This is a genomic window from Gordonia prachuapensis, assembly GCF_036350515.1.
Taxonomy (GTDB): Bacteria; Actinomycetota; Actinomycetes; order Mycobacteriales; family Mycobacteriaceae; genus Gordonia; species Gordonia prachuapensis.
Genome location: NZ_JAZDUE010000026.1, coordinates 1 through 57671, shown reverse-complemented (window position 1 = coordinate 57671; position 57671 = coordinate 1). Strand labels below are relative to the sequence as shown.

The 57671-nt window shown below is 67.0% G+C and carries 51 protein-coding genes and 1 tRNA gene (1 of these 52 running past the window's edge); 15 read left to right on the top strand and 37 right to left on the bottom strand.

The window, feature by feature from the left end:
* The 18 genes from tyrS to infC form a co-directional block, all read right to left on the bottom strand.
* Positions 1-686 carry the 5' portion of a tyrosine--tRNA ligase gene (gene tyrS / locus V1Y59_RS22735; protein ID WP_330507309.1) on the bottom strand. The gene continues 610 nt to the left of window position 1, outside the view, so the window shows 686 of its 1296 coding nt (coding positions 1-686); it begins with the start codon at positions 684-686; its stop codon lies off the left edge, out of view.
* Positions 687-735: 49 nt separating this feature from the next.
* Positions 736-981 (bottom strand): Trm112 family protein, encoded by a 246-nt coding sequence (locus V1Y59_RS22730; RefSeq protein ID WP_330507308.1) that lies wholly within the window; start codon positions 979-981, stop codon positions 736-738.
* An 81-nt stretch (positions 982-1062) separates the two neighbouring features.
* Positions 1063-4074 (bottom strand): AMP-binding protein, encoded by a 3012-nt coding sequence (locus V1Y59_RS22725; RefSeq protein WP_330507307.1) that lies wholly within the window; start codon positions 4072-4074, stop codon positions 1063-1065.
* Between the two features lie 80 nt (positions 4075-4154).
* Entirely contained in the window at positions 4155-5597 is a 1443-nt protein-coding gene (argH, locus tag V1Y59_RS22720) for an argininosuccinate lyase (RefSeq protein ID WP_330507306.1), read from the bottom strand.
* Complete coding sequence (locus V1Y59_RS22715; protein ID WP_330507305.1) at positions 5594-6793, bottom strand: argininosuccinate synthase; 1200 nt, start codon at positions 6791-6793, stop codon at positions 5594-5596. The genes argH and V1Y59_RS22715 overlap by 4 nt, the downstream gene beginning before the upstream one ends.
* Positions 6794-6936: 143 nt before the next feature.
* Positions 6937-7479, bottom strand: coding sequence for an arginine repressor (locus V1Y59_RS22710; protein ID WP_330507304.1), 543 nt, complete (start codon positions 7477-7479; stop codon positions 6937-6939).
* The gene (argF, locus tag V1Y59_RS22705) at positions 7479-8399 is read right to left on the bottom strand and encodes an ornithine carbamoyltransferase (protein ID WP_330507303.1); all 921 of its coding nucleotides are present in this window, start codon (positions 8397-8399) and stop codon (positions 7479-7481) included. The genes V1Y59_RS22710 and argF overlap by 1 nt, the downstream gene beginning before the upstream one ends.
* Positions 8396-9592 carry an acetylornithine transaminase gene (locus V1Y59_RS22700; RefSeq protein WP_330507302.1) on the bottom strand — a complete coding sequence of 399 codons (1197 nt, stop codon included), beginning with the start codon at positions 9590-9592 and terminating at the stop codon, positions 8396-8398. The genes argF and V1Y59_RS22700 overlap by 4 nt, the downstream gene beginning before the upstream one ends.
* Entirely contained in the window at positions 9589-10494 is a 906-nt protein-coding gene (argB, locus tag V1Y59_RS22695) for an acetylglutamate kinase (RefSeq protein ID WP_330507301.1), read from the bottom strand. The genes V1Y59_RS22700 and argB overlap by 4 nt, the downstream gene beginning before the upstream one ends.
* Complete coding sequence (argJ, locus tag V1Y59_RS22690) at positions 10491-11729, bottom strand: bifunctional glutamate N-acetyltransferase/amino-acid acetyltransferase ArgJ (protein ID WP_330507300.1); 1239 nt, start codon at positions 11727-11729, stop codon at positions 10491-10493. The genes argB and argJ overlap by 4 nt, the downstream gene beginning before the upstream one ends.
* Positions 11726-12763: an N-acetyl-gamma-glutamyl-phosphate reductase gene (argC, locus tag V1Y59_RS22685; protein ID WP_330507299.1), complete on the bottom strand. Its 1038-nt coding sequence runs from the start codon at positions 12761-12763 to the stop codon at positions 11726-11728. The genes argJ and argC overlap by 4 nt, the downstream gene beginning before the upstream one ends.
* A gap of 313 nt (positions 12764-13076) precedes the next feature.
* Positions 13077-15578: a phenylalanine--tRNA ligase subunit beta gene (gene pheT / locus V1Y59_RS22680; protein ID WP_330507298.1), complete on the bottom strand. Its 2502-nt coding sequence runs from the start codon at positions 15576-15578 to the stop codon at positions 13077-13079.
* A gap of 69 nt (positions 15579-15647) precedes the next feature.
* The gene (gene pheS, locus V1Y59_RS22675) at positions 15648-16709 is read right to left on the bottom strand and encodes a phenylalanine--tRNA ligase subunit alpha (RefSeq protein WP_330507297.1); all 1062 of its coding nucleotides are present in this window, start codon (positions 16707-16709) and stop codon (positions 15648-15650) included.
* Positions 16710-16809: 100 nt separating this feature from the next.
* Positions 16810-18135 (bottom strand): acyltransferase family protein, encoded by a 1326-nt coding sequence (locus tag V1Y59_RS22670; RefSeq protein WP_330507296.1) that lies wholly within the window; start codon positions 18133-18135, stop codon positions 16810-16812.
* Positions 18136-18311: 176 nt separating this feature from the next.
* Positions 18312-19109, bottom strand: a complete 798-nt coding sequence (locus V1Y59_RS22665; RefSeq protein WP_330507295.1) for a TrmH family RNA methyltransferase — start codon at positions 19107-19109, stop codon at positions 18312-18314.
* 29 nt (positions 19110-19138) lie between these two features.
* A complete protein-coding gene (rplT, locus tag V1Y59_RS22660; protein WP_330434919.1) occupies positions 19139-19519 on the bottom strand; it encodes a 50S ribosomal protein L20 in 381 nt (126 codons plus the stop codon).
* Between the two features lie 63 nt (positions 19520-19582).
* Positions 19583-19777 carry a 50S ribosomal protein L35 gene (gene rpmI / locus V1Y59_RS22655; RefSeq protein WP_330434917.1) on the bottom strand — a complete coding sequence of 65 codons (195 nt, stop codon included), beginning with the start codon at positions 19775-19777 and terminating at the stop codon, positions 19583-19585.
* Positions 19778-19882: 105 nt separating this feature from the next.
* Complete coding sequence (infC, locus tag V1Y59_RS22650) at positions 19883-20518, bottom strand: translation initiation factor IF-3 (RefSeq protein WP_330434988.1); 636 nt, start codon at positions 20516-20518, stop codon at positions 19883-19885.
* 254 nt (positions 20519-20772) lie between these two features.
* Between infC and V1Y59_RS22645 the strand changes: the two genes are divergently transcribed.
* Both V1Y59_RS22645 and V1Y59_RS22640 read left to right on the top strand, forming a co-directional pair.
* Entirely contained in the window at positions 20773-21198 is a 426-nt protein-coding gene (locus tag V1Y59_RS22645) for a DUF1844 domain-containing protein (protein WP_330507294.1), read from the top strand.
* Between the two features lie 25 nt (positions 21199-21223).
* The gene (locus V1Y59_RS22640; protein WP_330507293.1) at positions 21224-21538 is read left to right on the top strand and encodes a PspA domain-containing protein; all 315 of its coding nucleotides are present in this window, start codon (positions 21224-21226) and stop codon (positions 21536-21538) included.
* A 50-nt stretch (positions 21539-21588) separates the two neighbouring features.
* Here the strand turns inward: V1Y59_RS22640 and V1Y59_RS22635 are convergent, their stop codons facing one another.
* The gene (locus V1Y59_RS22635; RefSeq protein WP_330507292.1) at positions 21589-22206 is read right to left on the bottom strand and encodes a TetR/AcrR family transcriptional regulator; all 618 of its coding nucleotides are present in this window, start codon (positions 22204-22206) and stop codon (positions 21589-21591) included.
* Positions 22207-22276: 70 nt separating this feature from the next.
* Here V1Y59_RS22635 and V1Y59_RS22630 point away from each other — a divergent pair, with 70 nt between their 5' ends.
* The gene (locus V1Y59_RS22630; protein WP_330507291.1) at positions 22277-22945 is read left to right on the top strand and encodes a hypothetical protein; all 669 of its coding nucleotides are present in this window, start codon (positions 22277-22279) and stop codon (positions 22943-22945) included.
* Positions 22946-23028: 83 nt separating this feature from the next.
* Here V1Y59_RS22630 and uvrA read toward each other — a convergent pair whose 3' ends face one another.
* On the bottom strand, positions 23029-25911 hold the full coding sequence (gene uvrA, locus V1Y59_RS22625) for an excinuclease ABC subunit UvrA (RefSeq protein ID WP_330507290.1): 2883 nt from the start codon (positions 25909-25911) through the stop codon (positions 23029-23031).
* Between the two features lie 228 nt (positions 25912-26139).
* Here uvrA and V1Y59_RS22620 point away from each other — a divergent pair, with 228 nt between their 5' ends.
* Complete coding sequence (locus tag V1Y59_RS22620; RefSeq protein ID WP_330507289.1) at positions 26140-26823, top strand: MBL fold metallo-hydrolase; 684 nt, start codon at positions 26140-26142, stop codon at positions 26821-26823.
* A 348-nt stretch (positions 26824-27171) separates the two neighbouring features.
* Here V1Y59_RS22620 and V1Y59_RS22615 read toward each other — a convergent pair whose 3' ends face one another.
* On the bottom strand, positions 27172-27519 hold the full coding sequence (locus tag V1Y59_RS22615) for a hypothetical protein (protein WP_330507288.1): 348 nt from the start codon (positions 27517-27519) through the stop codon (positions 27172-27174).
* 244 nt (positions 27520-27763) lie between these two features.
* On the opposite strand from V1Y59_RS22615, the gene V1Y59_RS22610 reads away from it, so the two are divergent.
* Genes V1Y59_RS22610 through V1Y59_RS22600 form a run of 3 tightly spaced genes read left to right on the top strand, consistent with a single transcriptional unit; the run spans position 27764 to position 31973 of the window.
* A complete protein-coding gene (locus V1Y59_RS22610) occupies positions 27764-28945 on the top strand; it encodes a DoxX family protein (protein WP_330507287.1) in 1182 nt (393 codons plus the stop codon).
* A 44-nt stretch (positions 28946-28989) separates the two neighbouring features.
* Complete coding sequence (locus V1Y59_RS22605) at positions 28990-29673, top strand: hypothetical protein (protein WP_330507286.1); 684 nt, start codon at positions 28990-28992, stop codon at positions 29671-29673.
* Entirely contained in the window at positions 29670-31973 is a 2304-nt protein-coding gene (locus V1Y59_RS22600; RefSeq protein WP_330507285.1) for a HelD family protein, read from the top strand. Before V1Y59_RS22605 ends, V1Y59_RS22600 begins: the two co-directional genes overlap by 4 nt.
* A gap of 27 nt (positions 31974-32000) precedes the next feature.
* Here the strand turns inward: V1Y59_RS22600 and V1Y59_RS22595 are convergent, their stop codons facing one another.
* Both V1Y59_RS22595 and uvrB read right to left on the bottom strand, forming a co-directional pair.
* Complete coding sequence (locus V1Y59_RS22595) at positions 32001-32444, bottom strand: universal stress protein (protein WP_330434896.1); 444 nt, start codon at positions 32442-32444, stop codon at positions 32001-32003.
* 129 nt (positions 32445-32573) lie between these two features.
* Positions 32574-34730, bottom strand: a complete 2157-nt coding sequence (uvrB, locus tag V1Y59_RS22590) for an excinuclease ABC subunit UvrB (protein WP_330507284.1) — start codon at positions 34728-34730, stop codon at positions 32574-32576.
* A 200-nt stretch (positions 34731-34930) separates the two neighbouring features.
* On the opposite strand from uvrB, the gene V1Y59_RS22585 reads away from it, so the two are divergent.
* Positions 34931-35464, top strand: a complete 534-nt coding sequence (locus tag V1Y59_RS22585; protein WP_330507283.1) for a ribonuclease FAU-1 family protein — start codon at positions 34931-34933, stop codon at positions 35462-35464.
* Positions 35465-35468: 4 nt separating this feature from the next.
* Here the strand turns inward: V1Y59_RS22585 and V1Y59_RS22580 are convergent, their stop codons facing one another.
* The 5 genes from V1Y59_RS22580 to aztD all read right to left on the bottom strand — a co-directional run bounded on the left by V1Y59_RS22580 (position 35469) and on the right by aztD (position 40138).
* The gene (locus tag V1Y59_RS22580) at positions 35469-35939 is read right to left on the bottom strand and encodes a hypothetical protein (protein WP_330507282.1); all 471 of its coding nucleotides are present in this window, start codon (positions 35937-35939) and stop codon (positions 35469-35471) included.
* 199 nt (positions 35940-36138) lie between these two features.
* Positions 36139-36687, bottom strand: a complete 549-nt coding sequence (locus V1Y59_RS22575) for a hypothetical protein (RefSeq protein WP_330507281.1) — start codon at positions 36685-36687, stop codon at positions 36139-36141.
* A gap of 136 nt (positions 36688-36823) precedes the next feature.
* Positions 36824-37249, bottom strand: a complete 426-nt coding sequence (locus tag V1Y59_RS22570; protein WP_330507280.1) for a hypothetical protein — start codon at positions 37247-37249, stop codon at positions 36824-36826.
* A gap of 357 nt (positions 37250-37606) precedes the next feature.
* On the bottom strand, positions 37607-38791 hold the full coding sequence (coaE, locus tag V1Y59_RS22565; RefSeq protein WP_330507279.1) for a dephospho-CoA kinase: 1185 nt from the start codon (positions 38789-38791) through the stop codon (positions 37607-37609).
* A 108-nt stretch (positions 38792-38899) separates the two neighbouring features.
* A complete protein-coding gene (gene aztD / locus V1Y59_RS22560; RefSeq protein ID WP_330507312.1) occupies positions 38900-40138 on the bottom strand; it encodes a zinc metallochaperone AztD in 1239 nt (412 codons plus the stop codon).
* 102 nt (positions 40139-40240) lie between these two features.
* On the opposite strand from aztD, the gene V1Y59_RS22555 reads away from it, so the two are divergent.
* A complete protein-coding gene (locus V1Y59_RS22555; protein ID WP_330507278.1) occupies positions 40241-40726 on the top strand; it encodes a hypothetical protein in 486 nt (161 codons plus the stop codon).
* 74 nt (positions 40727-40800) lie between these two features.
* Here V1Y59_RS22555 and rpsA read toward each other — a convergent pair whose 3' ends face one another.
* Positions 40801-42261 carry a 30S ribosomal protein S1 gene (gene rpsA, locus V1Y59_RS22550; protein ID WP_330507277.1) on the bottom strand — a complete coding sequence of 487 codons (1461 nt, stop codon included), beginning with the start codon at positions 42259-42261 and terminating at the stop codon, positions 40801-40803.
* A gap of 187 nt (positions 42262-42448) precedes the next feature.
* Here rpsA and V1Y59_RS22545 point away from each other — a divergent pair, with 187 nt between their 5' ends.
* Entirely contained in the window at positions 42449-42994 is a 546-nt protein-coding gene (locus V1Y59_RS22545; RefSeq protein WP_330507276.1) for a 2'-5' RNA ligase family protein, read from the top strand.
* A 74-nt stretch (positions 42995-43068) separates the two neighbouring features.
* Positions 43069-44181, top strand: coding sequence for a class I SAM-dependent methyltransferase (locus tag V1Y59_RS22540; RefSeq protein WP_330507275.1), 1113 nt, complete (start codon positions 43069-43071; stop codon positions 44179-44181).
* On the opposite strand, the gene V1Y59_RS22535 is transcribed toward V1Y59_RS22540, so the two are convergent.
* Positions 44168-47092 carry an ATP-binding protein gene (locus tag V1Y59_RS22535; protein WP_330507274.1) on the bottom strand — a complete coding sequence of 975 codons (2925 nt, stop codon included), beginning with the start codon at positions 47090-47092 and terminating at the stop codon, positions 44168-44170. The genes V1Y59_RS22540 and V1Y59_RS22535 overlap by 14 nt on opposite strands.
* Before the next feature lie 22 nt (positions 47093-47114).
* Between V1Y59_RS22535 and V1Y59_RS22530 the strand changes: the two genes are divergently transcribed.
* The 3 genes from V1Y59_RS22530 (at position 47115) to V1Y59_RS22520 (ending at position 49477) form a co-directional block, all read left to right on the top strand.
* Positions 47115-47555, top strand: a complete 441-nt coding sequence (locus V1Y59_RS22530) for a hypothetical protein (protein ID WP_330507273.1) — start codon at positions 47115-47117, stop codon at positions 47553-47555.
* Between the two features lie 31 nt (positions 47556-47586).
* Positions 47587-48420 (top strand): class I SAM-dependent methyltransferase, encoded by an 834-nt coding sequence (locus V1Y59_RS22525; RefSeq protein ID WP_330507272.1) that lies wholly within the window; start codon positions 47587-47589, stop codon positions 48418-48420.
* A gap of 139 nt (positions 48421-48559) precedes the next feature.
* Positions 48560-49477 (top strand): type IV toxin-antitoxin system AbiEi family antitoxin, encoded by a 918-nt coding sequence (locus tag V1Y59_RS22520; protein WP_330507271.1) that lies wholly within the window; start codon positions 48560-48562, stop codon positions 49475-49477.
* Positions 49478-49542: 65 nt separating this feature from the next.
* Here V1Y59_RS22520 and V1Y59_RS22515 read toward each other — a convergent pair whose 3' ends face one another.
* From V1Y59_RS22515 to V1Y59_RS22490, 6 genes are all read right to left on the bottom strand, one after another.
* On the bottom strand, positions 49543-50316 hold the full coding sequence (locus V1Y59_RS22515; protein WP_330507270.1) for an amino acid ABC transporter ATP-binding protein: 774 nt from the start codon (positions 50314-50316) through the stop codon (positions 49543-49545).
* Positions 50303-51265, bottom strand: a complete 963-nt coding sequence (locus tag V1Y59_RS22510; protein WP_330434864.1) for an amino acid ABC transporter permease — start codon at positions 51263-51265, stop codon at positions 50303-50305. The genes V1Y59_RS22515 and V1Y59_RS22510 overlap by 14 nt, the downstream gene beginning before the upstream one ends.
* Positions 51266-51268: 3 nt before the next feature.
* A complete protein-coding gene (locus V1Y59_RS22505) occupies positions 51269-52186 on the bottom strand; it encodes an ABC transporter substrate-binding protein (RefSeq protein WP_330507311.1) in 918 nt (305 codons plus the stop codon).
* 174 nt (positions 52187-52360) lie between these two features.
* Entirely contained in the window at positions 52361-55123 is a 2763-nt protein-coding gene (polA, locus tag V1Y59_RS22500; RefSeq protein ID WP_431309275.1) for a DNA polymerase I, read from the bottom strand.
* A 43-nt stretch (positions 55124-55166) separates the two neighbouring features.
* The gene (locus V1Y59_RS22495) at positions 55167-55739 is read right to left on the bottom strand and encodes a GNAT family N-acetyltransferase (RefSeq protein ID WP_330507269.1); all 573 of its coding nucleotides are present in this window, start codon (positions 55737-55739) and stop codon (positions 55167-55169) included.
* Positions 55740-55800: 61 nt separating this feature from the next.
* Complete coding sequence (locus V1Y59_RS22490) at positions 55801-56421, bottom strand: ANTAR domain-containing response regulator (RefSeq protein WP_330507268.1); 621 nt, start codon at positions 56419-56421, stop codon at positions 55801-55803.
* A gap of 140 nt (positions 56422-56561) precedes the next feature.
* On the opposite strand from V1Y59_RS22490, the gene V1Y59_RS22485 reads away from it, so the two are divergent.
* Positions 56562-56638: transfer RNA gene (locus V1Y59_RS22485), tRNA-Leu, on the top strand.
* Positions 56639-56848: 210 nt separating this feature from the next.
* Here V1Y59_RS22485 and V1Y59_RS22480 read toward each other — a convergent pair.
* Positions 56849-57490 (bottom strand): XRE family transcriptional regulator, encoded by a 642-nt coding sequence (locus V1Y59_RS22480; RefSeq protein ID WP_330507267.1) that lies wholly within the window; start codon positions 57488-57490, stop codon positions 56849-56851.
* Positions 57491-57671 lie beyond the last annotated feature (181 nt).

Sequence of the window (57671 nt, the reverse complement as noted above, 5' to 3'; positions counted from 1 at the left end):
ACCGTCATGCCGTGCAGCGATGTCGCGTCCAGGCGTCGCGCGAGGTCGACGCCGCCGACGATGTTGCCCCATTGGTCCGAGCCGCCGATCTGCAACACGCATCCGTGGCGGCGGTTGAGCTCGACGAAGTCGTTCGACTGCAACAGCAGGTAACTGAATTCCGCGTAGCTCATGCCGTCCGACTCCAGCCGCCGCCGGACGGTGTCGCGGGCGAGCATCACGTTGATCGAGAAATGCTTGCCCAGGTCCCGCAGGAATTCGACAGCGCTGAGCTTGCCCGTCCAATCCAGGTTGTTGACGATCAGAGCACCGGTGGGTGAATCGTCGATCGTGACGAATCGTCGGAGCTGGCCACCGATCCGGTCGGCCCATTCGGCGACGGTGTCCGGCGCGTTCATCGTGCGCTCCCCCACGTCGCGGGGGTCGCCGATCAGCCCGGTCGCGCCGCCCGCCAAGACAATCGGACGGTGGCCGGCCTCTTGGAACCGCCGCAGCGTGAGAAGCGGGACCAGATGCCCGGCGTGCAGACTGGCGGCGGTCGGGTCGAAGCCGGCGTACAGCGTGATGGGGCCGCGCGCCATCTCGGCGCGCAGGTCATCGAGGTCGGTCGACTGGGCGATCAGGCCCCGCCAGGACAGTTCGGAGAGGATGTCGGTCTTCGGCCCGTCGGACAACTCGGTGCTCACCCCACGATCTTGTCACCCGCCGACGACGAGGCCGGCACCTGCCCAGCACCTATCGCTGGACGTCTCCGTCACCGATGTCGGGTGCCGAGCTCGTGAGGCGGGCGTGCTCCGCCTCGTCGACGGTCCGCGCTTCGTCCGCCAGCATGACCGGTATCCCGTCGGCATCGATGCGATACGCGACCCGCAACCTCGGGTTGTACAGCTCGTCGCCCGCGTCGACGAGGGGGCCGCGGTCCTGCGGACACACCAGCCGTTCCCGAGTGATCGGATCGATCGATTCGGCTCGTGTCGCCATCTCTGGGTCCCTCCTCGGCTGCGGTGATCGCCGACCACTCTAGTGTCATGCCCAGTTTCGGCGGCGTTGTGCCACCCACGGTCAGTTTTCGGCCGCGGCGGGAACCGAACCGCCCGCTCCGGCTTTCGCGGACCACCCCAGCGTGGCGGCCGCAGACCGCGTGTACCTGCGATAATGTCCCTCGCTGTCGCGATACCAGACCTTCGCTCCCGGGTGGGGCAGACCGCGCCGCGCGAAGCCGGAGGAAACCGGCCGATACGCGTCGGACACCGGGATCTCGTCGACCACGTGAATCAGGTGCGGCCGCTGGTGAGCACCCAACTCACCGAGCGCGATGCGCAATTGGGTGACGGTCAGGGAGTCCGTCTTCCGGTTCGGCCTCAGTGTCAGTGCCGCCACCGCGATCTGGCGTCCCGGTTCACCCACGCCGTAGGCGACGACCTGGTCGGTCGTCGGCATGCGGGACAGACTCTGCTCGACCGGTGGTACATACACCGGTCCGTCCGACGTGCGGATGATGCTGTCGAGGGAGCCCAGGAACCACAGGTCGTCAGCCAGGTCGCGGACGAACAGGTGCCCCGACACCTCCCAGCGATCGTGTGGTGCGAAGACGTCACGCAGCACGGTCGCCGAGGTGTCGAACCGCTGCCGGTTGCGGGCCAGGAGCAGACCGGGCTCGGCGACCTCGGCTCGCCGCACGAAACCGGCGTCGTCGATGATCAACCGCTCGTTCTCGAGGTCGTAGGCGGCGATCTCGACCGGATTCGTCTCCGGTAGTGACTGTCCCATGGAGCCGACCTTGTCGGCGGACACGTTGGCGAGAATGGCCGACCCGTCTGCGGTGGCGAAGAACTCGAGGACGCGAGCTCGCGGGAAGCTGGCGACGACGTCGTCCCACAGGCCCACCGGCATGCCCGATCCCATGAACAGGCGGATCGGGTTGTGCTGATTGATCCGGAACCCGTCGGCGCGCACGATGTCACGCATCATCGTCCAGGTGTAGGAGACGACCGTGATCCCGTAGCGGTCCACCTCCGTGGTGAAGGTGTCCGCGTCGACACCGTTGGACAGCGCGATGCGGGAACGTCCGACCACGGTCGCGCCCAGAGTCGTGAGCAGCCCCGATGCATGATGCAGCGGCGGGAGGCAGTACACGGTGTCCCGCACGGTGAGACCGGCCGCCGACGCTGCGCCGAATGCGGACTGGGCAAATCGGTGGTTGGTCACCGGCCACGGTGCGAGTTGCCCCGCGCCGCGGGTGAACAGGACGAACGCGAGATCTCCCGCGAGCCCCGGATCGGGTCGATACCACGACGGCATCTGCACGGATTCCGGGTCGATCTGCTCCATGTCGATCACCGACGACCCGTCGGCCCGTTCGATGGTCCGCGTGTCGCCACTGCCACCACCGAGCACCAGGACCCGATCGCACACCCGCGTGGCCTGGTCGAGGTGGCCGGGGTCGGTCACGATCACCGAACTGTCGGCCAGCCGCAGCATCTCCCGCACGTCGCCGTCGGCTGCCAGCATGACCGCGACACCGCCCAGGCGGGACAGCGCGGCGACGACGACCAGCGCGCTGGGGCGGGTGTCCATCAGGACCCCGATGTGCTGGCCGGGGCGCACCCCGCACTCGACCAGCCCGGCGACGACGTTGTCGATACGCGTGTTGACGTCGGCGTGGGTGAGCACCCGGTTCTCGAACAGGAACAACTCCTGCTTCGGGGCGCGTCGGCAGTTCTCCGACATGAGTTTTCCCAGCGAGATCCGGGTCCCGGACTGGATCTGCCCGAGCCGGAACAGCCGCGGCACCGTCCGCACGGACTCCTGCGCCACCGCCCGCGAGCTTCGTTGCAGTGTGTTGGCCATGACGAGCAGGTCGCGCGACACCCCTGCGGAGGCATCCGCCAGCGAGCCGATTCCGTGGGTGATGCGCGACGACAGACTCACGCCCGACCCGTGCGGATCCGGTGTCTCCGGCATCTCTTCCACCAGCGGCGGCCGTTCGGCCAGGCCCGCTTGCCACAACACCCACTCCGCAGTGGTGGGCCAGGTGTGTGCCCCGGCGGTGCTGCCCACGACGAGCCCGAAATGTCCGACCGGCACGCGGGATTCGAACACCGAGGCGCTCGGGGCAGCGCGCAGGATCCCCCGGACGGCCAGCGGTTGACCGATGTCGTCGGCGTCCCCGAGGAAGGCGAGGACCGGACAGGTGATCTCGGTCAAGGACACCAGCTCACCGTTGATGACGAATCCGCCGGACACCATCCGGTTGTGGACCACGAACTGGCGCAACAGTTCTGCCACCGCGGGCCCCGACCACGCGACCCAGCCCTCGGCCTCGATGAAGCGCCGCTGGTCCTCCCTGGGCAGCAATGCGTCTCGGTCGTGCAGCTTGCGGAGGAAATCGATGCGGCTGCGGGCCGTCTTCACCGGATCGACGAGTTGGAAACCGGCACGAGCCATCCAGCCCGGAACCCACAACCGGTTAAAGACGTTGTCGGCGAGGATCTCGGCGCCCGGGACGACGAGGTTGGCGGGCAATCCCAACGGCAGCGCTGCGAGCACATCGACCGGGCTGCCGAAGGTGATGAGGCTCGCGATCGACTTCGACCGTCGGTACGCCGCGGCCTGATACGCGAACATCCCACCCTGCGAGTAACCGGCCAGGTGCACGTCCTTTCCGGTGGCCTCCACGATCAGGTCGATGGCCCGGCTCACCGCGACAACGTGGTCGGCGAGGGTGCGCTCCATCCCGCCCTCTTCGGCGTCCGGCGAGCCGAAGTCGATGACCCACGGCGTGATCCCGGCGCGATGCAGGATCGAGGCCGCGCCGTTGTGCTCGGTCACGTCATAGACGTTGGCCGACACCATCATCGGTGGGACGAGGACGACTTGCGGGCCGGTGGTCGGCGTATCCGGGAAGTACCTGCGGAGCCGGAACATCTTCTCGTTCTCGACGACGCTGAACGGCGCCGGCTCGGTCCCGGTGTCGAGTCCACCGAATCGCAGTACCTCGAGGCCGTTCTGAGCGGTCGCGAGCACTCGACCGACCGCGGCTCCGACGTTGGGCAGCGCAGGGAGTGCCACCATGACGCCGACCCCCTCCCCTCGTAGTTCGAGTGATGCACGTCACTGTACCGACCTCCCCGCAGGTGGCGTCATCAGCGTACTCAGGTGTCGGCCGGGTCTCCGTCCCCCGTCCATGCTGCGCGTCGTCGCCGGACCTGCTCAGTCAGTTCGGACAGCTGACGGGCGACCTGCACCGATGCCGTGCCACCGTGGGCATCACGTGATTCGATCGAACCACGCACGGTCAGCACGTCACGCACCTCGGAACGCAGGTCGGGACTGATGGATGCCAACGTCTGGTCGTCGAGGTCGGCGAGCCCCACGCCACGTTCCTCTGCCGCCCGTACACTCGCCCCCGCCACCTCGTGCGCGACGCGGAACGGAACTCCCTGCCGGACAAGCCATTCTGCGATGTCGGTGGCAAGGGTGAAACCCGCAGGTGCGAGGTCGGCCATGCGGTCGGAATGGAACTCGAGAGTTCCGACCATGCCCGCCACCGCGGGCAGCAACAGTTCGAGTTGTGCGACCGAGTCGAAGACGGGCTCCTTGTCTTCCTGTAGGTCGCGGTTGTAGGCCAGCGGTTGGGCTTTGAGGGTCGCGAGCAGACCGGTCAGGTTGCCGATCAACCGTCCCGATTTCCCGCGAGTCAGCTCGGCGACGTCGGGGTTCTTCTTCTGGGGCATGATCGAACTGCCCGTCGACCACGCATCGGCCAGCGTCACGTAGCCGAATTCCGGTGTGCTCCAGAGGATGATCTCCTCGGACAGACGCGACAGGTCCACCCCGATCATTGCCAGGACGAACGCGCCCTCTGCCGCGAAGTCTCGTGCGGCGGTCGCGTCGATCGAGTTCTCGGCCGGCCGGTCGAAACCGAGATCGGCCGCGATGGAGGCGGGGTCGAGGCCCAGCGAGGATCCCGCGAGGGCACCGGAACCGTAGGGTGACACGGCCGTTCGCCGGTCGGCGTCGGCCAGTCGGTCGACGTCGCGGACGAGCGGGTGCGCGTGCGCGAGCAACTGGTGGGCGAGCAGGACCGGCTGGGCGGCCTGCAGGTGGGTCTTGCCGGGCATCACCGTGTCCGGATACGCGCGGGCCTGCGCGATCAGAGCGTCGACGACGTCGAGCACCCCGATCGCGACCCGACGCATGGCGGCGCGCAACCACATTCGGAACAGCGTCGCGACCTGGTCGTTACGGGACCGGCCCGCACGCAACCGCCCACCGAGCTCGGGTCCGACGCGTTCGATCAGGCCACGTTCGAGAGCGCCGTGGACGTCCTCGTCACTCTCGGCCGGGCCGAAGCTCCCGTCCGCGACGTCGGTGGCGAGCTTCGACAACCCGACCAGCATCGCCTCGAGTTCTTCGTCGGTCAGCAGGCCGGCGCGGAACAGCACACGCGAATGCGCCATCGACGCCTCGATGTCGAACGGCGCCAGCGCCCAGTCGAAGTGGGTGGACTTGCTCAGCGCGGCCATCGCCGCGGCCGGACCGTCGGCGAAGCGCCCGCCCCACAGCGAGCCCTCGTTGGTGCCATGCGAGGTCACAGGTCGAGATCCCGCTTGGCCGCGATCTTCGACGACAGGCCGTGCAGCTCGACGAATCCGCGGGCGGCGGACTGGTCGAAGCTGTCGCCCTCGTCGTAGGTCGCCAGGTTGAAGTCGTAGAGCGACTCACCGCTGCGACGCCCGGTGACCGCGATGTGGCCACCGTGCAGTACCAGCCGGATGTCACCGCTGACGTGCTCCTGGGTGGAGGCGACGAAGGCGTCCAGCGAACGCTTCAGTGGCGAGAACCACAGTCCGTCGTACACCAATTCGGCCCACTTCTGGTCGGTGTGCCGCTTGTAGCGGCCCAGTTCGCGCTCCAGGGTGACATGCTCGAGCTCCTCGTGGGCCCGGATCAGGACCATCGCGCCGGGCGCCTCGTACACCTCGCGGCTCTTGATGCCGACGAGGCGGTCCTCGACGACGTCGAGCCGGCCGACTCCCTGTGCACCGGCGCGGCGGTTCAGTTCCTGGATGGCCTCGAGGACACTGACCGGGCGCCCGTCGATGGCCACGGGGCGGCCCTTGTCGAAGCTGACGATGACCTCGTCGGGCGAATTCCAGTTGACGGTGGGGTCGTCGGTGTAGTCGTAGACGTCCTTGGTCGGCGCGTTCCACAGGTCTTCGAGGAAGCCCGTCTCGACCGCGCGTCCCCAGACGTTCTGGTCGATCGAGAACGGCGACTTCTTGGTGACGTTGATCGGGATGTCGTTCTCCTCGGCGAAGCTGATCGCCTTCTCCCGCGTCCACGCGTAGTCACGGACCGGGGCGAGGACCTCCAGATCGGGGGCCAGAGAGGCGAACCCGACCTCGAAACGCACCTGGTCGTTGCCCTTGCCGGTACAGCCGTGCGCGACCATCGTGCCGCCGTGGTCGCGCGCCGCGGTGACCAGATGCTTGGCGATGAGCGGACGAGAGATCGCCGAGACCAACGGGTAGCGATCCATGTACAACGCATTGGAGGTGATGGTCGGCAGGCAGTAGCCGTCGGCGAACTCGTCTCGCGCATCGACGACCACGGACTCCACGGCGCCACAGTCGAGCGCGCGCTGACGCACCACGTCCATGTCCTCGCCGCCCTGGCCGAGATCGAGCGCGACGGCGACGACCTCCTTGCCGGTCTCCTTGCCGATCCAGCTGATCGCGACCGAGGTGTCGAGGCCGCCCGAGTACGCGAGTACGACGCGTTCCGCCATGTCATTTCTCCTGTGGTTCTGCGCACCGGTGCGGGATCGTCCCGCTCGGCGCCTGTTGTTCTGATTGTCGCTGTTCGAGTTGTCGGTACTGGGCTGGGGGTTGGGGCCGTCGGGAGTGAGGCGAGCAGACCGGACCTGCTCTGCTACACGAGGCCCTCGATTCGTCGCGCGAGCGCCGCCCCGTCCACCGGCTCTCGTGCCACCACGAAGATGGTGTCGTCGCCGGCGATCGTGCCGACCACGTCCGGCAGGCTGGCGCGATCGATGGCGCTGGCGAGGTAGTGGGCCGCTCCCGGGGGCGTCCGCAGCACCGCGAGGTTTCCGCTGGAGTCGGTGGAGACCAGCAGTTCCGCCAGCAGCCGCGACAGGCGGTCCGTCCCGCCGAACACCCCGCGCACCGGCGAGCCGTCCTCGGGGACGACGTATCGGCCCGTCCCGCCGTCGGCGCCCCGTAGCTTGATCGCACCGAGTTCGTCGAGATCGCGTGAGAGGGTCGCCTGCGTCGCATCGATGCCCTCCGCCGAGAGCAGATGCTGCAGTTCGGACTGACTACGCACCTGGTGAGCGGCGAGCAGGTCGATGATCCGCGCGTGACGCCCGGCCTTGGTGGCGGCCAACCGCGTCTCACTCCCGGCCGGCAGCCGGTCGTGCCCGTGCTTCGCCGACGTCGGCTGGTCGGTGGTCATCATTTCCTCAGCAGCCACAGCAGCAGTGCTTTCTGGGCGTGCAGCCGGTTCTCCGCTTCGTCGAGAACCACACTCGCCGGCCCGTCGATGACCGCGTCGGTGATCTCCTCCCCACGATGCGCCGGAAGGCAGTGCAGCACGATCGCATTCGCGTCCGCCCGGGCGAGCAGGTCCTCGTTGATCTGATATGGGAGGAACGGGCCGTGCCGGTCCTTGCCGTCGGTCTCCTGGCCCATCGACGTCCATGTGTCGGTGACCAGCACGTCGGCGCCCTCGGCGGCCTTGTCCGGGTCGGTCACCACCCGCACCGAACCGCCCGTCTCGCGGGCACGCGCCTCGGTCGCCGTGACGACCTCCGGCGCGGGTTCGAAACCCTGTGGCGCACTGATGGTCACGTGCATCCCGGCAGTCACGCCACCGAGTGCGAGTGAGTGCGCCATGTTGTTGGCGCCGTCGCCGAGGTAGGTCATGGAGAGCCCGGCCGTGCGGCCACGGTGCTCGATGATGGTCTGCAGGTCCGCGAGCACCTGGCAGGGATGGAACGTGTCGGACAGGGCGTTGACCACCGGAACCGTCGCCGACGACGCCATCGCTTCGAGGCGGTCGTGGCCGAACGTGCGCCACACGATCGCGTCGACGTAGCGCGACAACACCCGGCCGGTGTCCTCGATGGTCTCGTCGCGGCCGAGCTGGGTGGTGGTTCCGTCGACGACGACGGCATGCCCACCGAGCTGTGCGATGCCCATCTCGAACGAGAACCGGGTACGGGTGGAGTTCTTGTCGAAGATCACGCCGACACCTCGCGGTCCTTCGAGCGGCCGGTTGGCGAACGGCGCCGCCTTGACCTCTGCGGCCAGCGCCAGCACCTCGGCCTGCTCATCGGGCGTGAGGTCGTCGTCGCGTAGGAAGTGTCGCGTCATGCCTTCTCCCCCTCGGTGTTCTGGGCGGTCGCCCGGTCCAGGATGGTGGGCAGTGCGGTGACGAAGCTCGCCCCCTGCTCTTCGGTGAGGATCAGCGGCGGCGCGAGCCGCAGGACGTCGGGGCCGGGTGCGTTGATCAGGAAACCTGCATCGCGCGCGGCCTTTTCGACCCGGGCGGCGATCGGACTGTTCAAGACGATGCCGAGCAACAAGCCGGCCCCCCGGACATGCGACACCTGCGGATGACCGAGGCTCTCCACTCCGGCGGCGATCGACTTGCCCACCGCCGCCACATGATCGACGAGGCCGTCCTCATCGATCACCCGGAGTACCGCGAGCGCCGCGGCCGTGCACGCCGGGTTGCCACCGAACGTGGTTCCGTGCTGCCCCGGCTCGAACAGGTCGCCGGCAGCCCCGGTCGCAAGACAGGCCCCGATCGGCAGTCCACCGCCGAGACCCTTGGCCAGCGTCATCACGTCCGGCACCACCCCGGCCGCCTGGTGCGCGAAAAACGAACCGGTGCGGGCGATCCCCGTCTGCACCTCGTCGAAGATCAACAACGCGCCACGCTCGGAGGTGATGCGCCGGGCTTCGGCCAGGTAGCCGTTCGGCGGCACGACGACACCGCTCTCCCCCAGGATCGGCTCCAGGATGACGGCCGCCGTGCGCTCGGTCACCACGGCGTCGAGCGCCTCCACGTCACCGTAGGGAACGAACCGTACACCGGGAGGCATCGGTTCGAACGGCGCACGTTTCGCGGGCTGCCCGGTCATGGCGAGCGCCCCCATCGTGCGGCCGTGGAAGGCCCGGTCGGCCGCCACGATCTCCGGTCGCCCCGTGCGGCGGGCGAGTTTGAACGCCGCCTCGTTCGCCTCGGTTCCGGAGTTGCAGAAGAAGACCCGCCCCGGGTGACCGAATTTGTCCAGCAGGCGTTCGGCCAATTCGACCGCGGGTGCGCTGATGTAGAGGTTCGAGACGTGTCCCAGCGTCTGCAGTTGGTTCGTGACGGCCTCGACGAGCACCGGATGGGCGTGGCCGAGCGCGTTGACCGCGATGCCGCCGAGGAGGTCCAGATACTCGTTGCCGTCGGCGTCGCGCACCACGGCACCGGACCCGTCGACCAGTGCGATCGCCGGGGTGCCGTAATTGTTCATCAGGGCCGCCGACCACCGTTGCTGCAGCGGTTCGGTCATGATGCGTCCTCTCCGTCGGTGTCTGCGACCACCGTGGTCCCGGTCGAACTGGCGGTGAGCAATTGGGCGATCACCGAGTGCGGTACCCGCCCGTCGATGACGTGTGCGGCGCCCACGCCACCGGTCACCGCTCGCAGGCAGGCCTCCATCTTCGGGACCATGCCGGAATCGAGCGAGCCGAGCAACCCGGACAGTTCGTCGGTCCCGATCTGCGACACCAGCGACGTCCGGTCCGGCCAGTCCGTGTAGAGACCTTCGACGTCGGTGAGCATCACGAGGCGGGACGCGCCCAGCGCTTCGGCGAGTGCCCCTGCCGCGGTGTCCGCGTTGATGTTGTGGACCACGCCGTCGCGGTCCGGCGCGATGGTGGACACGACGGGAATACGCCCGGCGGCAACGAGATCGAGTACCGCAGACGTGTTCACTGACGCGATGTCGCCGACGAGACCGATGTCGGTGGCCGTGCCGTCGACCAGTACCGTTCGCCGACTCGCGGTGAACAGGTGCGCGTCCTCACCGGTGATCCCGACAGCGTACGGACCGTGGGAGTTGATCAGGCCGACGAGCTCTCGCCCGACCTGGCCGAACAGGACCATCCGCGCGACGTCCATCACCTCGGGGGTGGTGACGCGGAATCCGCCGCGGAACTCGCCCTCGAGGCCGAGTCGCTTGAGCATCGCCGAGATCTGCGGACCACCGCCGTGGACCACGACCGGGTGAATCCCGCAGGCGCGCAACAACACCATGTCCGTCGCGAACGCGCGCTTGAGTTCATAGTCGACCATCGCGTTGCCGCCGTACTTGATCACGATGGTGGCTCCGTGCAGCGCCTGCAGGGCCGGCAGCGTCTCGGCGAGGACGAGCGCCTTGTCGAGAGCAGTGAGGGTGGACTCGCCGGTCATGACGAGTACGCCGAGTTCTCTTCGACGTACCCGTGCGACAGGTCCGTCGTGCGGATGGCGGCCGACGCGTCACCGAGTCCGAGATCGATCTCGACGGTGATGTCGGCTCCGGACAGATCGACCTCACGTGCACCGGGCACCCCGCAACCGTTCTGGCAGACGGGTGTCCCGTTGAACGACACGGCGATCCGGTCCGGGTCGATCGTGACCGGCGCGATACCGACGGCGGCCAGCACCCGACCCCAGTTGGGGTCGGACCCGAACAGCGCGGTCTTGACCAGCGAATCCCTTGCGACGGCCCGGGCGACGGTGACCGCATCGTCCTCGGTCGGCGCACCTGCGACAGTGATCACGACGCGCTTGGTGACACCTTCGGCATCGGCCATCAGCTGGGCGGCGAGGTCGTCGCAGACGGCGAGCACCGCGGCGTCGAGATCTGCCTGCTCGACCGGGATCTGGCTGGCGCCCGAACTCAGCAGCAGCACCGTGTCGTTGGTGGATGCAGCTCCGTCGACGTCTAATCGGTCGAACGTCAGGGCAGTCGCCCGCCGCAGCGCGGTGTCGAGTTGCTCGGCGGTGGCATGCGCGTCGGTCGTGAGGACGCACAGCATGGTGGCCAGGGACGGCGCCAGCATTCCCGCACCCTTGGCCATCCCGCCCACATTCCATCCCTGGGGATGATGCAGCGCAGCCTGTTTCGGCACCGTGTCGGTTGTCATGATCGCGTGGGCCGCGTCGGTTCCACCGGAGAGGCCCCCGCCCATGTCCTGGACGATCTCGGTGACACCGGCCAGCATCTTGTCCATCGGCAACCGGTCACCGATGAGACCCGTGGAGCAGACCGCCACCTCGATGGCACCGGTCTCGGTGCCCCAGTTGCTGAGTGCCTCGGCGACCGCCTCGGCGGTCGCGTGGGAGTCCTGGAACCCACCGGGACCGGTGCAGGCGTTGGCACCACCGGAGTTCAGCACAACCGCGCGGAGTCGACCGGTCGTCAGGACCTGCCGGCTCCACAGCACCGGCGCGGCCTTCACCTGGTTGCGGGTGAACACACCCGCCGCGGCGTGGTCGGGGCCTTCGTTGAACACGAGGGCGAGGTCGAGCGCGCCGGATGCCTTGATGCCGGCGGCGATGCCCGCGGCGCGGAAGCCCAGCGGCGCGGTCACCCCCTGCGCGCGTATCAGCCGCGGTGCGTCGAGAGGCGCTCCGGGGGTGATCCGGTCGTCGGTCGTCATGGCGCCACCCCCACGGTGCTCAAGCCCTCGGTCTCGTCGAAGCCGAGTGCGAGGTTCATGGACTGCACGGCCGCTCCGCCGGTGCCTTTGGTCAGGTTGTCGATCGCACCGACCACCACAAGGGTGCCGGCCCGTTCGTCGACGGTCAGCGCGAGCTGCACCGCATTGCCGCCCACCACGGAACCGGTTGCCGGCAAGGCACCTTCGGGCAGGAGGTGTATGAACGGCTCGTCGTCGTAAGCCTTCTCGTACGCAGCGCGTACCTCGCCGACCGACGCCGACGTCCGCGCCGTGCAGGTGGCGAGGATGCCACGGGCCATCGGGGCCAGGATCGGCGTGAACGACACCCCGACCGGGGTTCCGGCAGCCGCGGACAGTGCCTGGGCGATCTCCGGTGTGTGCCGATGTGTCCCGCCGATGCCGTAGGCACGGGCCGACCCGATGACCTCCGATGCCAGGAAATCGACCTTGAGCGACCGTCCCGCGCCCGAGGCGCCCGTGACCGCGACCACGGTGGCGTGTGGCTCGACGAGTCCCGCGGCGATGGCCGGACGCAGTGCGAGGATGGACACGGTCGGATAGCAGCCCGGCACCGCGATCCGCGACGCGTCACGCAGTCGGTCGCGATTTCCCGGGAGCTCGGGCAGGCCGTAAGGCCACGTCCCGGCGTGGTCGCCGCCGTAATAGTCGGTCCAGTCCTGAGCGGACTCGAGTCTGTGGTCGGCGCCGCAGTCGATGATCAGTGTGGTCGGCGGGAGCGCGTCGGAGATCTCCCCGGACGTGCCGTGCGGCAAGCCGAGGAACACGACGTCGTGTCCAGCCAGGATCTCCGGAGTGGTGTCCTCGAGAATGCGGTCCGCCAGCGGGAGAAGATGCGGGTGCTGGCTTCCGAGGGTGCTGCCCGCGTTGCCTCCGGCGGTCAGGGCACCGATCTCGAGCTCCCCGGTTCGCAGGCGCGGGTGTCCGCAGAGAAGCCTGAGGATCTCACCACCTGCATAGCCGCTCGCACCGGCGACTGCCACCCTGATCGTCATACGATGATTATGCATGACGATGCAAATCAATTCAGGTTGGGGTCTCGATACGCCGGCTCGCAGGCTCGCGCGGCTACTCGACCATCGGAAGGGACGCCGGCTCGCAGGCTCGCGCGGCTACTCGATCAGCGAAAAAAGGGGGCGCCCTGTCGCACAGTCACGCGGCTACTCGACCATCGGAGGGAAGGCCGGCTCGCGGAGGGTCTCGATACGCCGGGCTCGCATGCTCGCACGGCTACTCGACCACCGAGGGGGAATCCGCAACGCAGGTCGCGCGGCCACTCAACCCCTGAAAGGGCGATGACCCACGTTGTCAGCGCAGGCGGGCGCCGATCGTCTCCCCCGCGTGGGCGACGGCAGCCATCTTGGCGGCGTTGGCCTCCTCCTCGGTGAGGGTGCGGTCGCGGGCACGGAACCGCAGCGCGAAGGTGAGTGATTTGCTCCCCGCACCCACTTGGTCGCCGGTGAACACGTCGAACAGGTCGATCGCCTCGAGGAGGTCGCCGGCACCGGCGGTCAACGCGTCCTGCACCTGCGCGGCGGACACCGTGTCGGCCACGACGACAGCCACGTCCTGCAGGACCGCCGGGAAGGGCGACACCTGCGGCGCGGGCAGATGGTCGACGATCGGCACAGCATCCAGGTCGATCTCGACGGCACACAGCCGCTTCGGGAGGCCCGCCCGTTCCAGCACGGCCGGGTGCAGTTCACCCGCATGGCCGATGGTTCGGCCGTCGACGGTGAGGCGCGCGCACCGACCCGGATGCCAGGGCCGATGGTCGGCCGCCGACAGCACGACGTCGACGCCCGCGGCACGCGCTATCGTCCGCGCGGCCTCGAACGCGTCGACGTGATCGGCGACGCGGCCGGGACCCCATGGCCCTGCCGGTTCGCGCAGGCCGGTGAGTGCGACGGCGACATGCAGTGGCTGGTACGGCAGCGACGCGTCGAGCGCGGCGATGTCGTCGTCCGTCGGTCGTTTCGTGACGTCCAGCGCCTCGACCGGTTCGACGTGGTCACCGGCGAAGACCACCTGCCCGATGGTGTACAGCGACAGGTCGCGTTGACCGCGCGCGATGTTGCGCGCCGTCATCTCCAGCAGACCGGGCAGCAACGTGGTGTTGAGTTCGGGCCGATCGGTCTCCAGTGGATTCAGCACCGTGACGGTGCGTCGGCGTGCGTCGTCGGCGGGTAGATCCCAGGTGTCGAACACTCCGGTGGGCATGAACGGGTACGGCAGGACCTCGACGAAGCCGTCGAGCGCCAAGGTGCGGCCGACCGAACGGCGCCGACGCTGCACCGCGGTGAGACCGGTTCCGGCGGGCGCACGCGGCACCACCGCGGGGATGTCCTCGAGACCTTCCAGGCGCAGCACCTCTTCGACGAGGTCGGCGCGTTGGCGCAGGTCCGGTCGCCACGACGGAGGGGTCACCTCGAGTGGTTCCGAACCGTCGACCGTGCAACCCACCTCGCGCAGCCGGGCACTCGTGGTCCCCGCCGGGTAGCTGATGCCGGCGGTGCGGTCCGGCTCGTCGGCGGGAATCAAGATCGGGGCCGCCGCCGCGACCCGTACCTGGGCATCACTCAGCGGCGACGACACCGTGCCGCCGGCGATGTCCACGATCAGTTGCGCGGCCCGATCCGACGCCACCGCGGTGATCTGTGGATCGACGGTCCGTTCGAAGCGCTTGCTCGCCTCCGACGTCAGCTTGTGCCGCTTCCCCGTGCGGAAGACGCGCACCGGGTCGAACGTCGCAGACTCCAGCAACACGGAGGTCGTCGCGTCACCGACTTCGGTTGCGGCACCGCCCATCACGCCGGCCAACGCGATCGGCCCGGTCTCGTCGGCGATGACGACGTCCTCCGGGTCGAGGACCCGCTCGACATCGTCGAGGGTGGTCAGTTTCTCGCCGGCTCGGGCCGAGCGCACCGTGATCGTCCCGGTCAGCTTGTCGGCGTCGAACGCATGCAGCGGCTGGCCGAGTTCGATCATCACGTAGTTGGTGATGTCCACGATCGCGGAGATCGGCCGGATTCCGGCCACCATCAAGCGCTTCTGCATCCACCACGGCGACACGACGGACGGATCGACACCGGTGATGACACGTGCGGTGTAGCGGGTGGCGGACGAGTCGTCGTCGATGGCGACCGGCCACGCGTCACCGGTCGCTACCAGCGGAGGCTCGGAGTGCGCCGGGTCCGCGTGTGCCCCGAAACCGAGACCCGGATCTACGAAAGGCACTCCGAAGCTGCCCGCAAGTTCCCGGCCCAGTCCGCGAACCGAGAACGCGTAACCACGGTCAGGGGTGACGTTGACGTCGATCGCGGTGTCGTCGAGGCCCAGGACCTCACGCGCATCTGCGCCGGGCTCTGCGGTGCCCGGCGCGAGCACCAGGATGCCGCTGTGGTCGGTGCCGATCCCCAGCTCCGACACCGAACAGATCATGCCGTCGGAGATGCGGCCGTATGTCTTGCGGGAGGCGATCTCGAACGGCCCCGGCAGGACCACGCCCGGAAGGGCCGCGACGATCAGGTCGCCTTCGGCGAAGTTGCTTGCACCGCAGACGATCCCGCGCGGCTCGTCCTCGCCGACGGCGACCGTGCAGAAGCGGATCGGCTTCTTGAATTCGGTGAGTTCCTCGATGGTCTCGACCCGGCCGATCACCAGAGGCCCGGTGATCGTGGGGAATTCGTCGATGTCCTCGATCTCGAATCCGACCCGGACAAAGGCGTGGTCGATGTCCTCCGCGGTCGCCGACCACTGCGGGTCGCCTTGCCGGAGCACCTCGGTGTACCAGGACTGGGGGGCACGCACGTCAACCAACTACTTTCATCGCTCGAGCTCTTCGCGAATACGGGATTGCGGGAGTGGGCATGTCGGCGGTCAGACCGCCGGGCCGAACGGGACGGTGAATCGGATGTCACCCTCGACCATGTCGCGCATGTCGGAGATGTCATTGCGGAACTGCAGCGTGCGCTCCAACCCCATGCCGAAGGCGAAGCCGGAGTACACGTCCGGGTCGATTCCACTGGCCCGCAGGACATTCGGGTTCACCATGCCGCAGCCACCCCATTCGACCCAGCCGGGTCCGCCCTTCTTGCCGGGGAACCAGACGTCGACCTCGGCGGAGGGCTCGGTGAACGGGAAGTAGCTGGCCCGCATGCGGGTGGTGGTCTCCGGCCCGAACAGTGCCCGGGCGAACACCTCGAGGGTGCCGCGCAGGTTCGCCAGGGTGAGACCCTTGTCGACAGCCAGTCCTTCGATCTGGTGGAAGACCGGGGTGTGCGTGGCGTCGAGTTCGTCGGTGCGGAAGGTCCGGCCCGGACACGCGACGTAGATCGGCAGGTCGCGAGAGAGCATCGACCGCACCTGCACCGGCGAGGTGTGGGTGCGCAGCACCTGACGGGATCCCTCGGGCGCGATGTAGAACGTGTCCTGCATCGAGCGGGCCGGGTGGTCCGGGAGGAAGTTGAGGGCGTCGAAATTGTGGTGCTCGGTCTCGACCTCCGGTCCCTCGGCGATCTCCCAGCCCATACCGACGAAGACGTCGGCGACCTGTTCGGCGATCACCGTGATCGGGTGGCGGGCGCCGATCCGGCGGCGTGCGCTCGGCAGGGTGACGTCGACGGATTCGGCGACGAGGACCGCGGCGTCGCGCTCGGCGTGCAGCGTTGCGGTGCGCACGTCGAGCGCCGCGCTGACCCGTCCGCGCACCTCGTTGACGAGCTTGCCCGCCGCGGATCGCTGATCCTTCGGAAGGCTGCCGAGGGCGCGGCGCGCCAGCGCGATCGGTGAGCGGTCGCCGAGATGCGCGGTCTTGGCCTGCGCGAGGTCGTCGAGGTCACCGGCCGCATCGAAGGCCGCGACGGCGGCCGCGGCTGCGGCGTCGAGTTCCTGCGGTTCGGGGAACCGGATCTGTGGGGCGTCGTCGGCGGGGGTGGCCACGGTCGGCGGTCTCCTCGGTTGAAAACAGGCGTCTAGGTGCGGCTACAACAGTAGACGAGCGCATCCCGACACCACGGCGCAGGTTGACCGCAGGTACTGCTCAGGGCGCCGATCGAACTGCCACCGATCTCGCGATGACGGCGCCGCCGACCGACAGGCCGGCCCAGACGAGCCCGTCGCCGAGTAGCCCGTCGCGTGCCATCATCAGTGTCGCGACACCGGTGACGACGAGCGCCGCGACGACGACGCGGTCGCGGGCACGGCCGGCGTTCCGGCCGACCGGGCCGTCCCACCACAGCAACTCGCGGTTCTCCAACGGGGACAGTGCCGCCACGACCGGGACCATCAGCGCGAGCAGCACAACGGTCTGCGTGCCGACGACCACCGCGAACAACACCGGGTCCTGACCCGGGTCACGAGACAGACCGATCAGCTCGCCGGCGCCGATGAGGAGGGCCAGTACCGGCAGATGCCACAGATACAGGGTCATCGCACCGCGGTTTCCGACGGCCACCCACCACCACACCCGTGCGCGCCCCACCATCGAGGCGAGCACCCGGGCCGCTGCGATGGCGATGCCGCACAGCACGATCGCGTGCCCGGCGAGCAACAGGCTCGGCGGATTCATGTTCGACAGTTCCTGCCCCGGCACCGTGACCAACGACACCTCATACGGCCCCGCCGCCACCAACATGATGTCGAGAACGAGGAACACCGCGGCGCCCGACGCTGCTGCGATCGGCGTCACCAAGCGTTTGGCGTATGCCACACCCAGGATCGCCGGAATCGACCACACCGTCAGGAACGAGACGTAGCCGATCCCCTGCCAGCCGGTCGACAGCCTCACGACGTCGACCGCGGCCGTCGCGCCCCACGCAAGGCCGAGCGCCCCCACGACGTGCCGCTGGGTCGAGATGCGCTGCAGCCCCGGCACGACCGCGAGCACGAGCAGATAGGCGCCGAGAAACCACAACAGCTGAACACCGAGCCGGGCCACAACGTCGGCGACCGCGTCGGCACCGAGAGCGACGGCGACGAGGGCCGTGCCGGCCACCGCGAGCAGATACCAGAACACCGGCCGCAGCAAGCGTTGCGCCCGCGTGAGCAGCCAATGCCCGGTGGATGTCGTGGGTCTCGAGGAGAGCCCATAGGTTGCCGCGGCTGCGCCGGCGAAGAAGAACAGCGGCAGGACCTGCAGTAACCAGGTGACCGCCTGCAGCATCGGGATGTCGGCGAGCAGATTGCCCAGCACGATGCCCTCCGGCTCGACGGCAACCGTGAGCATCACCGAATGGCCGGCGATGACGACCACGAGCGACGTCAACCGGATCAGGTCGATCACCCGGTCGCGGTCGCCGGTGAGGGCGTCGAGATCGGACACCGAAGGCAGTGTTCTGCGGCGCGCGGGGGCGCTGTTGCTGGTCATGGCGCCAAGCCTCGCGTGTTCGGCCCGTTCGGGCCTGAGCACAACTACGCAGATCTGATGGGCAAATCCCCGCCGACCGAACGGCTGCCCGTCGACGCGAACGCGCACCGTCCAACCATCCGCGCTGGTTGCTGCCTGCGCGCATGGTTGGAGGGTGCGCGTCTGCTCGCTGCCTGTTATGCCTCGCTGTGCCGGCGCGCACTCGCGTACAGGCAGATGGCTGCTGCCGCAGCCAGATTCAGGCTCTCCGCTCGACCTCGGATGGGGATGGCGACACGCTTGTCGGCGCCGGCGGCGACGTCGTCGGGCAACCCGTGCGCCTCGTTACCGAACAGCCATGCGGTCCGGTCGGAGAGGACGTCGTCGGCATCGTCGAGGGAGAGTTCGCCGTCGGCGGCCGTGGCCAAGAGGGTGATCCCGGCCGCCCTGATGGCCTGCAGCCCGGCGGCGACGTCCCGGTGCCGGACCACCGGAACGTGGAAGAGGCTGCCCGCGGAGGCCCGTACGCACTTCGCGTTGTGCGGATCGACCGCGTCGCCGAGCAGGATCATCGCGTCGGCGCCCATCGCGTCGGCGCAGCGGATGAGGGTGCCCAGATTGCCGGGCTCCCGCGGCTCGACCGCGATCGAGAGCAGCCATGGCTCGTTCTCGAGTACCGAGGACAGCGGCCGGTCGAGGAGCTCACAGATCGCGAAGATCCCGGGTGCCGTGGTCGACTCGGACAGCTTCGCCACTGCACGTTCGGAGAGCACCTCGACTGCGACGTCGGACGCGCGCGCCTCGTCGAGCACCGATGCGTGCCGCGACAGGTCGGCCTCCCGGACGAGCAGGCGCTGCGCTCGGCCGGTCTCCAATGCTGCGGTCACCGAGTTGGGCCCCTCGACGAGGAACCGCCCTTCGGCACGGCGGACCGTCGCGCGGTGCAGTTTTGCATACGACACGACCCGCGACGAACGTTCGGAGAGAACTTCCATCGCGGGTCGTGTGCGGTCTGATCCGTCGATCAGGCGGCCGGGGCGTTGATGTCGCCCGGCAGCGCCTTGCGGGCCACCTCGACCAGGCCGGTGAAGGCCTCCGGGTCGGTGACGGCGATGTCGGCGAGGACCTTGCGGTCCACCTCGACACCGGCAGCCTTGAGGCCCTGGATGAAGCGGTTGTAGGTGATGTCGTTGGCGCGGGCCGCGGCGTTGATACGCGCGATCCACAGCTTGCGGAACTCACCCTTGCGAGCGCGGCGGTCCCGGTAGGCGTAGGTCATCGAGTGGAGCTGCTGCTCCTTCGCCTTGCGGTACAGGCGCGAACGCTGCCCGCGGTAGCCCTTCGATGCCTCGAGGGTCGAACGACGCTTCTTCTGGGCGTTCACCGCCCTTTTCACGCGTGCCATGTGTCAGTCCTTTGTTCGTCAGATGTCAGTGGTCGACCGTCGCCGGGGGTGTCCCGGTGGGGGTCACTTGTTCAGCAGTCGCTTGATGCGCGGGGCGTCGTTCTCGCTCACGACGGTGGTGCCGTCGAGACGGCGGGTGCGCCGCGACGACTTGTGCTCCAACAGGTGGCGGCGGTTGGCCTTCTGGCGAACGATCTTGCCGCTGCCGGTGACCTTGAATCGCTTCGCGGTGCCCTTGTGGGTCTTGCTTTTCGGCATGTTCTTCCTTCATTCGGGCGAGCGAGTGCACACCCGTGGGTCGGACGGGCGTGCGTCTCGCGCGCTGGTGGTCAGTTGCGCCGGTCGGGCGGTGTGCCGTTCCGGTTACTGGCTTGTCTGTTCGTCTCTGGCGGCAGTCTTGCCGCCGCGATCGCGGCTCTGCTGCTGCGCCTTCTGGCGGGTCTTCGCGCCCTTGTGCGGTGCCAACACCATGGTCATGTTGCGGCCGTCCTGCTTGGCCGAGGTCTCGATGAATCCGTAGTCGGCGACGTCGTTTCCGAGGCGCTGCAGCAACCGGAATCCCAGTTCGGGGCGGGACTGTTCGCGGCCGCGGAACATGATGGTCACCTTCACCTTGGACCCTGCTTCGAGGAACCGGATGACGTGACCCTTCTTGGTCTCGTAATCGTGGTCGTCGATCTTCGGGCGGAGCTTCTGCTCCTTGATGACGGTCATCTGCTGGTTGCGACGCGATTCGCGCTGCTTCTGGGCGGCTTCGTACTTGAACTTGCCGTAGTCCATGATCTTGCACACGGGTGGCCGTGCGTCGGGCGCGACCTCGACCAGGTCCAGGTCGGCCTCGTAGGCCAAGCGAAGCGCATCTTCAACACGCACGATGCCCACCTGCTCCGAGTTCGGTCCGACGAGTCGGACCTCTGGGACGCGGATGCGCTCGTTGATGCGGGTCTCAGTGCTGATGGGGCCTCCTTGATCAGTTCTTCTCTGGTGACCGCCAGGAATTGTGACTGGGTGGCAGGGGGCCGCTCTCAGCAGAAGAGCCCCGGGACGCTGATGGCATCCGCAGGGCTCCGTTACCGACCGGTTCGCCGACACACATGTCGAACCGACATGTCCGCGCTGCTCAGGGCGTCGCGACTGTCGGCGTGAACCGGACCGTCCAACTGCGGTGAACCCGCGTCGTGACGGTGGGAGCGGAACTCCACTTGCGACCCCGGCGCAAACCGGGGCGGTCGTACTGTGGGAGTCTAACAGCCATGACCGAGAACTCCTATTCGTCACCTGCGCAGATGCCCGATACGGGTGCCGCGGCCGGCGATGACGGAGTGCCCGGTCTGGAGCAGACCGATATGGACAACATTCGCGATCTCGGCGATATTCCGGCGATCGAGGTCATCACCAGGGCGATCGTGATGTTGATGAGTGCGTCGGCGGAGAAGCTCGGTCTGGCCGAGGGCGCGACCGACGACGATATCGACCTCGACGAGGCACGCCGTCTGATCACCGCCCTCGCCGGCCTGGTCGACGCATCGCGGCCCGACCTCGGCGTGCATGCTGCGCCCATCCGGGACGGACTCAAGCAGCTCCAACTGGCCTTCCGTGACGCCAGCGCATACCCGGACGAGCCGGGCGAAGGTCCCGGCGAGAAGTACACCGGCCCGGTCCGAGATCGTCGCCGCTGACCTCGCGCCGACGTACGCTGGAAGAGTGACCAGCCAGACACCGCAGGACCCCGATCCGAACGTCGTCGAGGGTGAGATCGTGCCCGATCCGACGTCGCAGAGCGCGTCGACGCCACCGGGGTACATCCCGCCGGTCACCGACCCCCATTACTCCGAGACCGGCATCCCCACCTTCGACTTCGTCCGCGACAAGATCGAGAACCGGATCTCCACCGCGATCGGCAGCGAAGAACTCGCGCATGCGAGCCCGGAAGGCCAGAAGGTCGACGAGATGATGCGCAAACGCGACGAGGCGGCTCGCAAGAAGCTCGAGGAGATCCGCAAGTCGATGGGCAAGTAGCCCGTCGTCCGGCCATCCTCGGATTCGACCGTGGCCCGGCACCGGCCTCGTCAGTCCGCCAACAGTTCCCGGGCGACCATGTCCGCGGTCCATTCGGCGATGCGGCCAGTCGACCACCCGCGCACCGCGAGGTGGTCCCAGAGTTCGAAGCTCATTGCCAGTGAGCACACGTCAAGCGCCTCTTGCAGCGTGAGACCGGCGCGCAACGCACCCGGCGGCCACGCCGAGACCACGCGCCGTCGTCCGGCGTCACCACGGGACAAGCCCTCCCGGTAGGCGTCGGCGAGCTCCGGACTGGTGCGCGCGCCTTCATGCAAGATCCGCACAAGGTCGGCCGCCCGCTCGTACATGCGCGCCTCGAATTGCACCATCGCGTCGATCTGGCGGCGTGGACTCTCCGCAGCCGACAATTCGGCGACGAGGGTCGCGACATCCGCCTCGTCGTCGGCGGTGTCGGTCAACGCCATCGCCAACCCGGCCTTGTTGCCGAACACGGCGTACACAGTCGGTTCGGCGACCCCGGCCGCCTTCGCAATCGACTTGAGTGTGGTGCCATTCCAGCCCCCCTCGGCGAAGAGTTGCCGCGCAGCAGCGATCAGACGTGCCCTTGTCTCGGCCGCCTGCGCGGCCCGCGTCGGCGATTTGTATGACCGTTTCCCTTGCGCCATTCAGATGACCCCATCTATATTCATTGAGTCTTACTCATCCAATTCTACTCACACCCATCCGGGAGTCCTCATGCGGAACATCAATCGTGCCGGTATCGGCTTGGCCGTCGGCGGACTCCTCGTCTGCATCGGTGGACCCATGCATCCCAAGGGATCGATGGATTCACTTGATGCACACATGATCACGATGCTGGAGAGCCCGGTGTGGGTGGTGTCGCACGTCATCGCGATGGTCGGAACGGTCCTGATCGCGGTGTCGCTGATCGTCTTGTCCCGGTCGCTCGAGCCCCGCACGCTTCGACCGTTCGTCGCGGTGACGGCGGTCGGTGCGAGCCTTGCCGCGGTCGAGTACCTCCCCCACATCCTGGCGGTCACCGAACTGGATCAGCTGCGTGCCGGTGAACATGCGCCGATCACCCAGACCCACGAGCTGATCGCCGCATTGTCGGGTCCGGTCTTCGGGTTCGGCACCGCCCTGCTGGCCGTGGCCTTCGCCGTGACGGCCACCCGTCGGCGACCGCTCTGGTGGGTGATCGCGATCCCTGCCGTCCTCGGGGGCGCGGCCGCGGGTTCGGCGGTTCCGTTCGTGCTCGTCACCCGCGATGTCGACATGACCGTGTTGTTCCCCGGCGTGGCCGGGATGGCGATCTGGTTCGTGGTCGTCGGCATCGTCCTCGCGCGTCGCAGCGACAAGGCCACCACCCCGCCGCCGGTCCAGGCGGACCTGGCCGTGGCCTGACCGCCAAAGTTCTTCCGCCAGAAATCATTTCATCCCCCAGATACTTGCGAGGAAGAACGGATTTCCGGGGGAAGAACGCCAGGCTAGCCTGCCGAGGCGACCGACTGGTCGACGTCGAGGATGTTCGCCAGGAACTTGCCGGTGTGACTCATCGGTTCGAGCGCGATGTCCTCGGGGGTGCCCTCGGCGACCACGAGACCACCGCCGGTACCGCCCTCGGGTCCCATGTCGATGATCCAGTCGGCGGTCTTGATGACGTCGAGGTTGTGCTCGATGACGATGACGGTGTTGCCCTTGTCGACCAGGCCGTTGATGACGGCGAGCAGCTTCTTGATGTCCTCGAAATGCAGTCCCGTGGTGGGCTCGTCGAGGATGTACACCGTCCGACCGGTCGACCGTTTCTGCAGCTCGGCCGCGAGCTTCACGCGCTGCGCCTCACCGCCCGACAAGGTCGGCGCGGGCTGGCCGAGCCGCACATACCCGAGCCCGACGTCGACGAGGGTCTTGAGATACCGATGGATCGACGTCACCGGTTCGAAGAACTCGGCCGCCTCCTCGATCGGCATGTCCAGCACCTCGGAGATGGTCTTTCCCTTGTAGTGCACCTCGAGCGTCTCGCGGTTGTAGCGCGCGCCGTGGCACACCTCGCACGGGACGTACACGTCTGGGAGGAAGTTCATCTCGATCTTGATCGTGCCCTCGCCGGTGCACGCCTCGCACCGGCCGCCCTTGACGTTGAACGAGAACCTGCCCGGCTGATAGCCCCGAACCTTCGCCTCGGTGGTCGCCGCGAACAAGGTACGGATCTTATCGAACACACCCGTGTAGGTCGCCGGGTTCGACCGCGGGGTACGACCGATCGGCGACTGATCGACCTGCACCAGCTTGTCGAGCTGATCGAGACCCTTCACCCGGGTGTGGCGGCCCGGCACCTGTCGCGCGCCGTTGAGTTTGTTGGCCAACACGGTGGCGAGGATGTCGTTGACCAGCGTGGACTTGCCCGAACCGGACACCCCGGTCACCGCGGTCAGCACGCCGAGCGGGAACCCGACCTCGATCCCCCGCAGATTGTGCTCCCGCGCACCGACGACGGTCAGCTGCTTCTTGCGCGAGATCGGCCGACGGATCGCCGGGATCGGCAGTTCGTCACGACCGGCCAGGTAGGCGCCCGTCAACGACCGCCGGTTCTTCAGCAGATCCTTGTAGCTACCGCTGTGCACCACCTCACCGCCGTGCTCACCGGCCCGCGGACCGATGTCGACGATCCAGTCGGCCGACCGGATGGTGTCCTCGTCGTGCTCGACGACGATCAGCGTGTTGCCCAGATCCCGGAGGCGCGTGAGGGTTTCGATGAGGCGACGGTTGTCGCGCTGATGCAGCCCGATGGACGGCTCGTCCAGGACGTACAGCACGCCGGCGAGCCCCGAACCGATCTGCGTCGCCAGCCGGATGCGCTGCGCCTCACCGCCCGACAACGATCCCGCGGCGCGTGCCAGCGACAGGTATTCCAGCCCGACGTCGAGCAGGAAGGTGATGCGTGCCTGCACCTCCTTGAGCACGCGGCCGGCAATCGCCGCCTGCCGTTCGTCGAGCTTGAGGCCGTTCAGGTAGTCGGCGCATTCGGCCACCGACAGCGCACACACCTGCGCGATCGACATTGCGCCGTATGTCGGATGGTCGAGAGTGACCGACAGGATCTCCGGCCGCAGCCGCGCACCCTGACACGCCGGGCACGGGACATCGCGCATGTATCCCTCGTAGCGCTCCTTCATCTGCTCCGACTCGGTCTGGTCCATCCGGCGGGCGAGGAACGACAGGACGCCCTCGAACTCGGTGTAGTAGGACCGGGTGCGGCCGTAGCGATTGCGGAACTTGACGTGCACCTGGTGATCGCTGCCGTTGAGGATCGCGTTGCGCGCCTTCGCCGGCAGCTTCTTCCACGGCGTGTCCACGGAGAAGCCCATCTGGTCGGCGAGACCGCCCATCAAGCGCAGGAAGTAGTCGGCGTTGTGGCCGCCGGACCAGGGCGCGATCGCACCGTCGGACAGCGACAGCTCCGGGTCCGGGACGACGAGTTCCTCGTCGACCTCTTTGCGAATGCCGAGGCCGTCGCATTCCGGGCATGCACCGTAGGGCGAGTTGAACGAGAACGACCGCGGTTCGAGGTCGTCGATGGCGATGGGATGACCGTTGGGGCAGGCCATACGTTCGGAGAAACGTCGTTCGCGGTGCGGGTCGTCCTCCTCGAGGTCCACGAAATCGAGGACCACGATGCCGTCGGCCAGGCGCAGGGCGGTCTCGATGGAGTCGGTGAGTCGCTGCTTGGCGGTCGGCTTCACCGCCAGCCGGTCGACGACGACCTCGATGTCGTGCTTCTCCTGCTTCTTGAGCTTGGGCGGATCGGTCAGCTGGTGAACCACACCGTCGATGCGCGCGCGGGAGAAGCCCTGCGTCTGCAGCTCGGCGAACAGGTCGACGAACTCGCCCTTGCGAGTGCGGACCACCGGGGCGAGTACCTGGAAACGGACACCCGCTTCCATCTCGAGCACCTGGTCGACGATCTGCTGGGGGGTCTGCTTGGCGATCAGCTCACCGCACTCCGGGCAGTGAGCACGGCCGGCGCGGGCGTAGAGCAGGCGGAGGTAGTCGTAGACCTCGGTGATGGTGCCGACGGTCGAGCGGGGGTTCCGGTTGGTCGACTTCTGGTCGATCGACACCGCCGGCGACAGGCCTTCGATGAAGTCGACGTCCGGCTTGTCCATCTGCCCGAGGAACTGGCGGGCGTAGGCCGACAACGATTCGACGTAGCGTCGCTGCCCTTCGGCGAAGATGGTGTCGAAGGCGAGCGATGACTTCCCCGATCCCGACAACCCGGTGAAGACGATCAAGCTGTCGCGCGGTAGATCGACGTCGATCCCACGTAGGTTGTGTTCTCGGGCGCCGCGCACGATCAGACGGTCAACCACTGGCAAATCCTCGTTCGTTTCGCTGTCCGGCTGACGCCGGGATGCTGGCAGGTGAGCAGTGTGGATGCGTTCGGCCGACTGGGCTGGACCGCTCCGCGCGAACCTTATCGACGGACTCCGACAACTCTGATGCAGAGCACACGAGATCGTCGCGACGGCCGTCGACCACTGCTCCACGATACTCGCGCTCAGTGACCGACGATCGTCGCCAATCGCTAGCCTGGCGTCATGAGCACTCAGGACGTCACGATCACCGACACCTACACCGGCGATCTCTCGGAGTCGCCGAACCCGCAGCGCCGGACCCTCGACACGGCGACGATCGTGAAGATGTCGGTCGGGCCGATGGACAACAACGTCTACGTCGTCACCTGCAGCAACACCGGCAAGCAGCTCATCATCGACGCCGCGAACGACGGCGATCGGGTGCTCGCGCTCGTGGACCTGCTTCCGGGCGAACCGGCCATGATCTTCACCACCCACCAGCACCCCGACCACTGGCAGGCGCTGGAGCAGGTCGCCGGGAAACTCGGCGTCCCCACCGCGACGGGGCGTCTCGACGCCGACCCGCTCCCGGTCACACCGGATCGATTGATCGACGACGGCGACACCATCGACGTGGGAGACCTCACGTTCGACGCGATCCATCTGGTCGGCCACACACCCGGATCCATTGCCCTCGCACTGCGCGACGGGGACACGGTGCATCTGTTCACCGGGGACTGCCTGTTCCCCGGCGGCGTCGGCAAGACCTGGCAACCCGGGGACTTCGACGCCCTCCTCGCGGACGTGACGTCGAAGCTCTTCGACCGCTACCCCGATTCGACGGTCGTCTATCCCGGCCACGGCACCGACACCACGCTCGGCACCGAACGCCCGGCGCTCACCGAGTGGCGCGAGCGGGGCTGGTAGTCCCGGGGGCGAACGGCCGGGACACCTGGCCTGACCGAGACCGTTTGCTACTCGTCGGCGATACCTACGACGGCTGGTCTCGTCGCGAGGAGTGACTGTTCAGATACTCGTCGACTGCACGTCTGAGCACTTCACTCGGCGTGGTTCGGGTGTCCTCCGCGTAATCCGCCAGCCGTGCATCGAGTGCGGAGGGTAGTCGCACCGTTCGTGAGGTGGTATCTCGTCGCTCTCCCACCGGCGGTCGGCCCATCTTCAGCGTGGCACCGACCTCGAAGGGCCCGGACACCTTGTACTCACCCCTCTCGACCGCATCGGCCATGCGTTCGTAATCGCGCGGATTCCTCGAAGTCATCTCTGGTCACCCTCCTTCTCATCTGAGATCGTGTCGACTGACGGGCGTTGCCCGCCGCATTCGCCACACAGGTCGATGACACCGCCCGATGCGACAAGAAGTTCAGTTGCGACACGTTGGGTCAACAACATCGCGTGAAAGACCTCCCAGCTGTCGCCGTCTCGATCCTCGGCGGCGACTTCGATCCACGGCTCGTTGTCAATCCGACCCACAAACATGTAGGTGTCGGCGTCCTCGAACTCGGTCGTGATCGCGTACCGAATGAGCGGATACGCGATCGTCGCCCTAATCTCATCGTCGGTGATGCCATGCCGATGTGCCGATTCGTAGACATTCACCTGCACAACAAAAGCGTAAGACACTTTTAGCCTCGCTGCCAGTGTGGATTGCACATGTATCCGGCACCGACACCACACTCGGCGCCGAACGTCCCGCGCTCACCGAGTGGCGCGAGCGGGGCTGGTGACGGTTCGCGAAGCCCGCGAACAGGGCATCTGCGGGCTCCGGCGGTGACCGGTAACCTCGATAAGGTTCACCGCTCAAGCCCGTGGGGGTGAGCGTCCGCGTCATGTCACGAGGAGGCCGTCAGTGTTGATCCGCCGAATTGCCCGACCCATGCTCGCCACCGCGTTCGTTGCCTCCGGCATCGACGCCTTGCGAAGTCCCAAAGCCAAGGCGGAGACAGCGCGTGGTTTCGTCGACAAGTCTGTCGAGGCGCTGCCCGACGACGTCACGACCAAGGTCCCCACGGACCCCGAGACCCTCGTCCGCATCAATGGTGCCGTGCAGGTCGGCGGCGGAATCCTGTTGGCAACGGGGAAGTTTCCCCGCATCGCCGCCCTTGCTCTCGCCGGCTCCACGGTTCCGACGACGATCGCCGGCCACGCCTTCTGGGAGGAGACCGACCCGGAGCGACGCGCCCAGCAGAAGGTCCAGTTCTTCAAGAACGTGAGTCTCGTCGGCGGACTTCTGATCGCCGCGGTCGACACCGAGGGCAAACCATCGCTGGCATGGCGCGGTCGCCGTAAGGCCGCCGATGCCAGTCACGCCATCGCGGCCGCCATCCCGATCGGCGCCGCAACGTCCGGATCGACCTGGGAGGCACTGGCCGAACGCTCCCAGGAGGGCGCGCACGCGATCGGTGAACGTTCGGCGGAGGCCGCTGAGGTGATCAAGAACCGGGCACCCGAGATCGCCGATGCTGCGCGGGAATACTCCAGCGAGGCAGCCGAAGTCATCAAGCACCGAGCACCTGAGATCGCCGAGGCCGCGCGCGGCTATTCCACCGAGGCAGCCGACTACGTCCGGCATCGTGCGCCAGAGTTGGCCCAGGCCGCGCAGAAGCGCTCCGCGGACTTCGCCGAGGCCGCGCAGAAGCGCTCGGCCGATTTCGCCGACGCCGCCCAGAAGCAGTCCGACAAGGCCGGGAAGGCATCCAAGGCTGCGCAGAAGCGGACCGACAAGGCCGCCAAGGTCGCCCAGAAGCAGACCAAGACCGCGCAGAAGCAGGCCAAGGTCGCGCAAAAGCGGGCCGAGGAACTGGCCGCCGAGGCGCAGAAGCGCTCGAGCAAGGCCGCCGACCGCATCAAGGATCGTGCGCCCGAACTGGCCGACGCTGCCCGGGAGCGGTCCACCGATGCCGCGGAGCGGTTCAAGAACCGCGCCCCGGATCTGGTCGACGACGTCAACGCCCTCGCCGATACCGCACGCACCAAGGCCGCCGAAAGCGCCGAGGAGGGCCGACGTCGCTGGCGAGAGGTCCGCTCATAGCTCCTGCATCCGATACCCACCGGTCGGGTGCCCCGGATCGTCGCATGACACCCGTCCTCCCCGCCCACGACTATCCGTGGACGGCATCGGATCCTGTCGAGGATCTGACGCCGAGGCCGGAGACGATCGAGGGGCGCCGACTGGTGATCGGTGTGGGTTCCAACGCGTCCGCGGACGTCATGCGCGCCAAACTGGCGACCGTGGCCACCGGGGAGCCGGGGCCGCCGATGATGCGGGTGTCGTTGGCACACCTCGCAGTCGGGCACTCCGCCCACGTCTCGGCCCGCGGCTACGTTCCCGCTGCCCCCTACCGCGCTCCTGGTGAGATTCTGGACGCCGTCGGCGCATGGCTCACCGAGGAGGAGGCGACGATGCTCGACCACACCGAGCCGAACTACAGCCGGATCGCGCTGTCGGCGGACGATTATCCGTTCTTCTCGGCCGACAGCGCCCCGGACACCTTCTCGCTGTACGCATCGCGTCATGGTGTGCTCACCGATCCGGATTCGACCACACCGGTCCCACTCGGATCGCAGGCCCAGGTCATCGAGTGGCTTGCCGCCCGTCTGCCCGACCGTGCCCTGCACGGATCGGCAGACGCGGTGTGCCGGCGGCTCGGCGAGCCGCGGATCGGGGCGCGGGTGTCGGCGTCGATGCTGTCGGCCGGCCTGGCCCGACCGTCGGGCCTTCCTTCCCCCGAGCACGAGACAGGACCCTTGTCACGGTGAGTTCGACAGAGACCGACGTCGACACCCGCATCACCGAGGAACAGGAACACCTCGACCTCGTGTATGCGCGCCTCGACCGTATGCGCGCCAACACCCGCCGCCGCCTGTCGTCGACGTTGCGGGAGAGCGGCGGCACCCCGCAGGCCCGCTCGGAACGCGAGTCCTACGAGCGGATGTACACCGAGGATCTCGCGAAGTTCGATGCGGCCGAACACAATCTGTACTTCGGTCGGCTCGACCTTGAGGACGGTGAAGTCCGACGGATCGGCCGCATCGGCGTCCTCGACGACGACGACGCCGACACCACTCTGCTGTTGGACTGGCGGGCTCCGCTGTCCCGGCCGTTCTATCTCGCGACGCCTGCCGCACCCGAGGACGTCGATCGCCGACGGCACGTCCGCACCCGGAGCCGACGGGTCCGCGAGGTCAACGACGAGTACCTCACCCTCGGTGACGCATCGTCCGATGCCGTCGGCCATGGCGACGTGGTGAACGAGAACGCTCTGGTGGCGGCATTGAACGCGGCGCGCACTGGCGAGATGACCGACATCGTCGAAACCATCCAGCGCGAGCAGGATCTGATCATCCGCTCGACACATCGCGGCGTGACCGTGATCCAGGGCGGGCCGGGCACCGGCAAGACCGCGGTCGCGCTCCACCGGGCCGCGTACCTGCTCTACACCCACCGAGACATCCTGTCGCGCAGCGGAATCCTCATCATCGGACCGAACGACGACTTCCTCACCTACATCGGCCAGGTGCTGCCGTCGCTGGGTGAGTCGGGGGTGCTGCTCTCGACGATCGGCGACCTCTTTCCGGGCGTGCACGCCACCGCTGACGAGGATCGGCAGGCCGCCGCGATCAAGGGCGACCTCCGGATGGTCGATCTCCTGAAACGGGCAGTGCGCGCCCGACAGTCGTTGCCGAAGCGTCCCGAGCCGGTGGAGTTCGACACGTATCAGGTGATGATCGACTCCGAGCTGATCAAGGAGGCCCGCGCCAAGGCCCGCAGCACCCGCAAGGCGCACAACCTGGCCCAGCCGGCGTTCGTGCGCGCGGCCCTCGACGGTCTGGCGCGTGCGCACGCCCGCACCATCGGGTCGAGTCTGCTCGACGGGTCCCAGCTGTTGAGTGGCGCCGACATCGCCGACATCCGCGACGAGATGGGTCAGGATCCGGAGATCCGGCGGGCGCTGCTGCGTTTCTGGCCGACGCTGCGCCCTCAGGAGATGTTGCGCGACCTCTACGCCGACCCGGCCGCGGTGCGCAAGGCCAGTCCCGGCTGGTCCGATGTTGATCGTGCTGCGCTACAGCGTGATCCGAATGCCCGACAGGATGGCAGCGACTTCTCCCCCGCCGATGTCCCGTTGCTGGACGAGCTCGCCGAGCTGATCGGCTACGGCACCGACGACGCCGAACGCGCCGAACGGGAACGCTGGCGTCGGCAGCTCGCGGACGCGCAGGATGCACTGGACATCCTCACCGGATCGGCACCTCAGGATCTCGAGGACGAGCTCGATCCGGAGATCCTGATGGCCTATGACCTCATCGACGCCGAGCAGCTCGCCGCACGGCAGACGGAGACGCAGCGGCTGACCACGGCCGAACGCGCCCACGGCGACCGGAACTGGGCCTTCGGCCACGTCATCGTCGACGAGGCGCAGGAACTGTCGGCGATGGCCTGGCGGATGGTGATGCGTCGCATCCCGAACCGGTGGATGACGATCATCGGTGATACGGCGCAGACGGGTGATCTCGCCGGTACCCGCTCCTGGGGTGACGTATTGAGCCCGTATGTCGCCGAACGGTGGCAGTTGCGTGAGCTGACGGTGAACTACCGGACGCCGGCGGAGATCATGACGTTCGCGACACGGGTGCTGAGCAGGATCAGCCCGACGATGTCGTCGCCGACATCGTTGCGGAGCAACGGCATCGAGCCGGTGGCCGTGCGCGCCGATCCGGCCACCCGCGCGAAGGTCACGCTGCGGGCCGCAACGCGCCCGGACCTCGCCGGGTTGACCGCTGTCATCGTCCCGCACCGCCACTATGCGGAGATGTTGTCGGCCGTTGCCGACATCGATTCGCCGCCACGGATTCTCACGGTGAGCGCCTGCAAGGGCTTGGAGTTCGACAACACCGTGGTCGTCGAGCCCGCGGCCATCGTCGCCGACTCTCCGCTGGGGTATTCGGATCTGTACGTCGCCCTCACCCGCGCGACGCAGCGTCTCACCGTGATCCACTCTGACGACCTGCCCGATGAACTGGCGGATATGACGAGCGAAGCCCCCGACGCCTGGTGAGACGTCGAGGGCTTCGGACTCGGACGGTCAGGTCGTGTGCACGATGAGAACGTCGCACGCCGATTTGCGTGCCACGTCCGCGGGCACCGAGCCGAGCAAGCGGCCGGCGATCGAGTTCAGGCCCCGGTTGCCGACGACGAGCAGGTCGGCCTTCGAGTCGGTGACCAGTTGGAGCAACGCGTCCACCGGCGCGCCCTTGATCGAGCGCGGGTCGACGTTGGCCGCTCCCGCCTTGACGGCCCGTTCCTTGGCCGTACGCAGGATCTCCTCGGTCGGCGAGGAACCCATCACCTGGTAGGCCTCGTCCTTGAGGACATCGGCGGCGCCACCGGCGCCGCGGTCATTCGGAAAGTAGGCACAAGCGATCACCAGCGACGCCGAGTCACCGGCGATTGCCCCCGCGCGATCGACCGCCTTGAGCGATGACTCGGAGCCATCGGTGCCGACGACGATCGTCTGATATGCGCTCATCCATCCTCCACGTGTCAGTCCGCCCCGACATTGACGAGGCAGGTGTCATCCCCACACTGTAGAACCCCTGATCCGGCAGACTAGTTCGAGTCGGACCGGTTTGTCCGCTGTTCGTGGGGATCGGCACATTTACTTGATCCCGGCGGCGTCCATTCCGCGCAATTCCTTCTTCAGGTCCGCTATCTCGTCACGTAACCGGCCGGCCAACTCGAACTGGAGGTCGCGGGCCGCCGACATCATCTGATCGGTCAGCTGCGACACCAGGTCGGCCAGCTCGGCACGCGGCATCGCCGACGTGTCGCGTTTCTCGATGACGCCTGCGCTGCCCGCCTTGGACACCTCGCCCTGGGCGCGTCGGCCGCGACTGGCGTTTCGACCGGACCCGCCCACCTTGACGGCCTCGTCCTCGGCCTCCCGATACACCTGATCGAGGATGTCGGCGATCTTCTTGCGCAACGGTTTCGGGTCGATGCCCATCTCCGTGTTGTAGGCGATCTGCTTCTCGCGACGGCGTTCGGTCTCGTCGATCGCGTTACGCATCGAGTCGGTGATGGTGTCGGCGTACATGTGCACCTGACCGGACACGTTGCGAGCTGCACGACCGATCGTCTGGATCAGCGACGTCGTCGACCGCAGGAAGCCTTCCTTGTCCGCGTCGAGGATCGCCACCAGCGACACCTCGGGCAGGTCCAGACCCTCGCGGAGCAGGTTGATGCCGACCAGCACGTCGTACTCGCCGGACCGCAACTGCCGGAGCAACTCCACCCGGCGCAACGTGTCGACCTCGGAGTGTAGATAGCGGACACGGATCCCCAACTCCAGCAGGTAGTCGGTGAGGTCCTCGGCCATCTTCTTGGTGAGGGTGGTGACCAGTACACGCTCGTCGCGCTCGGTCCGTTCCCGGATCTCGTGGACGAGGTCGTCGATCTGCCCCTTCGTCGGTTTCACGATCACCTCGGGATCGATGAGACCGGTCGGGCGGATGACCTGTTCGACGAACTCGCCGTTGGACTGGCCGAGTTCGTAGGGGCCGGGGGTGGCCGACAGATAGACGGTCTGCCCGATGCGGTCGACGAACTCGTCCCAGGTGAGCGGCCGGTTGTCGACAGCCGAGGGCAGGCGGAAGCCGTAGTCGACGAGGTTGCGCTTACGGGACATGTCGCCCTCGTACATGCCGCCGATCTGCGGCACCGTCACGTGTGATTCGTCGATGACGAGCAGGAAGTCTTCGGGGAAGTAGTCGATAAGGGTTGCCGGCGCACTTCCCGCGGCACGCCCGTCGATGTGGCGCGAGTAGTTCTCGATGCCGGAGCAGAAGCCGACCTGACGCATCATCTCCAGGTCGTAGCTGGTGCGCATCCGCAGCCGCTGCGCTTCGAGAAGCTTGCCCTTGCCCTCGAGTTCGGCGAGGCGCGCCTCGAGTTCCTCCTCGATGCTCGTCATCGCCCGTTCCATCCGCTCCGGACCGGCGACGTAATGGGTGGCCGGGAAGATCCGCAGCGAATCGACCTGGCGCACAACGTCTCCGGTGAGTGGATGCAGATAGTAGAGAGATTCGACCTCGTCGCCGAAGAACTCGATCCGGACCGCGAGTTCCTCGTAGGACGGGATGATCTCCACCGTGTCGCCGCGCACCCGGAAGCTGCCGCGGGTGAACGCGGTGTCGTTGCGGGTGTACTGGACGTCGACGAGCAGCCTCAGCAGCGCATCGCGGTCGATCTCCTGGCCGATACCGACCTCAACGGAACGGTCGAGATAGGACTGCGGTGTGCCGAGGCCGTAGATGCACGATACGGACGCGACCACCACGACGTCGCGGCGCGACAGCAGGCTGGACGTCGCCGAGTGCCGGAGCCGTTCGACGTCGTCGTTGATCGACGAGTCCTTCTCGATGTAGGTGTCCGTCTGGGCGATGTACGCCTCGGGTTGGTAGTAGTCGTAGTACGAGACGAAGTACTCGACGGCGTTGTTGGGGAGCATCTCCCGCAGTTCGTTGGCGAGCTGCGCCGCGAGGGTCTTGTTGGGGGCCATCACCAGAGTGGGACGCTGGATCTTCTCGATCAGCCAGGCGGTGGTCGCGGATTTGCCGGTGCCGGTGGCGCCGAGCAGGACGATGTCCTTCTCCCCCGCGGTGATACGTCGCTCGAGGTCGGTGATCGCGGTGGGCTGGTCTCCGGCAGGCTCGTATTCGCTGACGACCTGGAAGTTCCCCTCGGTGCGCTCGATCTCCCCGATGGGCCGGAACTCGGAATGCGCGAGGACCGGGCGTTCTGCTGCAAAAGCCATAGTGCCAGGGTAAACGCGGGCTGTGACAAGTATGTTCCGTCGCGCCTTGTCCCACCTAGACTTCGGTACCGCGGGCCGAGGCTGTTCGCGCGGGTCTGTTCGGCTCACGCGGGCTGTCGACAGCTCGCGTGAGCCGAGCAGAGCCGCGGCAAGGTCGCACGTGCGCCACCCAGGTCCGGAGCAGCTATTACTGTTCGGCTATGGCCGACTCCGCACACCCGCCGAAACGTGAGACCTTCGACGTGCCGGCCATGACGAACACCGACAACAAGGGCTTCGTGCGTCCGGTGGAGCGCTATGAGGTCACCGAGCGCGGGCTGTACATGTCGCGCACCGCCGACCATCCACGGTTCTCGCACCTGGAATCGTGGTTGCTGCCGACGCTGGGCCTGCGGGCCAACATCTTCCACTACCAGGGCGGCTATCGCGACGGACAGCGGTTGTACCTGGACGTGGGACGGTTCCACGGGCCGGACGAGCATGGCCGATGGCACGCAGAGGATTGGTATCTCGACCTGGTCGACGTGCCCGGCGAACCGCTACAGCTCCTCGACGTCGACGAACTGTTCGACGCCCGCGTGGCCGGCCTGCTGGGCGGTGCCGAATGCGAGGAGGCGGTCGCCATCGCGATGCGCGCGCTGGTCGGGGCAGCCGAACACGGCCACGACGTGCAGGCGTGGCTGGATGAATCAGCCGGCGGGCCGGTCTTCTTCCTCGACCGACCCGTCCGCTGAAGCGTCAGTAGATCGGGAAGACGAAGCAGTTCCCGGCGCGGATGAAGTCGGGCAGTTGGACACCGGTGCCGACCATCACGGTCCGCTTCTTGGTCACCCCGTCGAGCGTGGCGGTGAGAACGGTGCGTCCGGGCGTCGTGGGCCGCCAGACCGGGCGCATCGCGACTGCCGTCGGCTTCGCGTTGTAGATGGTCGTCGTCTGGCCGTTGATGGTCGACGTGATCTTGAGGTTCGACTTCGCCTTGCGCGGACTGTGCACGATGACGTCGAGCTTGTAGGCGCAGCCGGCGCCGTAGATGTTGTAGTTCATCGAACCGCTGGCCGACGACCCGTACCCGGCGGGTGTGTCGATGGCGATTCCCTGTAGTGCCGCGTCGGCCGGCCCTGCGGCTCCCATTCCCGCCGCCGTGACCGCACTGAAGGCGATTGCTCCCGCGACGACCCGCATCCGATTCCGACTACCCCGACCGGCCATGACCTGCTCCACTTCTCACGACTTCCCTGTCTTTCGCACCCCAGACGGGGCTGCGAAGGGAAACGTTAGCAGCGTCAAACATGAAATATGACACATTTGGAGACATTCGTTGTCGGATCAGCAGGTCACACCAAAAAGGGCGTCGCTGACCAAGTCAGCGACGCCCTTTCGGTTCAGCTCGGTTCGAGCCCGTGAGTACTCAGAACGGGAGTACCACGCAGGAGTCAGCGAACGGCAGGTCGAAATCGACCGATCCAAGTGTCGCCGCGGGAACCTGAATACCGGTCCCCGTAACGTTGTAAGTGTCCGACATCACGTATGCAGTCCAGGTCGCGGGAGCAGATTCATCTCCGGGGGTCATTGGATCGTCCTCGACGGCTGGGGTGAGCTGTTGACGCGCGCCAATCTGATATGCCCCTGTCGCTCCCGGCGTCCAGTCGACGGAGGCCACGTTCTGGGTCGCCGTTTCCGTGCCGAGGTCCTCAACGGCATTGGTCGATCCGCCGACCACCTCGAAGAGCTCGAACTGAACGGGCGCCCCTGGATTGTTGTCGTTGACAGTAGCCTCCACCGTGTACCCACAGCCCGCGCCGTACGAGCCCGAGCTGAGCGCGTACCCGGATGGGGAGGTGATTTCCACTCCGGTCACCGCGGCGTTCGCCGGCGCAGCCATGAGAAGGCCTGCTGCTCCGACACCGATGAATGCCACTCCGGCGCCGACTGCACGGCGGGTCTTGCTTACAGCCATGTGCTGCTCCTTGTTCGTTGTTTTCCGATCACGATCCCCGCGATTGCGATCCGGAATCGTTATGTCACAGTCTTGTCGCGACGGCAACCTCTAGGGACTCCGGCCGACGACTCGCCGCGACGAATTCACTTAGCGGTCAGACCGGCAGCGTGAAGCAGAGGCTTCCGGTGAAGACGCCCATCGCGACGTCTAGCTCCAAAGGCGTGTGATACCAGGTGCCGCCCTGGCCCGCCCGCACTGTGTACTCGCCCGGGAGGAAGAACGTGTGCAGGAGGGTGGCCGTCCCGTCTTCCTGCGGCTCGACAGTCCTGGACGTAGGCGGGAGGTTGCCGCCCGTTATCTCGAATGTGACGTCCCCGGGCCCATCGACCTCGGCAACGAGCCCGATCGGGCATTGCGTCGCGATGACGTCGCTGGAGATGTAGTTGTTCAGGTTCGTGGGCGCGGGCCTCAAATCGGTCACGGCGGCGCCCGCGGGTGCCGCATTCACCGCCCCGGCAACTCCGGCAACAGCCATCGCGCAGGCCGCGACCGCCGCCTTCCCCCTGGTCTTCAGAACCATGACGACTCCCTTGGCTAGAACTGATCGGCTTCACGCTAGCAAAGCGTGGTCCGGATCACAGCCCCCGAAAACAGACTCGTTCCGCGGAGCGTCAGAGTTCATCCGAATGTGCGAACGCCCTTCGATACGCTCGCTCGTTCCTCGCTCGCTACTCAGGGGACGGGTAAACGCTCGCTCGTTCCTCGCTCGCTACTCAGGGGGGCGGGTAAACGCTCGCTCGTTCCTCGCTCGCTACTCAGGGAACGGAGGACAGCCGCAGGGACCGAACTGTCGCGAGTTCGTTTCCGTCACCGCGAGTCATATTTGTCTCGCGGCGTCGGAAAGGCACTCGCGGAGTCGGCGGGTCAAGAGTAGGCGTCAGCGGTTGAGCTTCCACTCCGCGATCCGCCGGTAGGCGTCGTCGAACCACGGCTCCTTGGCCGAGACGTAACGCCCGAGATCGCCGTCGGCGTCGGACATCGCCTGCAGCTTGACCTTCGCGTACTCGTCGCGCGCCGCCTCGTCGGCGCGTAGCCAGTCGCGAAAGTCCAGCGCGAACTGCTGTCCGGGCGAGCCTGCGACCCGCAGGTGAACGTTGACCGGCCGTGCGGGATCGGCCGAACCGTGCAGCCGCTTGCCCCAGAGCCCGGCGTCGACGGATCCGGTCGCCGGGTCTGCCTTGGGACGGTCGCCGTCAATTCCGCCGAGACGGGGAAAGCCACCGTCGGCGAGGGTGTCGACCAACGCGTCGGCGATGTCGAGGTCCGCGACGGTGACCTGGAGGTCGATGGTGGGCTTCGCGGCGAGACCGGGAATGGCGGTGGAACCGATGTGGTCGACGGCCGATGCCTTGTCCCCGACGATGGCCCACAATCTGTTCACCAGCCGGGCGCCCTCGGCCTCCCAGCCCGGGTTGGGATCAGCCAGCGTGAGGGGACCTCGCACGACGGTCCGTGACCGGATGTTCTGTTCGAACGGGATCAGCCGGTCATCCCACAGCCCGGCAGCGGCCGCGGCGAGGTCGTCCGGTGTGCCCGAGTTGTCCAGCCAGACATCGGCCACCGCGCGTCGCTGTTCATCGGTCGCCTGCGCGGCGATGCGGGCGCGCGCGTCGGCCTCCGGCATCCCGCGCGCCGACGTCAACCGCTGGACGCGGGTCTCGGCGTCTGCGTGCACGATCACGACGAGGTGGAAGAAGGGCGCCATGTTGCCCTCCACCAGCAGTGGGATGTCCTGGACGACGATCGCGTCGCCGGGCGCTGCGTCGAGCATCTCCTGCGTCCGCTTCCCCACGAGCGGATGTGTGATCGAGTTGAGCTTCTGACGGCTGTCGTCGTCGACGAAGGCCTTGGCGGCCAAGGCGGGACGATCGAGGCTGCCGTCGTCGGCGAGGATGTCGTCGCCGAAGGCCTCGACCAACGCGGCCAACCCCGGTGTCCCCGGTTCGACGACCTCGCGGGCGATCTTGTCGGCGTCGATGTGGTATCCGCCGCGGTCGATGAAGGTCTTCGCCACTGTCGATTTGCCGGCCCCGATGCCGCCGGACAGCCCCAGTCTGATCACGTCCTCAGTCTCGCAAATCGCCGGCAAGCGCGTTCTCGCCACCTCGTTCCGTTCCCGCTGCACCGTTCGATGCAGCGGGAACGAAAGGAGTCCGCAGGAGCGAGCGGGTCAGCCGGTGACGCCGGTGAGCTCGATCGTCGGCTGCGGCAGGTCCGCCTGTGCGACCTCCTCGCCGGTGGTCACGTTCACCGCGGTCACCGTCTGGGCGTTCGGGTCGGTGACGTAGGCGACGTCGCCCTGCACATGGACGTTCGGCATCGGTGACTGCCACTCGTCCGGCTCGGTCCACGCTTCGATCACCGGGATCGACCGGATCTGCTCGGCGGTGTTCGGGTCGTAGACGTAGAGCGAACCGTCGGTCCCGAGGATCACTGCCTCCCCGGCCGGACCGCGCTCGATCGAGCGGAAGCTGTAGCTGGACGGGAACGGCACGATGCGCAGTTCACCGGTGCGGGTGTCGGTGAGGGTGAACTGGTTCGGTCGTTCCAGTTCCGCATTCTCGTCGACCTTGTAGTCGCCGAGCACGATCGGGGATTCCTCGGAGCCGGCCTGGTTGCCGATCCGGCCGTAGCCGTCGGGGCTCTGCACCTTCTGGATCTCGTTGCCGCGCACGATGAGGATGCCGTCCTGGCACCCGAAGGTCAGCACGCCGTCCGCGGCCGCGGCTTCGCCGTGTACGCCGGGGCACTGGTCGTTGCTCGCGATCTCGTTGCGCTCCGAGTCGAGGATCGCGATCCCGCTTCGCTCCTCCTCGTTGCCTCTGGTGACCACCAGGCTGCCGTCCTCGCGGAACACGGCGACGCCGTGGTGCGGCTCCGGCACCGTGTACTCGGTGGATTCGGCGTTGCCGCGCAACAGCTCCGCGGGCTCGACGATGTCGACCTCGCCGGTGCCGTCGCTGAACAGCGTGATCCGCGAGTCGTGCGGCACCACGTGACCGGGCTCCGCACCGCCGAAGGTCATGTCGGTCATCGTCGGCTCGGAGGTGTAGTAATGCCCGTGGTCGCCGTGCTGTTGGGTCCACGTTCCCATGTCGAGAACACGGAATCCGCCGGACTCCGACACGAATACGTTGCGGCCGTTGTCGGCGCTATTGAGGCGGATGAAGCCCTCCGTGGGGATGTCGGCGACCTGCTCGAGATTCTCGGCGTCCAGCACGAGGATCCCGCCGTCGTAGCTGAGCGCCAGACGCGGTGTCGCGCTCTGTTGTTCGACGGATCCCTCGGACGGAGCCGTGGAGCTGCTGGTCGTGGATTCACCTGAGTCGGAACCACAGCCGACCAGGGCAATCGCGGCTGCAGTGGTGAGCGCGATGGTGGATGTCAGTTTTGTCCGTGAAAAGTGCACGCCGGACAGTGAACTCACTGGTGAAAATCATTGTCAAATAACTATGTGTGCATGCTTGGAAGGGGCGTTGACCGCGACCGCGGCGCCTGACACGCTCGGCGAATGGACCAGCGTTCCGGCCGAATCCGCACACACGCGCAGCGATCGGTGATCCCGGCGCCGGCCGAGGCGGTATGGGAGCGAGTCGCCAGTGTGGAGGGCATCAACGACGAACTGATGCCGTACATGCGGATGGTGTTCCCGCGCAGGCATCGCGGAAAGTCGGTGGCCGACATCGAGGTCGGCGCACCGATCGGCAAGGTCATCCTGCTCTACGGCGGATTCCTGCCCGTCGACTTCGACGACCTAACCATCGTGGAACTCACGCCGGGGCGCGGATTCCGGGAGGAGTCGTCGATGGCATCGATGACGGTCTGGCATCACACCAGACACCTGACCGCCTTGTCGCAGGAGCGCACCGAGGTCGTCGACGACCTCGCGTTCCGTCCCCGACTCCCCCTGCGTCCCCTCACGCCGCTGTTGGTGTGGTTCGTCGGTCACCTCTTCCGTCACCGGCACCGGAAACTCATGGCGCACTTCGCCGGCTGACCGACTCCACATGCCAGAACTCCCCGGCTCCGATGGGAGCCGGGGAGTTCTGGAGACTATCTACGAGGTGCGTATCAGGCGTTGCCCGACAGCTTCTCGCGGAGCGCGGCGAGCTGCTCGTCGCTGGCCAGCGAACCACCCGTTGCGGCGGGAGCGCTGGCGGCGCTGCGGCTCTCGGATGCCGACGAGTAATCCGACGGGGCGTTGGCGGCCTCGGCGGCGGCAGCGGCGAACTTCTCCATCTGAGCGGTGTGCATCTTGTGGCGACGCTCGGCCTCGGCGTACCGGGCCTCCCATGCCTCACGCTGCTGCTCGAAGCCCTCGAGCCACTCGTTGGTCTCCGCGTCGAAGCCCTCGGGGAAGATGTAGTTGCCCTGCTCGTCGTAGCTGTCGGCCATGCCGTACTTCGACGGGTCGAACTCTTCGGTGTAGTCCTCGTTGGCCTGCTTGAGGCTCAGCGAGATCCGGCGACGCTCCAGGTCGATGTCGATGACCTTGACCATCGCGTCGTCACCGACGGAGACGACCTGATCCGGCACCTCGACGTGGCGCTCGGCCAGCTCGGAGATGTGGACAAGACCCTCGATGCCCTCGTCGACACGGACGAATGCACCGAACGGAACGAGCTTGGTGACCTTGCCCGGCACGATCTGACCGATCGCGTGGGTGCGGGCGAACTGACGCCACGGATCTTCCTGGGTGGCCTTCAGCGACAGCGACACGCGCTCGCGGTCCAGATCGACGTCGAGGACCTCGACGGTGACCTCGTCGCCCACCGCGACGACCTCGGACGGGTGATCGATGTGCTTCCAGGACAGCTCCGAGACGTGGACCAGACCGTCGACGCCGCCGAGATCGACGAACGCACCGAAGTTGACGATCGAGGACACGACGCCCTTGCGGACCTGACCCTTCTGCAGCTGGTGCAGGAACTCGCTGCGGACCTCGGACTGGGTCTGCTCGAGCCATGCGCGGCGCGAGAGGACCACGTTGTTGCGGTTCTTGTCGAGCTCGATGATCTTGGCCTCGATCTCCTTGCCGATGTACGGCTGCAGATCGCGGACGCGGCGCATCTCCACCAGCGATGCCGGGAGGAAGCCACGCAGACCGATGTCCAGGATCAGGCCGCCCTTGACGACCTCGATGACGGTGCCCTTGACGGCCTCGTCCTTCTCCTTGAGCTCCTCGATGGTGCCCCACGCACGCTCGTACTGCGCGCGCTTCTTGGACAGGATCAGGCGGCCTTCCTTGTCCTCCTTGGTGAGGACCAGGGCCTCGACCTCGTCACCGACGTTGACGACCTCATTGGGGTCGACGTCGTGCTTGATCGACAGTTCGCGGGAAGGGATGACGCCTTCGGTCTTGTAACCGATGTCGAGCAGAACCTCGTCCCGATCGACCTTGACGATGGTGCCTTCCACGATGTCGCCATCGTTGAAGTACTTGATCGTGGAGTCGATGGCGGCGAGGAAGTCCTCGGCCGAGCCGATGTCATTGACGGCTACTTGCGGCGAGGTGATCGTGGGGGACGACATATGTTGAGAGGCTCCGGACAGGTGTGTAGTAGGTACAGTTTTTCAGTGTGGATCGGCACGAACCATCGGGCGGATGTCCACCTGCGAAGGCATGCTGAACCGCGCGTTATCGAGCCCACGCGCGTGAGCAAGCGTACTCCAGGGCCGTTGTGCTGGGCAAATGTCGTCCGCCGAGGAGATGAGACACGTGGTCCATTCGATCGAACTTCTGCTCGACGAGACCGCTGACCAGCGAGTACGCGACGAATGGGCCTCGCTCGCCGACGCCGGGCTGCCGCATCAGGGCTCGATCCGGTCCTCCAGCAATCGTCCACATGTCACCCTGATCGCCGCGCAGCATCTGACCCCGGGCGTCGACGAGGCCCTGGCTCCCACGAGTCTGCGGCTGCCGATCGCGATGATGCTCGGCGCGCCGATACTGTTCGGGCCGCACCGTCGCGCCACCCTCGCACGGCTGGTGGTCCCGTCGACCGAACTGTTGTCAGTGCACGCCCAGACCGTGCGGCTGGCCGGTGATCACGTCGGCGAGGACGCGGCCGCCATGATGCCGCACAGCGCATCCGGCCGGTGGACTCCCCACGTCACGTTGGCACGACGACTCGACCCCGAGCAGTTGCAGCGGGCGCTGAGTGTGCTCGACGGCAGGGCTGTCATCACCGGCGAGTTCGTCGGCATTCGGCACTGGGACGGCGACGCCAAGGTCGAGACGCTGCTCGCGGGGCGCGCATGCTGACGTCACCGAGCTGAGAGATTCCCCGGCAGTCGGGTGAGAGTGATCTGAGAGACGCTCGGCGCATGGTGGCGGACATGACCACAGAGACACCCGCACCCACGTCCACCACGACCCCTGCCACCGGCCCGACCGCCGATGCGTTCGCCGAACGGATATTCACCTCCGCACTGGCCGCCGCCGAGACCATGAGCATCTATCTCGGTGACCGTCTGGGCTGGTATGACTGCCTTGCCGGCCATGGGCCCCTGACCGCTGACGATCTCGCCGCCAAGACCGGCACGCACCGCCGGTATGCGCAGGAATGGCTGGAGCAGCAGGCCGCCTACGGCATCCTCGATGTCGACGTCGACGCCGTACCGGCGCGGTTCTCTATCTCTCCCGGGGTGGCCGAAGCCCTGACCGATACGAGCAGCCTGGCCTACCTCGGCACGCTGCCGCGCATCTTCGCCGCCTCGTTCGTGCAGCTCCCGGCGCTACTCGACGCCTACCGCAACGGCGGTGGGGTCAGCTGGGAACAGTTCGGCGCGGATGCCCGCGAATGCCAGGCGGCACTGAACCGTCCGTGGTTCGAGCGCGAACTGGCTCCGGCTCTGGCCACGATCGACCACCTGCACGCGCGGCTGGCCCGACCGGGAGCACGGATCGCCGACGTCGGGTTCGGCGGCGGCCACTCCACCATCGCCCTCGCCGCCGCCTACCCGGAGGCGAGCTTCGTCGGACTCGATGTCGACGCGGAGTCCGTGGCGATGGCGCGCCGCGAAGCCGTCGCGGCCGGGGTCGACGACCGCGTGGAGTTTCTGCTCGCGGACGGTGCCGAAGCATCACAACGCGGACCGTTCGATGTCATCTTCGCGTTCGAGTGTCTACACGACATGCCACGACCGGTCGACGTTCTCTCGGAGTCGCGGGCAGCACTGGCGCCTGGCGGCACGATGGTCGTGATGGACGAGGCCGTCTCGGACAAGTTCACGGGCCCGGCCGATGATCTGGACAAGATCATGTACGCGTTCTCGCTGTTCGTCTGTCTGCCTGACGGGATGAGTTCGCCGCCGTCGGCGGCGACCGGCACCGTGATGCGGCCGTCCACGTTGCGGAGTTACGCAGCCGACGCCGGATTCGGTCGTGTCGACGTACTTCCCATCGAGGACTTCGGTTTCTTCCGTTTCTACGAACTCATCCCGGACTGAGTGCGGCCAGGGCCGAGGCGACGACGTCGGGAGACGACCGCACGGCGCCGCGTTCCAGCAGGTTGTCGAGCGCCTCGTCGCCGAGGCATTCGCGCAACCGTTGGTACGCGGCGTCGAGCCGTTGCGCGTCGGTTCCGTACGCCCCCGCCCCGGTGATCTCGTCTGATCGCCGGATCGCCCCGAGAAGTTCTGCGGCACAGTCGAGACGTTCGAGACGGATCAGCACGTCGACGACGGTGCGCAGCGACACCCACTGATGCGTCCAGTTGCCGGCATCTCGCCAGTGCCGGAGGACGTCCGCGAAAAGCCGTGCGGCGACCTCTGGTTGACCACTCCGGGCCTCGATCGAGGCCCGCGACACCAGGGCCACTCCCATCAGGTACCGGTCCCCGTTGCGGTCGGCACCGACGATGGCGTCGTCGAGCAGATCGGCTGCCGCTGCGGGATCGGTGTCGAGGATGCACTCCCCCGCGCAATACCGGGCCCAGGCCGCGACGGTGTTCTCGCCCGCGGCCGCACACGTGTCGGCGATCCGGCGCGACGCCTGGTGCGCGGCGAGTCCTTCGCCCCGATATGAATCCATCAAGAGCACGCACAGGTCGGCCATCCGCCCCGCGCCCGGCATACCCGCTGCCTGGGCAGCGCCACGGAAGTTCTCGGCGCACCGATACATCGCCTCGAGGTCGCCTTGGAACAGGCCTACCTCCACCAGCATCATGTGGAGGTAGACCGCCACCGCGGGTTCAGGCCGGCACGCCAGACCGGTATGCACGCAGTCCTTGGCCTTCGTCAGATCGCCGTCGAAGCGGGCACCCGCTGCCGCGACCGCCCAGGCCGCGCCGTCTCCGTCGGCGGGGTCACGCGGGGCGTGTTGCGCAGCGCGAACGCGTCTCGACCACTCGGTGACCTCGGTGCTCATCGTCAGTTCCAGGTAGGGAATCACACCCCGCAGCAGCCGCTGTCCCAGCGCGGCGTCGTGGTCACACGCGTGGTCGACGGCCTGGCGCACGTCGTCGAGATGGGTTGCCACGATGGTCGCGGCCTCGACGTGTCGAGGACCGAACAGTTCTCGACCGAGTGGCTCGATCCGGTCAGCCGTCAACCGTGCGTGTGCCGCTCTCGCCGAGGGCAGACCGCCACGGTCCTCCAGTCTCTGCAATCCGAAGACGCGCAGCGTCTCCAGCATCCGATAGTCGTCGGCGTCGACCGACAACATCGAGGTGTCGACCAGTTCGGCAACGGCGTCGGCGACGTCTGCGCGGTCGAGCGCCCCGCTCGCCTCTGCCAGGGTTTCGGCGTCGCCGAGGTCGAAACGCGACGGGAATACGGCGACCGTGTCGAAGAGGGTTCGCGCCGGATCGGTGAGAAGTGTGTACGACCAGTCCACCAAGGCGTGCAGACTCCGATGCCGCGGGTCGCCACCGCGGGCGCTGCGGAGGATGCGGAACCGCCACTGCAGCCGATCGACCAGTGCCGCGGGCGAGATCGCCCGGGTCTTGGTGGCGGCGAGTTCGACGCCCAACGGCAACCCGTCGAGTCGCCGGCAGATCTCGGCCACCGCGGCGTAGTTACCGTCGGTGAGTTCGAAACCGCTGTCCCGCGCCGACGCCCGAGCGCAGAACAGTCGCACGGCGGGCGCTTGGGCGGTCTCGGCCGGCGATGCGTTGGGCGATGGCACGGCGAGCGGGTCGAGCGCCCACACCTGTTCGACGTCCACCCCCAGTGGCACCCGCGACGTCGCGACCACCGCGACGTCGCGACATCGGGCTGTGACCGCCCGCGCCACATCGGCCGCCGCGTCGGCGACGTGTTCGCAGTTGTCGAGGATCAGTAATCCCGCACGGGTCGTGAGGGATTCGACCAAGGCTTCCAGCGCGTTGAGGTCGCGGCGTGGGGCGCTCTGCGTCGCCGACGCCACGCTGTGGACGACGTCGTCGGCGGTCTGCACACCGGCCAGCTCGGCCGTCCACACCGTCTCCCGGTGACGACCGAGTTCGCGGACCAGCGCCGTCTTTCCCACACCGCCCGGACCGACGACGGTCACCAGGGTGCCGGGTCGCAGTCGGGCGGCGAGGTGGGCGAGTTCCGCCGTCCGTCCGATGATCCGATGATCTGCGGGGCGGCCGGTGGTGACCTGCTGCGTCCGCTCCGGTGGGCGCTGGCCGGCCAGTATCTGTTCGTGGAGTGCAGCGAGACGGGCGGCGGGCTCGGTGCCGAGGTCGGTCGACAGTCGTTGCCGGAGTTGGCGATATACCTCGAGCGCGTCGGCGGGACGGTCGGCCTGCCACAGGGCGTGCATTCGAAGCAGGTGGACACTCTCGCGGTACGGGTGGTCGACGGCGACGGCATCGAGCCTGTCCGCGGCGTCGACCGGCCGTCCCGATCGCAGCAGGGCGTCGGCCGCTGCTTCCGCGATACGTGCGCGAACCTGCTCCAGGGCTTCGACATCCGCTCGGGCCCACGGCTCGTCGGCGAACTCACCGTACGGCCTGCCCCGCCAGAGGCTCTCGGCAGCGTCGAACGAGTTCAGCGCCGCGACCGGGTCGGAATCGGTGACCGCACACCCCTCCCGGAATCGATCCACGTACAGCAGCGAGTCGACATCGGTGCGATCGGCCTTCAGCGAATAGCCGGGTGCGGCGGTCACGATCCGCACGCGCTCGCCAACACCGCGGTCACGGAGTTGCGCCCGCAACCGGAAGACCAGGTTGTGCAAGGCGGATTCGGGATTCGACGGCAACGTGTGCGGCCAGAGGATCTCGGCGAGCCAGTCGACGTCGGCCACGGCATTGGCGCGCAACGCGAGCGCGGCGAGCAGACACCGGAGCCGCGGACTGCCGAACTGATCGGCGGCAGGCTCGTCTGCTTGCGCCGGTACGTCGACCGGGCCCAGGAGCAGGAGGCTGACCACGCGAGATTCTATCATCGCGGGCGTGGGGAAAGTGGGGACGAATCCGTGGCGCGAGTATCACCGAAGGCGACTGAGGTTCGGCGTATGGATCCTGCTGATCACCGCAACCATATCGCTCGTCGTCGGTCTGTACGGGCTCTCGGACGCCTCATCCGACTGTGGCGGTGAGACGATGTCCGCCGATGACCGGTGCCTCGACACCGCCGACGGCGGAGAAGAGCTCATCACCCCATCTGATTTCCCTCCCGTCCCGGACCCATCGGTCGACGTCGCTGCTCTCGCGCCGGGCGACAAGATCCCGATGATCTCGTTTCCTGATGTCGGTCGGACCATGGACGAACAGGCCGCCGCCAACCGCGAGTCTGCAGAGGCGCTGTTCTGGATCGGGCTGGCCATCTGGTCCGTGGCGGCCTGCTACGGGTTGTGGCGGCTGGCGCGGTGGGGTCGTCCGGCGCGAATCTGACCGTGGGCGCGCCGTCGCTAGACTTGCCCGCATGAGCGAGGAGCCCGGCGAACCGACCCATCGCCCGCCTCGCGTACTCGGACCCGTCGACTCGACGACCAGCGATCGCGCGAATCGCTGGTGGTGGGATCACGACGCCGAGAACTACCACGCCGAACACGGTTCATTCCTGGGTGCGCACGCCGCCGGCGGTGACTTCGTCTGGTGCCCCGAGGGCCTGCGGGAGGCCGATATCGGGCTGCTCGGCGACATCGCCGGCCGCGACATCGTCGAAGTGGGCTGCGGGTCGGCTCCGTGTGCACGGTGGCTGGCGGCACACGGCGCGCGAGCGATCGGCGTCGACCTGTCGCGTCGTATGCTCGGCGTCGGGGTCGCGGCGATGGATGCCGACGGGAGGCGGGTACCGCTGGTGCAGGCGACCGCGGAGGCGTTGCCGTTCGCCGACGCCTCGTTCGACATCGCGTGTTCGTCGTTCGGGGCCGTGCCGTTCGTCGCCGATTCGGCGCACGTGATGGCCGAGGTGGCGCGGGTGCTGCGACCCGGCGGCCGGTGGGTGTTTGCGGTGAACCATCCGATGCGGTGGATGTTCCTCGACGACCCGGGACCCGACGGCCTGATCGTCCAAATTCCCTATTTCGACCGCACCCCGTACACCGAGGTCGACGCGTCCGGCGCCATCACCTACGTCGAACACCATCGCACCATCGGCGACCGGGTTCGTGAAATCCGTTCCGCCGGTCTGATACTCGACGACATCGTCGAACCCGAATGGCCCGAGGGTTTCGATCAGGTGTGGGGGCAGTGGAGTCCGTTCCGGGGCCAGTACTTCCCGGGAACGGCCATCTTCTGCTGCACCAAGCCCTGACCTCTTGCACTGGCTTCACAGCCACCTCAGTTCGTGAACATCACCTTGCTTCAATCGCAAGGTGGTGTTCTCGAGACGTTGTGCCTGCGACTGAAAGAATCGGATGGAGCCGAACACGCCCGTCGTGCGTCCAATCTCCATGGACGACCTCTTTCGCATCGAACACGCGGTCACCCGCCTCGAACTGCTTGCGCGCGGTCACACCGCCTACGACATCCGGATGGCACTTCAGGCTGGGCACCTCATCACCCTGTCTCGCGGGGTGCTGATCTCCCCGACGTTCCTGGACGAGAGCCGAGAACAGCGACACCGCGAGATCGCGGCCGCGCGCCTGCGCTCGACAGCGATACCCCACCGGGCGTTGGCCGGCGTGTCGGCAGCTGCCACACTCGGGCTCCCCATTTGGGGCCTCGACGCGCAGAAGGTCGTGATGGTTGATGCGTCGCGGCCACCCGGTACCCGATCCTCCACCGTGACAAGAATTGTGACCGATGGACGACCGCCCGCACTCACCGTCTTCGAAGGGGTGCCGGTGACCTCCCCCGCGCGCACCGTTATCGACATCGCGCGCTGCTCTAGCCGCATTCCGGCGATCGCCGTGGGCGACGCCGCCCTGCACGCGGGACTCTGCACCGTCACGGACCTCGAGAACGAACTCGACCTGATCGCGAAGATGACCGGAGCCGAACGGGCCCGACTCGTGGTGTCGCAACTGAACGGACTCTCCGAATCCGTCCTGGAGTCCCGTAGTCGGATCGAGCTGACCGACCGCGGCCTGCCGATGCCGGAATTGCAGGTCAATCTGTACGACGCCTGGGGCCGGTGGATCGCGAGGGTCGATTTCTACTGGCGTGAGCTGCAGACCGTCGGCGAGGCTGACGGTGAGTCGAAGTACCACGGTGAGAACGGGGTCGCGGTACTCCGCAGGGAAAAGGGACGCTCCGACGCCCTCACTGAATCCGGCGCCCGTCCAGTGCACTGGGGCTGGTCCGATGTCGACGACGCGGACGGCCTCGTGAAGCGGATCCGTCGGGTGATGGCGCATGCTGCCGCGTAGTCACCTCGTTTTAGTGAATCCACCTTGCTTCAGAAGCAAGGTGGATTCACCTAAGTGGGGTGCCCTCACAACAGCTTCGACAAGAACCCCTGCGTGCGTTCGTGTTGCGGGTTCGCGAGGACCTCACGGGGATCACCCTTCTCCACGACGACGCCGCCGTCCATGAACGCCAGTTGGTCGGCGACCTCACGGGCGAAGCCCATCTCGTGGGTGACCACCACCATCGTCATGCCGCTGGCGGCGAGTTCACGCATCACGCTGAGCACCTCGCCGACGAGTTCGGGATCGAGCGCCGACGTCGGCTCGTCGAACAGCATCAGTTTCGGCTCCATCGCCAGGGCACGGGCGATGGCGACACGCTGCTGCTGGCCGCCGGACAGCTGCGCCGGGTAGGTGTCGGCCTTGTCGACGAGGCCGACCCGGTCGAGCAGTGATCGCGCCCGCTCGGTGGCGTCGGCCTTGCTCTGCTTCTTCACCTGGGTCGGCGCCTCGATCACGTTCTCCAGCGCCGTCCGATGCGGGAACAGGTTGAAATGCTGGAACACCATGCCGATGTCACGGCGCTGCTTGGCCGCGTCCTTCGGACTCATCTCGTGGAGCTTGTCGCCACGTTCGCGGTAACCGATGAGATCGCCGTCGACGTACAGTCGTCCCGCGTTGACCACCTCGAGGTGATTGACACACCGCAGGAAGGTCGACTTGCCGGAGCCCGACGGACCGATCAGGCACAGCACCTCGCCGCGCCCGACCTGCAGCGTGATGCCCTTCAGCACCTGCAGCGAGCCGAAGTTCTTGCACACCCGGTCGGCCTCGACCATGGGGCGTTCAGCGACGCTCATCGCTCTCCCCCTCTGCAATCGCCGTGTTCGGTTTGGCCGCAAGGGCTTTCAGCTGCCGGGCGGTCATCTGCCGGCTGGCGCCCTTCGAGTAGTAGCGCTCCAGGTAGTACTGGCCGACCATCAGGATGCTGGTGATCGCCAGATACCAACTGGACGCCACCAACAGCAGCGGGATGGGCTCGAAGTTGACCCCGGAGATGTCCCGCGCACGTCCGTAGAGCTCTCCGGTGAACGGCACCGCCGCCACAAGGCTGGTGGTCTTCAGCATGCTGATGACCTCGTTGCCCGTCGGCGGGATGATGACCCGCATCGCCTGCGGCAAGACCGTGCGTCGCATCGCCAGCGACCACGACATCCCGAGCGCGACCGACGCCTCCATCTGCCCTTCACCGACCGATGACACACCTGCACGCACGATCTCGGCCATGTAGGCGGCCTCGTTCAGCGCGAGACCGATCATCGCGAAGATGAACGCCGAGTACAGCGCCTGCATGTCGAAGTGCGCGAACTGCACGACGAACGGGATGCCGAGGTCGATCTGCTTGTAGATCGACGGAAACAGTCCCCAGAACACCAGCTGGACATACACGGGTGTGCCGCGGAAGACCCACAGGTACACCCACGACGTGTAGCGCAGCACCGGGTTCGACGACAGGCGCATGACCGCGAGTACCACGCCCAACACGATCGCGATGATCATCGCCAACACGGTCAACACCAGCGTGTACCACATCCCGGAGAGAATCCGGGTGTCGAACAGGTACCGCGCGTAGGTGTCCCACGCGTAGGCGCTGTTGGTCGCGGCGCCGTAGACGAACAGCACCACGAGGACCAGCACCACTGCTGCCGCCGCCCACTGGCCGGGATGGCGCAGGGGTACCGCCTTGATGGGTTCGGGCTCGTTGGTTCGGTCTTCGTGTCCGGTCGAACCGGTGGGTGGAGCCGTCACGCGTCAGCTGACCGCACCGTTGATGACGGATGTCGGGATGGTCCCGGCCTCCAGGCCCCAGTGTTCGGCGATGGCCTGGTACTGGCCGTTGTCGATGAGGTACTGGACTGCCTGCTGCAGAGCAGGTCCGAGCGCAGAGCCCTTCTGCACCGGGTAGCCGTAGGGAGCCGAATCGAACACGCCACCCGCAGGCTCGAGGTCGCCGTTGGACCGCTTGATGGCGTAGGCGGTGACCGGGGAGTCGGCGGACATGGCATCCACCCGGCCCAGCATCAGCGCGTTGGTCGCCTCGTCCTGGCTGTCGTAGCGCACCTTGTCGATCGCAGGCTGTCCGGCGTCGACGCAGGCCTGGCTCTTCGCCGGGATCTCGTCGGTGTCCTCATAGGTGGTCGACTGCACGGCCACGCGCTTGCCGCAGGCGTTGTTCGGGTCGATGCCCGCGCCGACCTGCTGGGCCCACTGGACACCCGCGCTGTAGTAGGTCACGAAGTCGACCTGCTGCTCACGTTCCTTGGTGTCGGTGAACGACGACATGCCGACGTTGTATGTCCCCTGCTGGACCGACGGAATGATGGTGTCGAACTGGGCTTCTCGATATTGCGTGGTCAACCCGAGCACACTGGCGACAGCGTTCATGAGGTCGACGTCGAAGCCGATGATGTTGCCGTCGCGGTCCTTGAACTCGTTCGGCGCGTACGGCACGTTGACGCCGACGATCAGTTGACCGGATTCGCGGATCGGCGCGGGCACCACGTCGGCGATCTCGGTCACCGGCTCGACCGCCACGCTGGTCGGCGAGATGTCGGCGCCGGCACCGCCCTCGCTCTCCTCGTTGTTCGAACATCCGGCCAACGCGAGGACCAGGATCGCGAAGAGTGCGGTGAGCACCCCGAACGGTCGCGACGATCGCAGAAAACGCATCAGAAACCCCATCTTTCGCTTCCCCCACACACATGTGCATGAGCGGGTGTGCGCACACCGAGAGACGCCGGGCGGCAGTCATCGACGCACTCGTTGAACAGTAGTGGCTCCGGCGCCGGCGCACCGGGCGGTTACGAGAGATTTACGCCATGGCAAGCGGGACGCGAAGGATCGTCAATGCGCGGCGTCGTCCCAGGACCTGCCGAAACCGACCGAAACCTCCAGCGGCACCGACAAACTGATCGCGTTGCCCATTTCTTCGCGGACCACCTTCTCGGCCGTCTCGCGCTCGCCCGCTGCGACCTCGACGACGAGTTCGTCGTGCACCTGCAACAACATCCGCGAACGCAGACCTTCATCGCGCAGGCGCGCGTACACGTTGATCATCGCCACCTTGATGATGTCGGCTGCGGTGCCCTGGATGGGGGCGTTGAGCGCCATCCGCTCGGCGGCCTGCCTACGCTGCCAGTTGTCGCTGTTCAGGTCGGGTAGGTAGCGGCGCCGCCCGAACAGGGTGGCCGTGTACTCGTTGCGGCGTGCCTCGTCGACGACGTTGTGGAGGTAGTCGCGGACGCCGCCGAACCGGGCGAAGTAGGCCTCCATCTGTTCCTTGGCCTCGTCGCGGCTGATCTTGAGCTGCGCGGCGAGACCGAACGCGCTCAAGCCGTAGGCGAGGCCGTACGACATCGCCTTCACCCGGTGACGCATCTCGGTGGTGACCTCGTCGATCGGCACCCCGAACGCGCGCGACCCGACGAAATTGTGGAGATCCTCGCCGGTGTTGAACGCCTCGATCAGGCCCGCGTCCTCCGACAGATGCGCCATGATGCGCATCTCGATCTGGCTGTAGTCGGCGGTCATCAGACACTCGTAGGCGGCATCGCCGGCCGCCGGTCCGCCGGCGCCGGCCACCACGAAGCCCTCGCGGATCTGGCGGCCGGCCTGGGTGCGCACCGGGATGTTCTGCAGGTTGGGTTCGGTCGACGACAGCCGACCGGTCGCCGCGATGGTCTGGTTGAAGGTGGTGTGCACACGCCCGTCGTCGGCGACCGACTTCAGCAGGCCGTCGACGGTGACCTTCAACCTGGTGGCGTCGCGGTGCTCGAGCAGATGCGCGAGGAACGGGTGCTCGGTCTTCTCGTACAGACCCTGCAACGCGTCGGCGTCGGTGGTGTAGCCGGTCTTGGTCTTCTTCGTCTTCGGCATGTCGAGCTTGTCGAAGAGCACAGTCTGCAGCTGTTTGGGCGAGCCGAGGTTGATCTGTTCGCCGATCACCTCGTAGGCGGCGTCGGCCGCGGTCCGGATGCGTTGGGAGAAGTCGGCTTCCAGCTCCCCGAAGTGGTCGACGTCCACGGCGATCCCGGCGGCCTCGAGTTCGGCGAGCACGAACGACAGCGGCAGCTCCATCTCGGTGAGCAACGGCAGCGAGTCGATGCGTTCGAGTTCGGTGTCGAGGGTGTCAGCGAGTTCGGCCACCGCGCGGGCCTCGAGCATCTGTTGCTCGGCATGTTTGGCGTCGCCACCATCGTCGTCGAGCAGTGACATCTGGCCGTCGTCGGGCGCGGTGTCGTCGCGCAGTTCGCGGCGGAGGTACCGCAGCGCGAGGTCGTCGAGGTTGAAGGTGCGCTGACCCGGGCGCACGAGGTAGGCGGCCAGCGACGTGTCGCTGGTGACCCCGGCGATGGTCCAGCCGCGGGCCCGCAGGGCGTGGACCGCCCACTTCGCCTCGTGCAACGCCTTCGGTCGTTGCGGGTCGGCCAGCCACGCGGCCAGCGCCTGCTCGTCGTCGGCGTTCACCGACGGTACGTCGATGTAGGCGGAGGTCTCGTCGGCGGCGGCGATGGCGAGGCCGGTCGCATCGGCGCCGACGACGACGTGCGGGGAGGTCACCGCGACGCCGCTGCGGCCGGTGGTCGTGTGCTCGTCGAGCCAGGCCCGCACCTCTCCCGGCGCGAGGACGGTGCCGTCGAGATCGAAGCCCGACTCTGCCTCGGGTTCCACCGATGTCAACGTCGAGAACAGGCGGTCCCGCAGGACACGGAACTCCAGGTCGTCGAACAATTGATGGATGCGGTCGCGATCCCAGCCGACCATCGCGAGATCGTCCGGTCCCGACGGCAACTGCATGTCCCGGACCAGCTCGGTGAGCTGCCGATTCGTCTGCACCGACGCGAGGTGGGTGCGCAGCGCGTCGCCGACCTTCCCGCGGACCTCGTCGACGTGGTCGACCAGAGAGGCGAGCGAACCGTACTCGCGGATCCACTTGGACGCGGTCTTCTCCCCGACTCCCGGGATGCCCGGCAGGTTGTCGCTCGGGTCGCCGCGCAGGGCGGCGTAGTCGGGATACTGCGCCGGCGTCAGTCCGTACTTCTTCTCCACCTCGGCGGGCGTGAAGCGGGTCAGGTCGGACACCCCCTTGCGGGGGTACAGCACGGTGACCGAGTCGTCGACGAGTTGGAGCGAGTCCCGGTCCCCGGTGACGATCACCACGCGGTATCCCAGGGCCTCGGCCTGCGTGGCCAGGGTGGCGATGATGTCGTCGGCCTCGTAGCCCTCGATGGCCATCACCGGCACACCGAGCGCGTCGAGAACTTCCTTGGTGAGGTCGACCTGCCCGTTGAACTCGTCCGGCGACTTGGACCGCTGCGCCTTGTACTCCGGGAACATCTCCGACCGGAAGGTCTTGCGGGACACGTCGAAGGCGGCCGCGATGTGGGTGGGCTCCTCGTCGCGCAGCAGATTGATCAGCATCGAGGTGAACCCGTAGACCGCGTTGGTGGTCTGACCGGCCGCGGTCTTGAAGTTCTCGGCAGGCAGCGCGAAGAACGCGCGGTAAGCCAACGAGTGCCCGTCGAGCAGCATCAGCAGTGGGCGTTCGGACGCGCTGCCGCCCGGTGACTTCTTCGCGGGGGCGGTGGGACTCTTCGCGGGACTCACCCCAGTGAGTCTAGTGACCCGACCCGACAGGATCGGCCGGGCGTCAGCCCTGCCGATACATCGGCCACACCGTCGGCCCACCGCGCGGAAGGGTGATCTCGCCGGTCACGGTGAACCCGAATCGCTCGTAGAGCGGGATGTTGGCCTCGTTGGAGCTCTCCAGGTAGGCAGGGGCGTCGACGCGCTCGAGCCCGGCCTCCAGGAGGGCGGTCCCGACGCCCATGCCGCGCACCGGGGCACCGACCTGTCCCAGATACCAGTGCGGTTCCTTGGGACGGTGCTTGGTGAACTCCTGCTCGAGCATCTGGCCCAGCGGCATACGACCACGCAGTGCACGAGCGAATCCCACCATCGAGCCGATCTGGCTGGCCGCAGAGATCTTGTGCCCCGGTGGATCCCAGACGGCGGCACCCACCGCCACCCCGTCGCGCATCGCGACGTCGACCGACGACGAGTCGCCGTGTACCCAGCGCAGCAGGGTGCCGAAGATCAGCTTGTGGTGCCGGGTGTCGGGCTGCAGCCAGACCGTCACCGGGTCCTCGGCGAAGGCCTGGGCGAGGACTGCGGCCACCAGGTCGCGGTCGTGCGAACTCGTCACGGTGATGGTGGGGGCCATGGGTCCCACGGTATTCGTCGGCGACCCGTCGGAGAAGCGGTCCGCCTCCGGAACAGCGACGTCAGCTGGCGGGCCCCAGGGTTTCCACGACGACCTGCGCGACGGCCTTCATCGTCGTCCGCCGATCCATCGCCGCGCGCTGAATCCACTTGAACGCCTCGGGTTCGGTCATCGACTGCTTCTCCATCAGCAGCCCCTTGGCCCGTTCGACCAGTTTGCGCGTTTCGAGACGTTCGGTGATCGTCGCGACCTCCTTCTCGAGCGCGACGACCTCGTGGTAACGGCTGACCGCCACCTCGATCGCGGGCACCAGGTCGGCCTTTGTGAACGGTTTCACCAGGTATGCCATCGCACCGGCGTCGCGGGCCCGCTCGATGAACTCGCGCTGGCTGAACGCGGTCAGCATCACCACCGCGGCGAGCTTCTTCTGCGCGATCTCCGATGCCGCGTCGATTCCATCGCGCACGGGCATCTTCACGTCCATGATCACCAGATCCGGCGACAGACTCTCGGTGAGTTCGACCGCCACCTGACCGTTCGGCGCCTCGCCGACCACCTCGTAGCCTTCTTCGCGGAGCATCTCGATCAGATCCATCCGGATCAACGAGTCGTCCTCGGCCACAAGCACCCGGTGCGTCGTCTGTTCGCCGGTCTGAGCCGCAGCCCTGTCTGCCACCGTCACATCCCCTCCTCGGAACGCTCTACCCCTGACCAGCACATCCAACGGAGCTGATGCGAGCAGAGTACCGGTTGCCTGGTGCGCGGGCTGATCATCTAGAGTGGACTGTCGCGGCTCCCGCAGCATGTCGGCGAACCGCGGATGCCCTCGTAGCCCAATTGGCAGAGGCAACGGATTCAAAACCCGTCCAGTGTGAGTTCGAGTCTCACCGAGGGCACCATGAAACCGCTGGTCAGCGGGGTTGATTCCGACCAACGACCGGTCCCACACATCACCACATAGGGCGTCCTCTCGCGGGCTTTGCGTCCGAATAGGAAGCACACGAAGCCGGCCCACCTATGCTCCGGCCCCGCAATTGCATGGGCATTCACCGCCCACAGCACATTCGATGCCCCACCATTGGCTTCGCCCAGGGCGAGGCGGTAGTGCATTAGCCGTCGACCGGCCACGACCATAACCACTCGGACCCCTCCACGAGTGTCGTGAACTCATTCACACGTATGAGCAGGTCACCATCGGCCTCGACGCGCGGCACGTACCGGAATCCTCCACCCGCAGCCACACCTTTCAATGGTGGAAAGCTGGGGTCGAACTCGACTACAAGGTTGTCGCCGCGCATCCGTTTGTGCCAGGACCGCAGTCGCGTCAACTTGTCGACGCCCATACCTTCACCGCCCGTGACCACGTATTCGGCATGATCCCGCACATAGCGGTATGCAACTGCCTTGTCATGCCCAGTGCTGGTCTCCCACGGCCACGACTCACCCACGATCTGCCGCACCGATCTACGCCCCCCGTAGGTTCGGAGGTGCCACGAGACGGCCTGCCGAGTCACCCCGTACATGTCGGCGATCTGGGTTTGGTTGTAGCCGCGAGCCTTGAGGTTCTCGATGACCTCCTTAGAGAGTTCGTCCAGGTCGTCGTCATCTTGGTCGTCGTCATCTTGGTCGTCGTCGATGTCGGCTATGACTGGATGATCCGCGTCCAGGAGCCATTTCCGAGGAAGTGAACACGGGTTGGATACGTCTGGTGGTTCGGACGCATGGAGCGTGTCTGCTTCGTCTGACTTCATCAACCCACCATCTCAGTCTGCTCCGACATCCCAAGCGAGCGACCCTTGGGACAGTGAGGTTCCCCCCGAACCGTAGAGGCATCGATAATGAGGAGCACGATGCCAGAGAAGCGCAAGAAGTACGACCGGGAGTTTCGTGATGGGGCGGTCCGGATCGTCGAGGAGACGGGTAAGCCGATCG

Excerpts from the sequence above, each read along its gene's own strand:
- V1Y59_RS22730 (WP_330507308.1), bottom strand. The coding sequence starts at position 981 with ATGGCGACACGAGCCGAATCGATCGATCCGATCACTCGGGAACGGCTG.
- V1Y59_RS22725 (WP_330507307.1), bottom strand. The coding sequence starts at position 4,074 with ATGGTGGCACTCCCTGCGCTGCCCAACGTCGGAGCCGCGGTCGGTCGA.
- V1Y59_RS22715 (WP_330507305.1), bottom strand. The coding sequence starts at position 6,793 with ATGGCGGAACGCGTCGTACTCGCGTACTCGGGCGGCCTCGACACCTCG.
- V1Y59_RS22710 (WP_330507304.1), bottom strand. The coding sequence starts at position 7,479 with ATGACCACCGACCAGCCGACGTCGGCGAAGCACGGGCACGACCGGCTG.
- argF (WP_330507303.1), bottom strand. The coding sequence starts at position 8,399 with ATGACGCGACACTTCCTACGCGACGACGACCTCACGCCCGATGAGCAG.
- V1Y59_RS22700 (WP_330507302.1), bottom strand. The coding sequence starts at position 9,592 with ATGACCGAACCGCTGCAGCAACGGTGGTCGGCGGCCCTGATGAACAAT.
- argB (WP_330507301.1), bottom strand. The coding sequence starts at position 10,494 with ATGACCGGCGAGTCCACCCTCACTGCTCTCGACAAGGCGCTCGTCCTC.
- argJ (WP_330507300.1), bottom strand. The coding sequence starts at position 11,729 with ATGACGACCGACGACCGGATCACCCCCGGAGCGCCTCTCGACGCACCG.
- argC (WP_330507299.1), bottom strand. The coding sequence starts at position 12,763 with ATGACGATCAGGGTGGCAGTCGCCGGTGCGAGCGGCTATGCAGGTGGT.
- V1Y59_RS22670 (WP_330507296.1), bottom strand. The coding sequence starts at position 18,135 with ATGACCAGCAACAGCGCCCCCGCGCGCCGCAGAACACTGCCTTCGGTG.
- V1Y59_RS22665 (WP_330507295.1), bottom strand. The coding sequence starts at position 19,109 with ATGGAAGTTCTCTCCGAACGTTCGTCGCGGGTCGTGTCGTATGCAAAA.
- rplT (WP_330434919.1), bottom strand. The coding sequence starts at position 19,519 with ATGGCACGCGTGAAAAGGGCGGTGAACGCCCAGAAGAAGCGTCGTTCG.
- rpmI (WP_330434917.1), bottom strand. The coding sequence starts at position 19,777 with ATGCCGAAAAGCAAGACCCACAAGGGCACCGCGAAGCGATTCAAGGTC.
- V1Y59_RS22645 (WP_330507294.1), top strand. The coding sequence starts at position 20,773 with ATGACCGAGAACTCCTATTCGTCACCTGCGCAGATGCCCGATACGGGT.
- V1Y59_RS22635 (WP_330507292.1), bottom strand. The coding sequence starts at position 22,206 with ATGGCGCAAGGGAAACGGTCATACAAATCGCCGACGCGGGCCGCGCAG.
- V1Y59_RS22630 (WP_330507291.1), top strand. The coding sequence starts at position 22,277 with ATGCGGAACATCAATCGTGCCGGTATCGGCTTGGCCGTCGGCGGACTC.
- V1Y59_RS22620 (WP_330507289.1), top strand. The coding sequence starts at position 26,140 with ATGAGCACTCAGGACGTCACGATCACCGACACCTACACCGGCGATCTC.
- V1Y59_RS22605 (WP_330507286.1), top strand. The coding sequence starts at position 28,990 with ATGACACCCGTCCTCCCCGCCCACGACTATCCGTGGACGGCATCGGAT.
- V1Y59_RS22595 (WP_330434896.1), bottom strand. The coding sequence starts at position 32,444 with ATGAGCGCATATCAGACGATCGTCGTCGGCACCGATGGCTCCGAGTCA.
- uvrB (WP_330507284.1), bottom strand. The coding sequence starts at position 34,730 with ATGGCTTTTGCAGCAGAACGCCCGGTCCTCGCGCATTCCGAGTTCCGG.
- V1Y59_RS22585 (WP_330507283.1), top strand. The coding sequence starts at position 34,931 with ATGGCCGACTCCGCACACCCGCCGAAACGTGAGACCTTCGACGTGCCG.
- V1Y59_RS22580 (WP_330507282.1), bottom strand. The coding sequence starts at position 35,939 with ATGGCCGGTCGGGGTAGTCGGAATCGGATGCGGGTCGTCGCGGGAGCA.
- V1Y59_RS22575 (WP_330507281.1), bottom strand. The coding sequence starts at position 36,687 with ATGGCTGTAAGCAAGACCCGCCGTGCAGTCGGCGCCGGAGTGGCATTC.
- V1Y59_RS22570 (WP_330507280.1), bottom strand. The coding sequence starts at position 37,249 with ATGGTTCTGAAGACCAGGGGGAAGGCGGCGGTCGCGGCCTGCGCGATG.
- V1Y59_RS22555 (WP_330507278.1), top strand. The coding sequence starts at position 40,241 with ATGGACCAGCGTTCCGGCCGAATCCGCACACACGCGCAGCGATCGGTG.
- rpsA (WP_330507277.1), bottom strand. The coding sequence starts at position 42,261 with ATGTCGTCCCCCACGATCACCTCGCCGCAAGTAGCCGTCAATGACATC.
- V1Y59_RS22540 (WP_330507275.1), top strand. The coding sequence starts at position 43,069 with ATGACCACAGAGACACCCGCACCCACGTCCACCACGACCCCTGCCACC.
- V1Y59_RS22525 (WP_330507272.1), top strand. The coding sequence starts at position 47,587 with ATGAGCGAGGAGCCCGGCGAACCGACCCATCGCCCGCCTCGCGTACTC.
- V1Y59_RS22520 (WP_330507271.1), top strand. The coding sequence starts at position 48,560 with ATGGACGACCTCTTTCGCATCGAACACGCGGTCACCCGCCTCGAACTG.
- V1Y59_RS22515 (WP_330507270.1), bottom strand. The coding sequence starts at position 50,316 with ATGAGCGTCGCTGAACGCCCCATGGTCGAGGCCGACCGGGTGTGCAAG.
- V1Y59_RS22505 (WP_330507311.1), bottom strand. The coding sequence starts at position 52,186 with ATGCGTTTTCTGCGATCGTCGCGACCGTTCGGGGTGCTCACCGCACTC.
- V1Y59_RS22495 (WP_330507269.1), bottom strand. The coding sequence starts at position 55,739 with ATGGCCCCCACCATCACCGTGACGAGTTCGCACGACCGCGACCTGGTG.
- V1Y59_RS22480 (WP_330507267.1), bottom strand. The coding sequence starts at position 57,490 with ATGAAGTCAGACGAAGCAGACACGCTCCATGCGTCCGAACCACCAGAC.